This is a genomic window from Psychroflexus sp. S27 (assembly GCF_002810405.1).
Lineage (GTDB): Bacteria > Bacteroidota > Bacteroidia > Flavobacteriales > Flavobacteriaceae > Psychroflexus > Psychroflexus halocasei_A.
The window spans coordinates 1-57,671 of the sequence record NZ_NEXQ01000008.1 but is presented as its reverse complement, the minus strand read 5'-3'; the positions used below and the strand labels follow the sequence as shown (position 1 = coordinate 57,671).

Here is a 57,671-nt window from a genome sequence, read left to right as displayed (position 1 = left end):
AGAAGAGATCAAACGCATCATCAATAGAGGAATCAAAAATTCACCTCGTTATAAGGAGATGAAAAAGAAAGATTTCAACGAGGAAGAAATACTTGCAAGCTTTGATAAAAAACGTGAGATGAAAGTTTTCTCCTGGGAAGGCTCTATCGATACTGTGATGACACCAAGAGACTCCATTCGTTATTATAAATCATTTCTTAACGCTGGGATGATGTCCATGCGCCCACAAACTGGCGCTGTCAAAGCTTGGGTTGGCGGTATTAATTATAAATATTTTAAATACGAACACGTTAAGCAAGCGCGCCGACAAGTTGGGTCAACGTTTAAACCATTTGTTTATGCAACTGCGATTGATCAACTTCATTATTCGCCATGCTTAGAAATGCCAAATACAAAATACACCATTCCAAAAGGAAGACATGGCGTTACAGAAGACTGGACACCTAAAAACGCGGGAAATGAATATGGAGGAATAAAGACTTTAAAACAAGCCTTGGCTGAGTCAATCAATACAATTACGGCAAGAATGATTGATAGAACTGGACCTGAAAATGTGATCAGTCTATTAAGCAAGCTCGGTATTGATACCCGAAATATTGACCCTGTTGCAGCAATTGCTTTAGGTTCTGCTGATATTTCAGTTTACGAAATGGTTTCTGCTTACAGTACTTTTGCCAACAAGGGTGTTTACGTTGAGCCTTTTTTGATAGAAAGAATAGAAGATAAAAACGGAACCATACTTTTTCAGCATACACCTGAAACACGTGATGTTCTTAACGAAGAATCAGCATATGTGACAGTTAACTTACTTGAAGGTGTGACGCGTTTTGGTTCTGGACGTCGTTTACGAACAAATTCTGAATACGCTAAGAATACTTTGAGCTACAAACGTGCCGTCACTGGTTATCCTTACGCTTTTAAAAATGCGATTGCAGGAAAAACAGGAACAACACAAAACCAAAGTGATGGTTGGTTTATCGGGATGGTTCCTGACTTAGCAACTGGCGTCTGGGTTGGTGGTGAAGACAGGTCAGTTCGTTTCCCAACGATTACTTATGGTCAAGGCGCGACAATGGCTTTACCGATTTGGGGAATGTATATGAAATCTTTGTATGAAGATGAAGATATTATCGTCTCTGATGATGATTTTGAAAAACCTGATAACCTCAGCATCAAAATTGATTGTGATGATCCTGAAAAAGAAGATGAAGAAGGAGAAGAAAATAAATTCGAAGAAGTCAAGATTGATTTTTAAATACACAAAAAGCCGAGATTCAAATTTGATCTCGGCTTTTTAGTTTATAGTTTTTAGTTGGCTGAAAGAACTTAATTAGTCTGTCTATTTATTTTAGTTAGCTTTAATCTTTTTCTTGTTTATGGAATAATTCAATATTCCGATTGAACTACCGATAAAAGGCAAAATTAGTATAAGTAATATCCATAAGAATTTTGAGAATCCAGACTCTTGCTTAAGTGTCATATAAATTGATGTCAATGTCAATACACCATATAAGACATAAATAAAAAGTCTGTCATATAGTAGTCCTAATATAATGTAATTTAAAAGCATAAATAGTAGGTTAAAGTTTAAAGAAAATCATTCGTTTATTACAAAATAAATATATAATAACTTAACTAACTATTCAATAAAAAATTAGGATCAAGCCTCGAAATTATCTTGAATTTCTTTTGCTAGCTTTTTAAATTCTTCTTCAGAAAGAGAGACTTTTTTATCAAACCTCGTGTCTTCCATTTTATGTAAAGGAATCAAATGGACATGGACGTGTGGCACTTCAAGACCAATGACTGACATACCGATGCGTTTGCATTCAACCGTTTTGCGTAAAGCCAATGCGACTTTTCTAGAGAAAGTCATCAATGCGTTGTAAGTTTCTTCATCAAGGTCAAAAATCTTATCGACTTCTTTTTTTGGAATACAAAGTGTGTGACCTTTTGTATTTGGATTGATATCTAAAAAGGCTAAAAAATCATCATTTTCAGCTACTTTATAAGCTGGTAAATCTCCGTTTATAATCTTCGTGAAAATTGACATATTATTTTTCTTTATTTTGTTGTTCGAGTTCTGCTTGAAATTCTTCTAAAACTGGTTTAACGGTGCTTTCAGGTAAATCTGCTATTCTGATATACATCAGGCCATCGACTGAGTTATTAAACATCGGATCAACGTTAAAAGCGACAACCTTAGCATTTTGTTTGATGTACTTCTTAATCAAAACGGGTAAGCGTAAATTGTCTGGCTCAATTTCATCAATAATTTTATCAAACTTGTTCAAGTTAGCCTTTGTGGCATCAAAAACAAAATCTTTATCAGCATCTTTCAGCTTAACTTTAAACTCCTTTTTAGGACGTATAAATTGCGCAACATAAGGATCATAATAATTTGATTTCATAAATTCAATCATCATTGATTTAGAGAAATTTGAAAATTTATTACTGATACTCACGCCACCTATTAAATATTTATGATCAGGAAAGCGCAATGTACAATGCACTATACCACGCCAAAGCAAAAATAAAGGCATTGGTTTTTGCTGATAATCTTTAATGATGTAAGCGCGTCCCATTTCAATAGACTCACTCATTAATTTGTAAAGCTCAGGCTCAAAACGAAATAATTCATTTAAGTAAAAACCATCAATTCCGTGATTTTTATAAATTTCTTTCCCAAAACCCATGCGGTAAGCACCTGCAATACGCTCAGCTTTATTATCCCACAAAAACATGTGATGGTAATATTCATCATACTTATCGAGATCAATAGATTTGTTTGTGCCTTCTCCTACCGATCTAAATGTGATTTCTCTCTGTCGCCCAATTTCTCTAATGATATTCGGGATGTGATCCGTTCTTGAAAGAAAAACTTCATAATTATTGCTTAGTAATAAACGGTCACTTTTATTTCTACATTTTTCTATTTCTTCTAAAATGCAGTCTTTGCCAACTTCCTCAATAATATTTTGAGGTGCTCTTGGAAGCTTGATCTGAGTTGGGATTTGATTGATTAATTTCTTTTTTTCAAAAGCATTCGCGAGCATATATGTTTTGCGACGCATGTAATTTGTGAAATCTTCTAGATCTTCATATTCTTGATAATCTTTGGGCGAAATAGGATTACCAATACGCACGTTAATCGGTCTGTTTTTAGGACGAGACAACATTTCGCTTGGTAATTTGGCAGTTCGTAAATTAGGATTGATTTTCGCTAATTTATAAAAGACAGGACTGTTTTTAGCGTGAAAATAGACAGGAATCACTGGCACTTTTGTCTTTTGAATAAGCTTCATCGCCTCTGGCATCCAAGGTTTATCAACTATTTTTTTATCTTCTTTAAAAGTAGAAACTTCACCTGCTGGGAAAACACCAAATGGTTTTCCGTCTCTAATATGCGTCAATGCTTCTCGCAAACCAGACACGCTTGACTTCACATCCTTTCTATCTTCAAAAGGGTTGACAGGCATGACGTAAGACTTTAAAGGGTCGAGTTTTTGCAACAAAAAATTAGCAACCACCTTATAATCTGGTCTTTGCTCAAGCATTATTTTGAGTAAAATAAGTCCATCAATTGCACCAAGCGGATGGTTTGAAACTGTGATAAAAGGACCTTCTTTTGGAATTCTTTTAAAATCTTTTTCAGGAATGTGAAATTCTGCTCCAACTTCTAACAGTATGGCATCAATAAACTCTACACCATCTAGCTCACGGTATTTATCATAAATATCGTTAAGCTTATTGAGTTTTGTAAGTTGTAAAACGACATTGCCAAGCACTTGACCGAAATAACCGAATCGGTTAAAATTTAATGCTTCTGAAATATCCTTTGAACTGATGATTGCCATAGAGTGTAAATTGCAATTTGTAAAGATAAAACTTTATTTTTTTGTTTATTTCTTTAGGCTAACGAAAAGTGTTTTTTAAAAGTTAAGTCAGTCTAAAAACAACTTAAGAATTCTACTAAAAATGACTTTAGTCATGTAACTTACTGATTTATTATCAGAAATTTACAATAATAATTCTAACATCATAATCATGGAAGCAACAGACAAAATCTCCAAAATAATGACAAATAATTTAATCAAATTAAATGTCAATGACAGCTTAAGTAAAGCTGAGTCGCTCTTTAAGAAAAACAAAATCAGACATATCCCTGTTGTTAAAGATGACAAAATCATCGGGATGCTGAGTTACACTGATTTGATGCGCATCTCTTTTGCTGATGCCACTGACGATGATGGGCAAGAGATTGAAACAACGGTTTACGAAATGTTTACTTTAGAACAGGTGATGACAAAAAATGTTGAAGTTGTGACTGAACACACGACAATAAAAGAAGCTGCTGAAATATTTGCCAAAAAAGAATTTCACGCACTTCCTGTCATTAAATATGATAAAATTGTTGGAATTGTAACCACAACGGACATCATCAAATATTTACTGGAACAATATTAAAAAACCTCAATCGCCTGAAATATGGCGATTGACTTTTTATGCTTCAAGGGCTTGCTTTAAATCTGCAATTAAGTCTTCCTCATCTTCAATGCCAACGCTTAACCTAATTAATGAATCGACAACACCTGTTTTTTCACGCTCTTCTTTTGGTATTGACGCATGCGTCATACTTGCGGGATGGCCAGCTAGAGACTCCACACCGCCAAGAGATTCTGCCAAAGTGAAGACTTTTAAATTTTCTACAAACTGAACTGCATCAGCATGTTTATTCCCTTTTGTGGTAAATGAAACCATACCGCCAAAATCTTTCATTTGTTTTTTAGCAATATCATGGTTTGGGTGAGTTTTAAAACCTGGCCAATAAACTTTGTCTACTTTTGGATGCTGAGCTAAATATTCTGCTACAGCGCGACCATTTTCGCAATGACGTTGCATTCTGACGTGAAGTGTTTTTAAACCTCTCAACACCAAAAAACTATCCATTGGTCCAGCAATTCCGCCACTTGCGTTTTGTATAAAGTAGAGCTTTTCAGCAAGTTCATCATCTTTTAAAGCTAAAGTTCCCATCACAACATCACTGTGACCGCCAAGATATTTTGTAGCGCTATGCATCACGATATCAGCACCCAAATCAAGAGGTTGTTGTAAATAAGCTGTAGCAAAAGTATTATCGACAACAAGCTTAAGATTATGCCTTTTTGAAATTTGAGCAACACTTTCAATATCGATAATATTCATCATCGGATTGGTTGGCGTTTCTATCCAAATCATTTTTGTATTTGTATTGACATAAGTTTCAATTTCATCGGGATTTGACATACCAATAAAGTGAAACTTGATACCGAAATTTTTAAAAATGCTATTGAAAAGTCGATAAGTTCCGCCGTATAAATCGTTGGTAGATATGACCTCATCACCAGGTTTTAATAGCTTCATCACAGCATCGATGGCTGCTAAACCTGAGCCAAAAGCCAAACCGTGTTTTCCGTTTTCAAGAGAAGCGATGGCTTTTTCTAAAGCTGTACGTGTTGGGTTGGCACTTCTTGAATATTCATAACCTTGATGTTCACCAGGAGAACTTTGCTTGTAGGTTGATGTTTGATAGATCGGTGGCATCACTGAACCATAAGCAGGATCAATATCTTCTTGACCACCATGAATTGTTTTCGTATTAAATTTCATGTTCTTAATTTTCATCAAATTAAGAAATCAAAAATATTTCAATTCATATTTTGCTTTAATTCTGTTTCGTTTAACAGAATATTAAAAATAACGAACACCTCTTTCTTTGAGTTTAGCTTTCTGTTTCTCAAAAGTCACAGGATCTAAAGCTTTTGTAGCTTGTTCAATCACATTGACTTTAAAGCCTTCATCTAAAGCATCTTTAATGGTAAAATAAACGCAGATGTCTCCTGCTAAACCACAAACATCAAATTCACTCACGCCTTTCTCTTTGAGATAACCTGCTAAACCTGTTGATTTTTCATGCATATTATCATAAAAACCGCTGTAACTATCAAGTTCAGGATTTGTTCCTTTTCTGAAAATTGTTTCAATATAGCTTTGTTTTAAATCAGGATGAAAAGCAGCACCTTCAGTATTTTGAACACAATGATTTGGCCATAAAGTTTGTTTGCTTCCTTTAAAATCAATACTTTCAAAAGGATTTTTACCTTGATGATTAGAAGCAAAACTCATATGATTTTCAGGATGCCAATCAACAGTAGCGACAACTAAATCATAGTTTTGAATAATTTTATTGATTTCGCTGACAATTTGATTTCCTTCTTTTACTTCAAGAGAACCACCTGGCATAAAATCATTTTGAACATCGACCAATACAAGTGTTTTCATCATTTATTTCTTTAAAGTTTCTCTTAATTTTTCTCTGGTATTTAAAAGTTGAGTTGAAACACCAACTTTATAAATATGCGGATTTGCAAAGCGTTTATATTCCTCTGGGAGTTCATTAAGTCTTTTGGCTGCGTAAGCCTTAATTTTAGATAAAGATTTTTTCTTTTCATAACGTTTTCCATCCTTCATCACAGTTTTTAAAAGTGGTTCAAGAATGTGGCTATGATAAGTTGTAGATTTTGTTAAATCAAAAGGATGATGCATCTTCTCTACATGAGTTTCATCAGTTTTTGTGATAATGTCAGCACCTAGCATTTCATTTTCCTGATTTCTGATGCGGTAAACTTGTTTTTCACTTGGTAAAGTTGATTTTGCAACATTTTCGGATAACTTGATGCGTGGTTTTCCATCAGCAAAGGCTAATTTATAAACCCCATCAAGCGCTGCATCTGGGTTTCCAATCACTAAATTGGTGCCGACGCCATAGACATCAATTGAAGCGTTTTGATCTTTTAAACTCTTAATCACATGTTCATCCAATTGATTTGAAGCTGCGATTTTAACGTTTTCAAAACCTTCTTTATCTAGAGTTTCTCGACATTTTTTTGAGAGGTATGCCAAATCGCCACTATCTAAACGGATGGCTTTTAATTGATGTCCTTTTGCTTTTAACTCTTTAGCGACTTTTATTGCATTGGGTAAGCCACTTCTGAGTGTGTCATAAGTATCGATGAGCAACACACAATTATCGGGATGCACCTCAGCAAAATCACGGAAAGCATCAAGCTCATTTTCATAAGATTGTATAAAAGCATGTGCCATTGTCCCTGAGACGGGAATATCAAAATCTGTTGCAGCTTTCACATTGCTCGTTGCATCAAAGCCACCAATGTAGGCAGCTCGACTGGCATAATATGCACCAGTAGCTTGTGCACGTCTCATTCCGAAATCGATTAAAGTATCATGCGGAGCTGCTAACCTGATACGACTTGCTTTTGTTGCTATTAAAGTCTGAAAGTTTAAAATATTAAGCACGACTGTTTCTATAATTTGCGCTTCAATAATTGTTGCTTTCACTTGTAAAACCGGTCGTGTTGGAAAAATGAGATCACCTTCCTGAACACTTTTAATCTCACCATTAAACTGAAAATCAGATAAATAATTGATGAAATCTTTATGGAAACCTTGTTTTTCTAAAAACTGAAGTTCTTCAGATGTAAATTTAAAATCTTCTAAAATATCGATCAAAACTTCAAGGCCAGAAAAGATAGCATAACCACTATGGAAAGGGAGTTTTCTAAAAAAATAATCAAAAACAGATTGATCTTCATGGTTTTGATTTAAAAAATAGACTTGTGCCATTGTGAGCTGGTAAAAGTCGGTGTAGGATGCTGTTATTTTCTGCATTAAATATCTGTGTTAAGAATGTAAAAATAAAAGATTTATAAAGATTTAAACAGAGTTTAAATGAAATTTAGGGATCACTTCATTAATATCTCAATTAGGAAGTCTTATCTTAGGTTTTCATCTTATAAAACATATATTTTGAATTACAAATTTAAGAATGCTGACATAGAGCTACATCATACAGGCTCAATTTATGACGAAAAACAAAAAGCTTTGATAATTCCTAACTTCGAGTTTTATCAATCTTCAATTTCTGAAGATAAACGCTTAGCCGATTTTGGTAAACTCAAAAAAATAATCCAATTAGAAGCTTGTATTAAAAATTATGAACCTCAACAAATTATATTTCTTGGTGGATTAAGATTTCATATCAATGAAGCGCTTGAAAATCTCAAAGAGTTTAAAAGCAAATTTGAAAAGTCGCATTTCTTTTACATTTCATCTCAGGAAAACGCGTTCTTAGAAGATTTTAAACATATTGGTATAGAATGTTTAAATGAGTTAAATTTGGAAGATTTTAAACTCACCTATCAAAAAGAAAAAACTGACGAAACAGTTATTTTTCCAGCTGATAATTTTGTCGAAATTGATCAAGAAAATTTGCCTTGCTTTTGTGAAACCAAAACAGGTTTCAGCTTACCTACTTTTGCAACTAATAATGCATCAAATAAGATTGAAGCAAAGGATTATCAATCTGTTTTTGCCATTAAAAATGACCAAATATTAAGCGATCATTAATCATTTATTAAATTAAGTCTTTATTAAAGCGAAGATTGTATTTTTGCTGAAAATCGTCAATAAATGTCAAATTTCCATACAATTAAAATTAAAAAAATCAAGAGACAAACACCCAAAGCTGTTGAAGTCACACTTGATATTCCTGAAAATCTAAAAGAAGAATTTAAACATAAAGCAGGTCAGTATTTAACATTTGAAAAAACATTAAACGGCAACACAGAGCGCCGCTCCTACTCCATTAGCTCTCATAATACTGAAAATAAATCAGTAGTGGTGAAAGCTATTGAAAACGGTGTTTTTTCAAACCATGTTAATAATGAGCTTAAAGAAGGAGATACTCTAGAGGTGCACCCGCCAGAAGGCTTCTTTAAATTACCCGATAATTCAGAAAGTAAAAACTTCATTGCTTTTGCAGCAGGCAGCGGCATCACGCCAATTATGTCCATGATAAAACATAGCTTAAGCGACAACGATTCTACAAAGTTTGTTTTAGTTTATGGCAACAAATCTCCTGAAAGTACAATCTACATCAACGAACTTTTGGAGCTTCAAAAAGAATATAACGAGCGTTTTTTCATTGAGTTTGTGTACAGCGAAACTAAAGAAGACAATGCAACTTTTGGCCGTATTGAAAAACCAACCATCAATTATGTGGTGAAAAACAAATACAAGTCAATTGACTTTAGTAACTACTTTTTATGCGGTCCTGAAGAAATGATTGATCAAGTCAAAAATATTTTATTAGAAAATGATATCGCCGAAGAAAAAATTAATTTCGAGCTTTTCTTTTCAGCAGAAGATGCTGAACCTACTGAGGCACATGATGGCTCGACGCAAATAAAAGTGATTCTTGATGATGAAGAGTTTGAGTTCACTATGCAAAAAGATGAACGCGTACTTAATGCTGTTTTAAACCAAGATATCGATGCGCCTTACTCATGTAAAGGTGGTATTTGTAGTAGCTGTGTTGCAAAAATAACTGAAGGCGAAGTTGAGATGGTTAAAAATCAAATTCTCACGGATGAAGATTTAGATGAAGGATTAGTCTTAACTTGTCAATCTTTACCAAAAACTGGTAAAATCACGATTGATTATGATGATATATAAATTTTAAAAGTCATTAAAAAGTAGTTTTAAAAAGTTTAATTTCTAATAAAAATTATCATGGCTGGACATAGTAAGTGGGCGAATATCAAACACAGAAAAGGCGCCCAAGACAAAAAAAGAGCTAAAGAATTTACACGTGCGATTAAAGAAATATCCGTTGCAGTTAAAGATTTTGGTGGACCAGATCCAGATACAAACCCAACTTTACGTAACGCGATCGCTAATGCCAAGGGCGTTAATATGCCTAAAGACACTATTCAGCGCGCCGTCAAAAAAGCTTCTGGCGCTGATGCTGATCATTACGAAATCGTTTCTTTTGAAGGTTATGGCCCTCATGGCATCGCTATTTTTGTGGAATGTACAACTGATAATACCAACAGAACTGTAGCTTCCGTTAGATCTATTTTTTCTAAAAACGGAGGGAATTTAGGAACAAATGGTTCTTTAGAATTTCTTTTTGAACGCCAAGGTGTTTTTACCATAGAAAAAGAAAATTTAGAACATGATCTTGAAGAGTTAGAGCTCGAACTCATCGATGGTGGCGCAACAGCATTTGAAAATGAAGATGAATTCCTGATGGTTTACTCTGAATTTACAGATTTTGGAAAAATGTCACAAAAACTTGAAGAACTCAACATCGAACCTAAAAAAGCTGAATTGGAACGCATTCCTTTAAACACAACAGAATTAGCTGTTGATGATGCCATACAGATTATGAACCTCATCGAGAAATTTGAAGATGATGACGATGTTCAAAACGTTTATCACACACTTGAAATCACCGATGAATTGATTGAAAAACTAGAAGAAGAATAATTTTTTAAAAATAAAATTGCTTTTACCAAATTAAAGAACTCTCGATGGCAGCACGCGTTTTGTCTTCGAGAGTTTTTTTTGAGGCTGTGTCTAACGGCATTCCTTCTGTTTCAACCAAAGGATGAACTATAGCTCTTAACTTTCCTGGGCGACCTGTTAGAAATTGATAACGAAATTTTGTTTTATTATCTAAAAAGCTAATCGGGACAATCGGGATTTGATGTTCAAGCGCTAAGCGGAAAGCGCCTTTTTTAAAACGATCCAGCTTAATTGAAACATCATCAGGAACGCCGCCTTCAGGAAAAATACAAATACTGGTCCCTTGACTTAAACGTCGCTCTGCTTCTTTAAAAGCTTGATGTCTGCTTTTTGCGTTTTTTCTATCCACCAAAATACAGCTGCGTTTATAGAAGAATCCGAAAACTGGAAAACGTGCTAATTCTTTTTTTCCAATAAAAACAAAAGGATGTTTTGAGACATAAAACATCATCATAATATCAATCATACTCGTATGATTAGCCGTTAGCATATAGCTTCTGCCTTTTTCTAGTTGCGTTTTATAAGTCACTTTCGGAATAAAACCCATGCCATAAAGCACAATTTTAGCCCACAAGCGCGCAATAGCATAAACGTATTTATAATACTTTTCTCTGGCTGTCGTAACAAGCAAAGCCGGCATCATAATGATGATAGGAAGTATCACCAAAATATAAAACCACAAACGCCATAAAATAATAAAAGGAATTTTGATCCATTTCATAGATGCCAAATTTAGTAAACTATATGAATTTGATGGTTAAAAATTTTTACCTTTGCAAATTCAAAATTTTTATACAAATGTCAAGAATTCTTACAGGTGTCCAAAGCACGGGCACGCCTCACTTAGGTAATTTATTAGGCGCGATTATTCCTGCGATAGAAATGGCGAATGAATCAAAAGAAGACTCATTTCTATTTATCGCAAATCTTCACACCCTAACACAAATTAAAGATGCAGAAACATTAAGAAACAATACTTATGCAACTGCTGCAACTTGGCTCGCTTTCGGTTTAGATGTTGATAAATCAACCTTTTACAGACAAAGCGATGTCCCTCAAGTGACAGAATTAACTTGGTACCTCAACTGCATGTTTCCTTATCAGCGCTTAACTTTAGCGCATTCTTTTAAAGATAAAGCGGATAGACTTAAAGATGTTAACGCTGGATTATTTACTTACCCAATGTTGATGGCTGCAGATATTTTGCTCTACGATGCCAAAATAATTCCTGTTGGGAAAGATCAATTACAGCATATAGAAATGGCAAGAGATGTGGCTGAACGCTTTCACGCACATTATGGAGAAACTTTTGTTTTACCTGAAGCCGGAATTACTGAAAACGTCAAATACGTGCCTGGAACTGATGGTGCAAAAATGAGTAAATCTAAAGGGAATTACATCGATATTTTTCAAAGTGATAAAAAATTACGCAAACAAGTGATGAGTATCGAAACGGATAGCACGCCACTTGAAGAGCCAAAGAACCCTGAAACTTGCAATGTTTTTAATATTTATAAACTCATCGCGACAGAAGCTCAAACAGAAACTTTAAAACAAAAATACCTCGCTGGGAACTTTGGTTACGGCCATGCCAAGCAAGAATTGTTTGAGTTAATTACAACAACTTATGAAGTTGAACGCGCTTTATTTGAACGTTACATCAATGATAAGCCAGAAATAGACAGGCTTCTACAAATCGGCGCTGATAAAGCGCAAGAAACTGGTTCGGAAGTTTTACAACGCGTCCGCCAGAAGATCGGTTATTAAATCATAAAATATTTGATATAAGTTTTATAAATCTAAGTTTAAAAGTCACTTTTATGCATCAACATGAAGTGACTTTTTTCTTTTTATGCTATCTTACAGAAGTTAATTAATTGTATTTATGACAACCTTAAAAGAGCTTGCCAAATTACTTAATGTCTCTATTTCTACAGTTTCAAAAGCTTTAAGCGACAGCAATGATATTGGCGCTAAAACCAAAAAGAGAGTCAAAGAAGCTGCAGAATTATATAATTATAAGCCAAACCAAATGGCGTTGGGTTTAAAAAACAATCAGACGAAAACCATCGGTGTGATTATCCCAAATATTCTCAATCACTTTTTTGCAAAAGTTCTTTTTGGTATCGAAAAAGCAGCAAGACAACAATCTTACGACACCATTGTTTGCATCAGTCATGAAAAATATGCCAATGAAGTCAGCAGTTTAGAAGTTTTAACCAACGGTCGTGTGGACGGATTCATCATGTCTTTGTCTGCAGAAACCTTGGCTAAAGAACATGTCAACCACATCAAAACCTTAAAAAGAGCAGATCAACCTATTGTGTTATTTGATAGAGTGACAGAAAAACTCGACTGTGATAAAATTATCATTGACGATCAGCATTCGATGTATGAAGCCACAAAACAATTGATTGAAAACGGTCGAAAAAATATTGCTTTTGTCAGTAATATCACAAATTTAGAAATTGGTCAATTGCGCTTATCAGGCTACCAAAAAGCTTTAAAAGAAAGCGATATCAGTTTTGATGAAAACAAAATTCTCAAACTTACCTCGATTGAAAATCCACATCAGTCGATGATTAAATTTTTGTTGTCCCAGAAGATTGATGCAATCGTCTCTGCTGATAATACATCTGGCATCATGATGATCAACGCTGCTAAAGATCTCGGTTTTAAAGTGCCAAAAGATATTGCTGTTATTGGTTTTGGTGATAAAGAAACCTCTTATTTAACCTATCCACAATTATCTTATATTGATCAAAACCCTGAGGAAATCGGCAAAACAGCCACTGAAATTTTGATTGAGCGAATTGAAGACAAAAACCAAAAACACAAATACAGAACCATTAAATTGTCAACCTCATTAACTCTAAAAGCGACGAGTTAAAATCTCATCAAAAACAAAAAAGCCCTTTATTTAAAAAGGGCTTTTAAGATTTTATAACAAATTTTAATCTATTGGTTTGAAGCAGAGGTCATCACAATTTCTTGGCAATTGACTTCAGTGATGTAGCGTTTTTCGCCCTCTTTAGTTTCGTAACTTCTGTTTGAGAGTTTTCCTCTCACGATTACCTCTTTGCCTTTAGTGACGTATTTTTCGATAATCTCTGCTGTTTTTCCCCAAGCAACAACTTGATGCCAATCTGTTGTGGTGACTTTCTCACCATCTTTTTTGGTGTAATTGTCATTTGTAGCCAGCGAAAACTTAACGAGTTTTTTGCCTGAATCTAAATTTAAAACTTCTGGATCTTTTCCTAAATGACCCATTAACTGTACTGAATTTTTTAAAGTGCTCATAACGATAAATATTAAATAAAAATAAATTAAAGACTCAGACTTTCTGAATCTGCCACGGTTTAGTTGTTAAGTGACATGGCAAAGATGAAACACAAAGCAAGTTATAATCGTCTAAAAAATAGTTAATTACGTTTAAATACGTTTGTAAACGTTTATTAGTGATAAATAGATAAGATTTATGTTAACATTTGATGAATATAGTATTTAACAAAATATTGTATATTTGGAAGATAGGGGCTAATTATATGCGATTTTAAAAATTACTTCAAAACTTAAAATAAAGTTAAATTTGCCTTTTGAATATTTAAATAAGAAGTCTTAATGATCAGTAGTTTTAAAAGCCAAAATGGCAAAGTATATACTTTAAACAAAGAATGTATAATAGATTTACACAACTTATTATCTCAGAGCACTCATCTCCTTGAAGAAATGGATCCGGTTGAACCACCAGGTGTTAAAAACGAAGGAATGTTGGAAAGTGCAGTAGAACGCCAAAACACCGGTTTTGGAGATTTTAATAAATACCCCGATTATCATTCAAATTGTGCCACACTTGTTTATGGAATTATAAAAAATCATTCTTTCCATAATGGAAATAAAAGAGCTGGATTGTTGGCGTTGATTAAACATTTATATGTTAATGGTTATGTTTTAAATCCCCAGCTTAACTCTGATGAAATATACGAGTTTCTTATTGCAATTGCTGACTCTAATATCAGGGGTTTCAGCAAAAAGTATAGAAAAAAGTATTCTTTTATTAGATCTAAAACTGAAAAGAAAAATAATGAAAATTGGGAATTAAATACAGTTATTAGGTATATAGGCTTTTGGATTAAAAAAAACTCAAAACCAAAACAGACTACTCTTAAAGGAGAAGTGAAAATATCCGATTTAAAAAAAATACTTGTAAATAAAGGCATTAAATTAAATTTAAATGGATCTAACCTAGAAGTTTACATCGAAAAAGAAAATAAATTTTTAGGTTTTAAATTGTCTCCAAAAATTGTGAATAAAAAGAAATACTCTATAGGAAATAATAGATCTTCGATAGGTAAAGGAACATTAAAGGCTTTAAGAAGAGATTTCAAATTAACAAAAGCTGATGGAGTTGATAATACATTCTTTTATAACGAAGACTCTTTTTTGGATTTTGAAATAAAAACATTTAAAAAACTAATTTATAGACTTTCAAAAACGTAGAAAAAATATTTGCCAACAGTGAATATCAGTAATGTTGGCTTAAATGTCTGAGTTTGATTGCGGACACCGCCTAATCTTTTTGATTTAGCTTTAGAATAAAAAAGATAAAAGAATAAATTCTTTCACTGCCGGTTCCCAGCATGAGCGTTTATTGAAGGAAATCGAAGGTTTCATCAAAATGTCCTGATTTTGCCGCTAAAGCCTCACACCGGCACGAGTTCGACAACAAGCTGGGAGTGTGCCCACACTGTTCCCACCTTAATAACAGTTATCGCTACCCAGGTCAGGAAGTCCGGGATTGACCTTAGCATGGCGTGGCCATTCATGGACGGATAGGAAAAAACGAAATTGACCAGGCCATTGGAATGCAGTGACTCCCACCATAATTGCAAGGGCTTCGCCAAAGATGCCGAAGTAGGATTTTGCCCTATAAATGTTTCCAAGGCCGAAAGAGTCAGGGGGTGCATTTCACGTCCAGCATTTAAATTCAACGCATAACAGGATTAAAAAATGGATTGACAGCACCTTCTGGAGCGTCTCAACCAAATACCTACAGCAATACTTGAACTGCCATTTGCTAAAAGAAAAGATAAAACCAAGATGAGGCAACCTTATTGTCTTTATGCAGCAGACAATGGGCTCAGGGCTTCTAAAGCATTTTGCTGAAATCCAGTCCTACTATGAAAAATTAATAACAACGCAATTATAAACTATAACCTTGTTCTATTCAGGGATGGGACGAATTATGACATTTAAGAATTTTAAACAAATAGCATAACCATTTATTTTGGTTTGGTTACATTCGCAAATTAAAAATTTAAAATATTAGAAATGAAAAATGTTTATTCGAGGTTATTTTATGCTTGCATTACAATTTTTTTAATTTCATGCAGCACTAGTGATGATGAAGCTACTGATAATACTACACTTGCTAAAGGCTCTCTACAGGTAGAGGGTGGCGTAGTTCAAGATTTAAGATCGGCTGTTCTTGAACCTTACGAGGATGAACCTGAGGAGAATGGACTCTATAATAATTACCTTAAATTTTTCACAACAGAACTAAAGCAGGAGAATGGAAACATTATTCCAGAAGACTTCGATTTTTCTATGATTACTTTTCAAATAGTTTCTAGTAGTTTTGCTGATGTGTCTGTAGGTTCATATAATCAAAATGACGAGCCGTATACTGATCCTCGAATATTTACATATTTTGGATCTGGTTTCATTATCAGATCTGATGATGCAAGTAGCAACAGTGAAACTTTAAAATCTGGAACTCTGCACGTTTCTAAAGATGAAGGAGATTATGTGTTTTCGTTTGAAGGAATTACAACTACTGGGAAGAATTTTTCATTTGAGTATAAGGGAGATCTAATTTTAGAATAATTAAAAAGATTATATTTTTTAGTAAAAGAGGAAAGTTTTTAAAAGCTTTCCCCTTTTTGTTAACAGAATTTACCGTTTTTCTATAAATTTTATTGGTTTCAAGTTAAGGTTTTAAACCCTACAATTATATTGCAGCACTTTAATAATATTAGAACGTTTGGTTGAAGAAATGGGCGAGCAATTAAAGTAACACCTCTAAGACCAAAACTAAGTGCAAATCAAGTTGCATAACTGGCATGTACTAACAGAAGGACGTTATATTCCATCGAGAAAAGTAAAAGTTCTGTTAGTATTGGTATTTATGTTAAAGTTTTAAATGTACTCGGTTTAGAAAAGGACAGTCTAGGTGGAGTGTTTAGTTTAGAAAGTAGTTGTTTTACTTGACAATGACAGACCAGTTCCAAATACAGGAACTGCAAAGATGTGAATTATATGCAATCAAATGAGATCACATCACTACGATAGAATAAAAATTGGAATGAAAGGCTATTTTAGAGAAGGAGCTACATATTCGGTAGATTGTGAGATGATTGAAATATTAGACTTAAAAATCAATCCAACAAAGAATAAATTAAAAACAAAATGCGACGTTTTGGCTCAGAGCAAAACTGATAGTTTATCGCTTTCTACTGATCTACTTGTCATATACTAATCGTTATCCTATATTTTTTCAAAAATGAAGTTAATAACTATTCAATTTTGTATTTTTCTGACAGAAAAAGTACTTGATATAGAAGTTAAAATACCGACAAGAAATTTAAATCCCTTGATGAAAAAGAAACCAAAACAACTCATGAAAATATTTTTACTGATCATCACAGTGCTTTTTGTTTTTGAGGGAAATGCTCAAAGAAAGCTAAAACCAGAAAAACTTAAAGAAGATTTTGATATTCTCGTCACAGAGTTAAAATTAGAGCATCAAGGACTTTATCAATATACAGATCAAAATCAAACAAATGCAAAAATTGATAGCGTTCGAAATACTTTAAATACACCTCACACCAAATTAGAGTTTTACCAAAAGTTAAGATACCTCATCAGCCTAACAAATGAAGGACATACATCCATCATAATTCCTAAATGGTCGAGGATAAAATTGGGACTTTCAAAATCTTTTTTACCATTGACAGTAAAAGTTTTAGAAGGAAACCTGATTATAACCCAGAACTACGGAAAAGACATAGGTAAACTCAAAAAAGGTTCTAAAATCATTTCCGTTAATCATAAAAAAGTAAATCATATTCTTGATCGATTATATCCTTTGATTACGACAGACGGATTTAATGAAACTTCAAAAAAGGAATGGATTGGCGGAATAAATTTTTCCTTACTTTATAGATTGGTTTACGGCAAAGAGAAAGAGTTTGAACTTCAAGTTCAGGAGTTCGGGAGTGATAAAATACAGACGATTAAGATTCCTGCAGTTCGCTACGCAAAATTTAAAAGGAAAAACGCAAAGCTCAAATCAATAACTTTTGATTATGTTCAATTCAAATTCGAGCACATCCAGGATTCCATTGCTTATTTGAGCATTCCGAGTTTTAGCGATCATGATGACAAGTATGAAAAGTTCCTTCAATCGAATTTTAAAAAAATAGATTCCCTAAATATCAAGCATCTCATTATTGATATTCAAGCCAATGGTGGAGGAACAGAAGGAAACGGAAATTTACTTTTCAGTTACTTATCAGAAGAAGTGATTCAGAAATACAAGCAAGTCACAATGCTTCCTAAGCCTTATCACAAAAACAAGGAAGATGGTGGTTATATTGAAGATCAATGGCGCATTCAAGACAGAATTGCCAAAAGAGGAGATTTGACATTATACAGCGATTACTATTCAGATTTAGGCTATCGGAAACCTTTAAAAGACCTGATTTATAAAGAAAATTTATATGTTCTCACAAGTGGTCGAACATTCTCTGGCGGAGCAGAATTTGCCAGTATGGTAAAAATGACCAACAGAGGATTATTTATCGGAGAAGAAACCGGCGGAACTTATGAAGGAAACGTGAGTGGATATTCTGAATATTTAAAGTTGCCAAATTCAAAAATTAAGATTAAAATTCCTATTGTGCATTTTCAAATGAATGTTTCTCCAGAAATAAAAGGGCGAGGAGTTATGCCAGATCATGAAGTTCCACAAACTTGGGACGCTTATTTAAAAGGAAAAAACGCTAAAAAAGAATTTACTATTAAAAATATAATTGAGTAATCTCTATCGACAAAATGATGCTAATTTCAAGCAGATTAAAGCTTGAAAGTGAATCTCCACCATCAACTCTACCCAACATTTTCAATCACACTCAATAATTTTATAATCACCTTTTGGAGACTGAATGTCATAACTTAACATCAAAGTTTTGCCAGAAAAGCGTTGACAGAAATGTTCTAAAAGCAAACCAAGGCTTCTTTCATCTAACGGAATGGGAACATTTAATTCATTGTACGACCAATTCGTAACGCGTATGCTTTCTTTATTATTGAAGTCTTTCACAATCTGACAAGATTTGATAAAATCATCAGATTCTTCTAAAAATTCTGCTTCATCTTTAATGATATAAAGACTTTTTCCTTGTCCAGAATAGAGATGGAAAGAGAAATAATAAGGCCATTTTTCAATCTTATTCAGCAGCGGTAATGTGATCACGAGTAATGCTAAAACGGGTAATAAATATCCAGATTTTGATTTATTAGTGAATTTAAAAAAGTTGATATTTCCTTTATAAAAGCAGAAATAACAAAAATAAATCATCGCTATATTCATTGGAAAAATAATCCAATTAGAGTTTCTATACAACGGAGAAAGCCAAAGAATAATAACAAAGTGGGTTATAATAGCAGAGTAAAATGATAGCTTTCGTGTTGATTTAAATAGAAAACAAATGGCTATTAAAATTTCTACAATAGGGATCAAATATGCCACAAATTGATAACGACTGAGATTGATGTTTAAAAGATCAATCATCATAGGATGAAAAATCAAATCAAAAAAATGAGGATTCAATTTATGTACACCTCCCCAAAAATAAACACCTATCAATATAATAGCTACATAAATAGTCAGATTCTGCTTTTTTAATTTAGCATATAAAAAAGGGACAATCACCAAGCTATGCAAATAGACCCAGATTTGCCAACGCATTTGATCTTGCATCAATAGCAAAACAATTAGGCTTAATGTGAGTAATGCAAGAATTGGTTTTGGGTAAGAAATAAGTGTTATCAAACAGCCGAGAAGTAAACTAACCAATAAATAGCCGTTAAATACTTCAAAAGAAAGTAAGCTCTCAAAAACAGGAATCACTGGGAAATCGCGCCGCGTTGTCCAAAGTTTTAGTGACATGAGAATGCTGATGATCAACGAAAGATTATTGATCGCCAAAAGAAATTTGACTTGATAATTATTTTTCAAATTATACTTTTAGATGACTTAGAGTATCAATCTACAGAATTATAAAAATATAAAAAAAAAGATTTGAGTTTTCATAATGATTGAAAACTCAAATCTTTAATCCTATAAATTATAAATATTTGTAAAATCGGATTTTACAAACTAAAATGATCATGGCATAGGTGCTTTACAGATATTTGAAAGTTCTTCATTTATTTCAAAAACACGTCCTTTGATGTCTGTATAGCCAAACTTTACAAGTCTTTGACTATGCATTTGAAGGTATTTTTCTGCGTTTTCACGTGTATCGAACATATAAACACCACCAGCCATATCATCTTTTTGGCTCTCTGTCCAAAACTTCCAGATAAATCCTGGTTCATTTACAATACTTTCAGCAAGTTCTTTCATTTGATCTGCCATTTCTTTCTCCCAAACATCTTTATGAGGAAAATCTACGTACATGATGAATGCCATAATTATGATTTAAAATTAATGTTTAAATATACACCTTATATTTCATCTTAATCTAGATTTAAAAGCTATATAATTCTTAAAAAATAATCTCATTAAAGCTTTCAAGTGCTCATTAACATTGACATTTATTCACTAGAAAAATTCCACTCTTCATAAAATTGAGCAAGAAAATTCATCATAAAATCATGTCTTTCTTTTGCCATTTCAAAACCAGTTTTGGTATTCATTTGATCTTTTAAAAGTAGAAGTTTCTCGTAAAAATGATTGATTGTTGGCGCTGTAGATTTTTTATACTCAGTTTTAGTTTGTTGAGGTTGCGGCGGAATATCTGGATTATAAATTTCTCTGTTTTTATAACCGCCATAATTAAAAGTTCGTGCAATACCTATCGCTCCAATGGCATCAAGTCTGTCTGCATCTTGTAGTATTTCTAAAGCTTGTGAAGTGTATTTTTGTGATGAATTTTTAAAAGAAATGTGTTTGATAATTAAAGCAATTTCATCAATCAAAGCTTGATTAACATCTTGTTTTTGAAGAAATTCTCCTGCTATTTTGGGTCCTATTTCTTCATCGCCATCATGAAATTTAGCATCAGCGATATCGTGTAATAACGCACCGAGCTTGATTAACAATAAATCTGAATAATTTTCTTGTTTAGCGATATGTAAAGCCAAATGATAAACGCGTTTAATGTGATACCAATCGTGACCAGATTCAGCTTGAGACAGTTGTATTTTAACGAATTCTCGTGTTTCTTTTAATAAATCTTCTTCACTCATTCTTCTCTTTCGTAATGCATTTCTATATGAGGAATGTCATCTTCGAGATAGCCTTCGCCCACAGTTTGAAAACCGTGTTGTGCATAGAAATCTATTAAATATTGTTGTGCAGATATTTTAATTAGAGAAGAGGAATAATTTTCTTTGATAAAAGTCAGACAAGTCTGTATCAAATCATGTCCTAAATGTTTTTGACGATGTGTTTTTTTAACTAAAAAACGACCTATACTTGTACTATCAAAAGTAGTTCCGGCTGGTAATATTCTGGCGTAAGCCACCAATTCACCTTTTTTATAAAAACAGACATGTTGCGCCTCTTGATCTAAATTGTCAATATCTTGGTAAGGACAGTTTTGTTCAACAACAAATACTTCAGATCGCAAAGCTAAAATAGCATAAAGCTGAGCAGAACTTAAGTGGTTAAAATCTTTGATTTTTATCGTCATAATTAGTCTTGTACAATTAAATTTTTATCATCGTCTTTCTCAAATTCTGGTTGAATCGTCACATGATTAATCGCATAATCTTCATTCAATAATTTTTCTATTTTTTCCAAGATAACTTCAAATTCACTCAATTTTAAATCTTTATCAAAATCAATTTCAGCTTCTAAGTGTGTTTCTTCTTCATTGAGTTGCCATACATGCACATGATGCATTTTTTTGACGTGATCAAAATTATCAATACGTTCAACAATTTCCTTGATTTCAACAGCATTTGGCGTAAATAACATCAAGACGTTAAATGAATCTTTAAAAAGCTTGTATCCTACAATAATTAAATAAATCGCGATGGCAAATGTCAGCACGCTATCAACCCAATAAATTTGATAATATTTCATTAAAAATCCACCAATCAAAACGGCAACTGAAGCCATCATATCTGTAAATAGATGCTCAAAAGCTGAAGTGATATTCATATTTTGCTTTCTATCTTTTAGCAGTAAAATCACACTAAAACCATTACCTAAAATCGCCAAAATCGACATATAAATAACGAGCGTAGATTCGATGACTTGCGGATTGATAAATCTTTCGATAGAGTGATAAATCAGAATAAAAGCAACAACAATTAAGGTTGAAGCATTGATAAAAGCAGCGATAATTTCTGCACGTTTATAGCCAAAAGTATATTTTAATGTCGCTTTCTTTTTACTAAATTTTGAAGCAGAATAACTAATAATTAATGAAATCACATCAGTAAAATTATGCAGCGCATCTGAAAGCAATGATAAACTCCCGCTGATCAATCCACCAATAATTTGAGCCACAGTAATCCCGATGTTCAAAAATATGGTAAGCATCAGATTTTTAGTAATCCGCTGATGCGTATGATGGTGGTGATGTGACATAATAGTTAGTCTTTTATTGGCAAGCGATTTTGTCAACACGATTTTGGTGACGGCCGCCTTCAAAATCTGTTTCTAAAAAAACTTTGACAAAGTCAATGGCTTGATTTTCTGAAACAAATCTTGCCGGAATGCTCAACACATTGGCATTGTTATGTTGTCTCGCTAAGGCCACAATTTCCTTGTTCCAACATAAAGCTGATCTGATATCTTGATGTTTGTTTGCTGTCATATTTGCACCATTTCCGCTACCACAAATAATGATGCCGAAATCAGCTTTTTTGTTGCTTACATCTGAAGCAACAGGATGAACAAAATCAGGATAATCAACACTGTCATCACTATTTGTTCCGTGATTAATAACTTTTATCCCTTGCTTTTCGAGATATTTGACAACTTCATTCTTATAAGCTGTCCCTGCGTGATCATTACCAATTGCAATTGTCATGTTGTTTTGTTTTATGTTGTTAGACAAAAATACGAAGTTATATTTATAATCAACCACGAATCATAATATCTATAAAGATGAACAAATAAACAGTTTAAATAATTGATTATCAAATTATTAAATAATATAAAAATAAGCTGTGAATAACTCAATAACGAAGATTGATTTTCAAGCAGTTAACTTTCAACAAGACTGTGAATAACTTTAAAGTAAAAAACAATAAGATTCTTTTGATAAATGAAATAGAATTCTATCAGCAATTTTTTTCTTCAAAAGCAAATGATAACTCATGTATTTAGTAAAAAGTTTTCAGCAGTTATTGACAGTTTATCAACAGCTTTCAAGCTGAAATTTTCTAACAAAAACATCTAAAATCAAAAAGCCTATTTGTTGATAAATTCATCTAAAGCATTCAAAATCAACAAGAAGATATTAACATTTTATTAATAAATGTCATCCTATAAATGAAGAATTGAAAAAACAAAATAAATAGCAAATGAATTATAAGGATTTCAACACGCAATAATCATCACTATTTAGTTTTTTAAAAATTTAAAGAAGAAAAATAATTATATATAAGTTGTTGATAAGTGTAAAGAAAAGTAAAAGAAGTCTGATCTCTAGAAATTTCTTAAAATCAAATTTGAAAAGAAAATTACTCGATGATATCTAAATTTGACTTAGATTTGTACCGTTCTATAATCTCCTTAGCTTCTAAAACATCTTCTGGATGCACTTTAAGGAAAATACCACCCATTGCGTTTGAGTAAAAAGGCAAGACGCCTAAAACTGTTTCGTTTTGAAAATAAAATCGAATGGATTCTTGCTCTAACAAATGTTGCAGAATGCTGTATTCATGCGCATAAGTGAACGTCGCAATTTTAATGTAATTTAGCATGCCTAAAAATAATACTTTTTAAGCAATTAATAATTTGCTTTATATATCTTATAAGAAGTCAGTTCTTCAGCAGATTTAATCATATTATCACTTCCAACTGGCGCATTCAACATGAAGTTAATGTACAAGAAAACCACCACAAAACCAATGATTGTGATGATGATGAGAAACAATATGATTGATTTTGACTTGAACATAGAAGTTGATTACTTAGGCAAGATAATAAAAACTTAACAAATATTTATGTTAAAAATAAATATAATTTCGCTTGTAATTGAATCTTTGTTTTAACAATATTTAACAAGACTTACAAGTTTTACATAAATTTAATTTTAATAATTACCGATGAATGATTTAAATAGTACATTTATCCAAGATTTTAATATGACACATGAGTAAAAACAAAAAGAGTAAAACAAAAAAAAATAAAGGCAAAAGACGCCAACCCAACATAAATTTTAAGAAAAGAGTCTTAGAAGTTTTTCAAAAGAATAAAGATAAAACATACACTTTTAAGCAAATTGCCGAAATTTTAGAGTTGAAAGACACGAAGACCAGAAATCGTTTGATCAGATTATTAGGACAAATGACTGCTAAAAATGAGTTGATTCAAAAGGACGAACATCATTTCAAATTCAACACCGCTGATTCAATTTTTACTGGTAAAGTTGATATGACCACACGTGGCGATGCTTATGTTGTCGTTGATGAACTTGATGATGACATTTTTGTTGAAAATAAGAATCTTAATCACGCTTTAGATGGCGATCAAGTTGAGGTTTTCGTGTTTAAAAAGCGTGAAAAGAAATCCGAAGGAGAAGTCACTTCCATCATTGAACGTTTTAAAGATGAATACATTGGAGTGCTTCAAAAACAAGAAAAATTTGGATTTGTCGTTGTCCAGAATCCTAAAATGTACACAGACATCTTTGTCTCAAAAGATGATTTTAATGGGGCAGACGATGGTTTAATGGTTAAAGTTCGATTGACGAAATGGTCTAAAAATTCTGATTCGCCTAATGGTGAAATCGTTGAAGTTTTAGGTGTTCCCGGCGAACATGATACAGAAATGCACGCTATTTTAGCGGAATATAATTTGCCAGAACAATTTTCTGCTGAAGTTGAAGAATACGCAAACCAAATCGATACAAAAATTTCAGAAAAAGAAATTAAAAAACGTCGCGATATGCGTGATGTTTTGACTTTTACAATCGATCCAGCCTCGGCTAAAGATTTTGATGATGCTTTGAGTTTTCAAAAATTAGAAAACGGAAATTTTGAAGTTGGTGTTCACATCGCTGATGTTTCACACTATTTACAACCTGATACTATTTTAGATGAAGAAGCTTACAACCGCGCAACATCTATTTATTTAGTTGATCGTGTTGTTCCTATGCTACCAGAAATTCTATCTAATAATGCGTGTTCACTTCGTCCAAACGAAGAAAAATATACTTTTTCAGCTGTTCTCGAACTTGATAAAAATGCGAAAATTGTCAATCAATGGTTTGGTAGAACTGTGACAGAGTCTAACGCAAGGTTTGCTTATGAAGAAGCGCAACATTTAATCACGACCAAAGACAAAACAATCCCTGCTGATGTTTCTTTAACTAAAAAAGCTTATCCTGTTTCAGACGACATACTTGAAGCAACTCTGGAACTTGACAGGCTTGCTAAAATTATGCGAAATGAACGCATGCAAAAAGGCGCTTTGTCCTTTGATAAAGTTGAAGTCAATTTTAACCTTGATGAAGACAACAACCCTCTAGGCGTTTATTTTAAAACTTCTGAAGATGCCAATAAATTGATTGAAGAATTTATGCTTTTGGCTAACAGAAAAGTTGCTGAATTTATTGGTAAACAAAAACCTGAAAAGACTTTTGTTTATCGTTGTCATGATGAACCTAACGAAGAAAAATTGGAAACTTTAAACACAGTCGTTTCTAAATTTGGTTACTCATTAAATTTTAAAAATCAGAAGCAAGTTTCTAAATCTTTAAACAAGCTTCTTGAAGATGTTAAAGGTAAAAAGGAACAAAACCTTGTTGATACCTTAACCATCAGAACCATGAGTAAGGCTTATTATTCAACAGAAAATATAGGTCATTACGGTTTATCATTTGATTATTATTCGCACTTTACCTCGCCTATTCGTCGTTATCCAGATGTGATGACGCATAGATTATTACAGCATTATCTCGATGGTCAAAAAACTGCCAGCGCAACTGATTATGAAGTGAAATGTAAACATTCTAGCCAAATGGAGAATTTAGCAACCAGCGCAGAACGCGATTCGATTAAATATATGCAAGTGAAATTTATTCAAAACCATGAAGACTCCGAATTTTTAGGAGTGATTAGCGGTGTGACTGATTTTGGTATTTTTGTTGAAATCGTTGAAAATAAATGTGAAGGAATGGTAAGATTACGAGACATTCCTGGCGATCATTATAACTTTAATGAAGAACATTACGCTGTGATTGGTAAGCGCACAAAAACAATGTATCAACTTGGTGATGAAGTTTATGTCCGTGTCAAAAAAGCAGACTTAATCAAAAGAAATATTGATTTTGAACTTTTAGGTGCTGCTGATGAAATTCAGATAGACTAATTTATTTTTAATTTTTCAATGCTCAAAATTGCTTTTCATCCAAGCTATCAACATCCGCTGAAAGAAAATCATAGGTTTCCAATGGAAAAATATGATTTGATTTCGAAACAACTTTTGCTTGAAGGAATTTGTGAACAAGAGAATTTTTTTGAACCTGACATCAAAGATTCTACTGAAAAATATATTCGAATGGCACATACAGATGCTTATATCAATGCCATGTATGCTGTAGAACTCGACAGAAAAGCTGTTCGAAAAATAGGCTTTCCATTATCTGAAGCTTTAGTCAAACGCGAACGATTAATCACCAACGGAACTGTTCAGGCTACAAAATATGCACTGCAAATTGGCGTTGGCATGAACATCGCCGGCGGAACGCATCACGCATTTACGGGTCACGGTGAAGGTTTTTGCATGATTAATGACCAAGCCACAGCTGCTTATTATTTGCTGGAAGAAACTGATATTGAACAAATTCTGATTGTTGATCTCGATGTACATCAAGGCAACGGAACAGCTGAAATCTTTCAGAATGATCCACGGGTTTTTACTTTTTCAATGCACGGAAAAAGTAATTATCCTTTTAAAAAAGAAGAATCTGATCTTGATATTCCGCTTGAAAATGATTGTGATGATGCAACCTATTTATCTATTCTTAAAGAAACTTTACCACGCTTGATAGAAGATGTTAAACCAGATTTTATTTTTTATCTCTCAGGTGTTGATATTTTAAAAACAGATAAACTCGGTAAATTAGGCTGTACAATCTATGGTTGTAAGGCACGTGATGAATTTGTTTTAAATTTAATTAAAACACATCAATTGCCTGTTGAAATCAGTATGGGAGGCGGTTATTCTAAAGATATCAAAGACATCATCAATGCACACACCAATACTTACAGATTAGTTCAAGATATTTTCTTTTGATATTAAATTTAAGAATCGTGTTTCCAGCTATAACCTTTAAGCATTAATGCAGTTCTTAAGACATCTTTCTGACTGACGATGCCTAAAATTTTACCGTTTTCAACAACCGGAAAACGTCTGTGTTTAGAAGTGATAAATTTCTGTGCGGCATCAAATAAGTTTGTGTCTGGCGAAATTGTATCAATGCCTTTCGTCATATAATCCTCAATCATAGTGAGTTCCATTGGCATATTATAATAACGACTATCAGAAATTTGCTTGATACAATCTCCTTCAGAAATTACGCCGATGAGATTATCATTTTCATCAACAACAGGTCCTCCCGAAATTCTGTAGCGCATAATAGTTTCTACCACTTCAATGATGCTTTGCCCTTTTCTGAACAAAATAATATTCGGTGACATACAATCTCTGACTTTTATTTCTTCAGCTTTTTCATTAACATCACCAACATGATTTCCTTTAAAATTTTTAATAGCCATGATTTATATTTTTAATTATTAAATATAATTTTATTAAAATATGAAATTTATTCATAATAAAATAACATTTTGATATAATTATAGATTCACTTTATTTTTAGAAAAGCTTAAGTCTTTTAATTACAATGAAAGTCTAACTTTGTAGTCGAATTAGGATAAATGATTTATGGCTAAGCGAAAAAAAGACAACGATCTTCCAAAGGTCAAATTGACAAGTTCAAATCTTAAACGCTCTCTTCGACTTTTCAATTATATTGGACCGCATAAATGGAAACTCATTATTGGTGTTATTTTTTTAGCCTTAACAGGTGTAACAGCTTTATTGTTTCCTAAACTGATGGGAGATTTAATTGAAACTGCTGATTTCTCTTCTGAAGAAATTAATAAAATGGGACTTTTACTTTTGGTCTTATTTACCGCACAAGCTATTTTTTCATTTTTTAGAGTTGTTCTCTTTGTTAATGTCACTGAAAACATGCTTTCAGCCATTCGTCAAGACACTTATAATAACTTGATTAAAATGCCAATGCAGTTTTTTTCTAATCGTCAAGTGAATGAACTCAATTCGCGAGTCGCTGCAGATATTTCTCAAATTCAAGATACATTTACCACAGGTTTAGCTGAATTTTTACGTCAGACAATTATTGTGATCGGTGGGATTGCAGCTTTGTTTTTTACCTCAGTTAAGCTTTCATTGTTAATGATTGCAACCATTCCTGTTTTTGCAATTGTTGCTGTTTTCTTTGGTCGATTTATCAAAAAGTTATCAAAGCAAGCGCAAGATAAAGTCGCTGACTCTAACACAATTGTTGGCGAAACTTTACAAGGTATTGCGAATGTCAAAGCTTTTACAAACGAACTTTTTGAGATTTTACGTTATGAAAAAGCGGTTAATTCTATTAAAAAAATTGCGATTAAAGGTGGTTTGGCCAGAGGCGCTTTTTCATCATTTATCATCTTTTGTATTTTTGGTGCCATCGTTTTATTGGTCTGGTACGCCGTTAAACTTCAGAATGTCGGTGAGTTAACGCAATCAGAGCTGATTACATTTATTTTATATACAATTTTTGTGGGTGCTTCAATTGGTGGTTTACCAATTCAATATGCGCAAATACAAAAAGCGATTGGTGCTACTGAACGTGTTTTTGATTTAATTGATGAGCATCCTGAAGAGATAGAAGAAAAAGAAATTCAACAAAAATTATCAGGTGAATTAGCCTTTAAAGATGTGAATTTCTCTTATCCATCAAGACCAGATTTTCAGGTTTTAAAATCAATTAATTTTGAAGCTAAAAAAGGAGAAACAGTTGCTATTGCTGGTCCAAGTGGTTCAGGAAAATCAACCATGGCAGCTTTGGTTCTAAATTTTTATCAACCTGATACGGGTCAAGTTTTATTTGACCAAAAAGCATCAGACAATTTTGATCTATTCGAACTCAGGTCTCAAATGGCAGTTGTACCACAAGATGTCTTTTTATTTGGCGGAAGTATTTTAGAAAATATCGCTTATGGACGACCAGATGCCACAAAAGAAGAAATTGTTGATGCTGCCAAAAAAGCAAATGCACATAACTTTATCATGTCTTTCCCTGACGATTATGGAACTTTAGTTGGCGAGCGTGGCGTGCAATTATCTGGCGGTCAGCGTCAGCGTGTCGCGATTGCAAGAGCTGTGCTTAAAAATCCTAAAATTTTGATTCTTGATGAAGCCACAAGTTCATTAGACTCAGAGTCAGAAAAACTGGTTCAAGATGCGCTTGATGAATTGATGAAAAATAGAACGTCAATTGTGATTGCGCACCGTTTATCAACCATCAAAAATGCAGACCAGATTATTGTCGTCGATCAAGGAAAAATCATTGAAAAAGGAACTCATCAAGATTTACTCACCAAAGATAATGGCCTTTACAGAAAGTTAAATCAACTTCAGATCGAGCGTTGATTTTTGATTTAAACAATACAAATACTTAACTGACTAAAATCAGTATTTAAAGTTTGATTAACTAATGCATAATTTCTCAGAAGCAATTTTCATATCTTTGCATTAGAATTTAGATCAATGGCAAAAATTAGAATTACAAAACAATTCACTTTTGAAACTGCGCATGCACTTTATGGTTATGATGGCAAGTGTCAAAACATTCACGGACATAGTTATAAACTCGATGTTTGCGTGATTGGCGAACCAATTACTGATACTTCAAACGTTAAATGCGGAATGGTGATCGATTTTGGCGATCTCAAAAAAATTGTCAAAAAAGAAGTTGTTGATGTTCTTGACCATGCCATTATGCTGAATAAAAACACACCACATATTGAGCTTGCTCATGATTTGAAAAAAGCAAATCATAATGTTGTCTTGGTTGATTATCAGCCAACAAGTGAAAATATGGTGATAGATTTTGCTGAAAAAATAAAATCTCAACTTGACAGAAGTTTAAAGCTTCACAGTTTGAAATTACGCGAAACAGGAACTGCTTTTGCTGAATGGTTTGCAGCTGATAACGCTTAATTTTTTCTTTTTTTTAAAATTTCGTATTTTCATAGGCAAAACAAAGGCTTTATGAAAATTACATTTTACGGACACGCAAGTTTGGGTTTGCAAATGCAAGATATTCACATTCTTGTCGATCCATTTATTACAGGAAACGAAAAAGCATCTCACATTAATATTGATGAGCTGAAAGCAGATTATATTTTGCTAACACACGCACATCAAGATCATATTCTGGATGTTGAAGCCATTGCAAAACGCACAAATGCAGTGATTGTTTCTAATTTTGAAATTGCTAATTATTACGAAGAAAAAGGATTTGAAGTTCACCCGATGAATCATGGTGGCTCTTGGAATTTTGACTTTGGTAAAGTGAAATATGTCAACGCCATTCACACGTCATCTTTTCCTGATGGAAGTTATGGCGGTCAACCCGGCGGTTTTGTGATAGAAGGCGAACACAAAAATATCTACATTGCAGGCGATACTGCTTTAACCATGGATATGAAATTGATTCCGCTTCACACAAAGCTTGATTTAGCCATTTTACCTATTGGCGATAACTTTACAATGAATGTTGATGATGCCATTATTGCAAGTGATTTTGTGAATTGTGATAAAATTCTTGGTTATCACTATGACACTTTTGGATATATAGAAATTGACCACGATGAAGCAAAGCGTAAATTCTATGAAAAGGATAAAGATTTAATGCTTCTTGATATCGGTGAAACTTTAGATTTTTAAGTTTCATTATAATTGAAATTCAATTAAAAAACGCTCTTAAATTTAAGAGCGTTTTTTGTTACTTTTTTATTCTAATATTTTCTGATATGCTTTTTGATCGTTTAAAACTTCTTTGGCTTTAGAAATGCTTTTCCCATTATTGATGAGATAATCAAATACACCTTCATTATAAACATAACGTTTAATAATTTCTTTGGTTAAGCTCAATTCCAATTGAGGTTGAGATTGATCGAATAAAGTTTCTTCAGCTTTATTGATTTGATTTTTTAAAGCTTCAAAATCCTTATTGACCTTTTGATAAATATTTTCCTTTTCAGCAATATCTTTAAGTTTTTGCAGTTCTTTTTCAGTTTCAGATTCAAATGAAAAATCATTCTTGTCAACAAAAGATTTAAAGTTATCAAAAAGTTTATCGTTATTCATCTCTGAAATATCTAGCTCATCGTTTTTTGAAAAATACTGATTTGCAAACCCAAAAATTAAATTATTCTTTTCCAATTCTTCAGTCAAAGCGTTTGTTGATTCGTTTTCAATCAAAATATCTGGTAAAATTCCACCTCCGCTAAAAACCTCTCTTCCATTTCTGGTTTTGAATTTCTGATAGGAATCTTCGCTCTTTCTTACAGCAACGCCGTCTACATAGTCGAGTGCCTGAATGCTTCTTCCGCTTGGTGTATAGTAGCGTGAAATCGTGATTTTAGCTTGGGTTCCGTAATTTAATTTCTTTGGCCTTTGTACAAGACCTTTTCCAAAACTTCTGCCGCCTATCACAACCGCTCGGTCTAAATCTTGTAAGCTTCCTGAAACAATTTCGCTTGCCGAAGCACTTTTATGGTTGATGAGAACAACTAGTGGAATTTCGGTGTCTAAAGCTTTATTTTGTGTGACATAAGTTTTATTATACTTTTCGATCACAGATTTTGTAGTCACGATAGTTGTGCCTTTATCAACAAAAATATTTGTGATATTAATCGCCTCAGACAATAAACCGCCTGGATTGTTTCTTAAATCTAAAATAATCTGCGTTGCGCCTTCTCTTTTAAGTTCTTTAAAAGCTTTAATAACTTCTGCTGAAGCTGTTTTTGTAAACTGATCTAAGACGATATAGCCTGACTTATCTTCTAAAAGTTGATGAAATATAACTGCATTTTTTTCATGTTTTTCTCTTTCTAAAACAGTCGATTGCTTTTGTCCGTTTCTTGTAAAAGTAATTTCAACTTCTGAACCCGTTTCACCTTGTAAAAGCTGGCCTGCATCTTCGCTGTATTCTGAAATATTGATATCATCTATCTTAATAATTTCGTCACCTATTTTCAAATTTGCTTTATCTGCAGGAGAATTTTTTTCTAAACTTTTGATTAAAATTTTATCAGCATAGCTTTCTATATGCGCGCCAATACCAGCATAATCACCTTGATTGCGAATTCGGCCTTCAATCACTTGTTGCTCATTCCAGTAAACGGTATAAGGATCTAAATCTGCTAACATTGCTGTAATCGCAGTGTTCATAAGCTCTGACGGACTCACTTCGTCCACATAATTCATGTTGATTTCCTTATACAAATTTGTGAAAATCTCTATTTGTTTTGCGATTTCAAAAAAGTCATTTTTAACTGATTTAAAAGCCAAACTCCCTATAACGACAAGTGTTAAACTACTTAATATGATTTTCTTTTTCATCTGCTTTTTCTTTTAATTTCGTCAAACATTTTAAAACACAAGCTTCTATTTCTTGAAAAGATAATGGTTTTTTACCTATCAAAACAAACATCATATTTTGAGGTGGAAGTTTTTCGATATGATGTTTTTGCAAGCGATAAGCTTCCCGTAATTGACGTTTAATCTTGTTGCGATTTACCGCTAAACGAATCAATCTTTTAGGAACAACAAAACCAACTTTATGTGATTCTTCTTCATTTTTATGAAACATTAAACGAATCGGATAGCCTTTGACAGAATGTTTTTTAAGAAACAATTCATCAATCGCTTTTTTAGATTTAAGATGTTCTGATTTTGGAAAACCTTGTGTGGACATAGTTATTTATCTCTGACAAAGATGCTAAGAAAATTTTAAGTTGTTGTTGAACGACTTTAAAAAATTAAAGCCCGATCAATTGACCGAGCTTTATCAAATATTTTAAATATTGTAATTATTTTAAAGTTTCAATCCCTGGTAAAGACTTGCCTTCAAGCATTTCAAGCATTGCGCCTCCACCAGTGGATACGTAACTCATTTTATCTGCTAAGTCAAATTTCTTGGCAGCAGCAACGCTATCTCCACCTCCGACAAGAGAAAAAGAACCGTTTTTAGTGGCTTCACCAATCGCTTGACCGATTGAAATTGTTCCTTCTTTAAAGTTATCCATTTCAAAAACACCTAACGGACCATTCCATAAAATGATTTTTGATTCTTTAATAACTTCGGCAAAAAGTCTATTGGTTTCTGGACCAACATCTAATCCCATTCTGTCTTCTGAAATTTCATTACTTTTTTCGACTTGTGTTTCAGCGTCATTGTTAAAATCTGTTGTTGAAATCACATCAACTGGTAAATGTAATTTTACATTTTCAGCTTTAGCTTTATCGATAATTTTTAAGGCTAAATCTAATTTATCATCCTCAACTAAAGATTTTCCAATCTTTCCACCTTGTGCCTTGATGAAAGTAAAACTCATTCCACCACCAATAATTAAATGATCAATTTTTGGTAGAATGTTTTCTATCACAGTTATTTTCGATGAAACCTTTGCACCACCAATAATGGCTGTGACAGGTTTTTCATTAGAATGAAGAACTTTATCTAAACTATCTATTTCTTTTTGTAAAAGTTTTCCAACAATTTTGTCTTCTAAAAATTGTGCGATGACAGTCGTTGAAGCATGCGCTCTATGAGCTGTCCCAAATGCATCGTTGATATAAACATCAGCAAGTTTAGCTAATCTTTGAGCAAATTCTTTATCTCCAGCTTTTTCTTCATCATGAAAACGTAGATTTTCGAGCATCAATACTTCACCACTTTTAAGTTCCGCAGCAGCTTGTTCTACTTGATCTCCAATACAATTTTTTACAAATTTGACTTTGACACCAATCACATCAGAAACTGTGTTAACGATGTTTTCAAGAGAAAATTTATCTTCAACACCTTTTGGTCTTCCTAAATGCGACATTAAAATTGCTGATCCACCATCTTCTAAAACTTTGATAATTGTTGGTTTTGCAGCTTCGATTCTACTTATATCTGTTACCTCTAAGTCTTTATTTAATGGAACATTAAAATCAACGCGAATAATCGCTTTTTTACCATCAAAATTATAGTCTTCTGTTGTTTTCATATGCAAATTGTATTCTTTTCTCAAAAATAATTATTTAATTCATTTTGCACGCTATTCAGCCGAATTTAAACGCAATTTTAATATTTTAGCGCTATGAATTTTGATCAAATTTTAGGGCTTGAGCATATCAAGCATCACTTGGTAAACTCTATTGAAAATAGACGTGTTGCACATGCACAATTATTTGTTGGTGAGCATGGATATGGAACATTACCAATGGCTTTGGCGTATGCAAGGCTTTTGATCGAAAACTCACAAAAGAATTCTCAAAAAGTAAATGTTCTTGAGCATCCAGATGTTCATTTTGTTTATCCGATCAATAGTGTTTCAAAGTCTTCTAAAAAACCATTAAGTAAAGATTTATTACCGCAATGGAGAGAATTTATTCAAGTTTCACCTTATGGAAATTTGTTTGATTGGTATAAGCATATTGGTATCGAAAAAAAACAAGGCTTAATTAATGTAGATGAAGCCACACAGATAACGAAAGACTTATCCTTAAAAGCTTTTAACGGTGGAGCAAAAGTGATGATTATTTGGTGTGCGGATCGTTTAAATACACAAGCTGCTAACAAGTTGTTGAAATTGATTGAGGAACCACCTCAAAATACTTTTTTTATCTTGATAACAAATCAAGAAGATCAAATCCTTGATACGATAAAATCGCGATGTCAACGCTTAAATTTCCCACCTTTAAGTGAAGCTGATATTTCTTCTGCTTTGCAACAGAATTTTAATGTAGAAGCTACTAAAGCTTCTTCTATTGCACATCAAGCTGATGGAGATTATACTGCTGCTATACATTTATTACAACAAAGTGATGATGAGCAAAGATTTGAAACTCTTTTTATCCGTTGGGTGAGATCTGCTTTTAGGGCTAAAGGGTATAAATATGTTGTTAAAGATTTGATCGATTGGTCCGATGAATTGGCGTCAGAAAATAGAGAAACTCAGAAACGTTTTTTACAATATTGTATTCAATTTTTCAGGCAAGCTTTATTATTTAATTATGATGCAAAAGATTTGGTTTACTTAAAGGTTGATGACCCTAAATTCAAATTTTCAGGTTTTGCACAGTTTATAGGAGGACACAACATTAATGACCTTTTTAAGGCTCTTGAAGATGCGCTTTATTATGTTGAAAGAAACGGTTCTGGTAAAATGATTTTTACAGATTTATCATTTGAACTCACGCGTTTACTGCACAAAAAAAAGTAGCTTTTATATTTATAAAAACTACTTTTTTAGTATTGATTTGTCAGGCTCTTCTTATTTTAAAGAATCTTCTGCATTTAAAGATTTCAAAACTTCATCAGTAATATCAAGCCCTTTTTTAGCATACATAATGTTTGCTGATTCATTTGAACCAAAAATATAAGTATAGCCATTTTCTTCACCGTAATTTGAAACGTAAGTTTTGACATCATCAATGATTTCATTGATAGCAGCATCACTTTCTTGTCGCATCTGCTCACTTTTTTGTTGCTGTTGTTGCTGCAACATTTGTTGCTTTTGCATCAATTCGTTTTGTCTCTTTTCAAGATTAGCTTTACTCATTGAATTTGCTTTAGCTTGAAATTCTTGAACCTCTTTTTGAAATTCTTGAGCTACAGCATCTAATTCGTCTGAGAGTTCTTTATTTTTCTTTTCAAATTTAGCCTCAGTTTTTTCCATTTTGTGATAATCTTGAACTAATCTTGAATTATCAACGTAAGCTGTTTTCATGCTTTCTGTTTGGCAAGATATTAAGCTTGCAGCAATAAGAGCTGTAAAAAGTAATTTTTTCATGTTTTTGATTTTGCGCAAATGTATCATTTATTCATTAAAATATATGAATAAGATTTAATTATAGATATTATATTATCAATAATTATTTCTTATTATAAAAGTGCTTTATAGGTTGTGTTTTTAGTGCTTTATTTAGAATTGAATCTATATGACTATGATTGTAGATAATTAGCTCTTAGATCGCTTTATAAAGGCTTAAATTCCTTTTTTGAAGATAAAAATGTGAGACGACCATGATTTTGTCTTTAATGCACTTAAATTGGCATATAAACCGTTCAAAATCCCTTTGATAGAATTTCCTTGTTTATATTTTTCAGAAACCATTGAAATATAAATTGCATCAAAAAATAAAGGTTTTACTGAAATTAACTTTAGTGAATATGATTTTATTTTTCTTATCAAACTACTTTTTGAAAAATGCCAAATGTGTCGAGGCACATCCCAAGCAGCCCAAAATTCTTTATAAATTTTTGCATCTTTAGATTCATGATTTGGAACTGCTATGATCAAGATTCCATTTTCATTTAGTTTTTGTTTTAATCTTTTAATTAAATAATCAATATCCTCAACATGTTCTAAAACATGAAATAAGGTAATAACATCAAATTTTCCAATGATTGAATTGACATCTGAATGCATCTTTAAATCTTTTTTAGATGCAATCTCATTGGCTTTTTGTGTAGGTTCAAAACCTTCTACTTTATATTTTTTTTGATTTAAATAATCTAAGAAATCTCCAGTTCCGCATCCGTAATCTAAAACCTTAGGATTTTCATTTGAGTATTTTTTAATGAGATTCAATTTTTGGTAAAACATGAATTTTTTCACTACATCATAGACTCTCCCAATTATTCCTTTTTTACTTTCATCATGAGAAATGTATTCTTCGAAATCATAATAAAAGTCAAGATTTTGAGGAAGATTTTGTGTTTTATATAAACCTTCCTCTACTCTTTTTAGTTTAAATTCTTCTTTTGTATGTGCGAAATCCTTTATCTTCATTCTCATTTATTTCATGTTCCACGTGGAACATTAGCGTCCCATGTGAACTAATAAGACTGAAATATCACTCGGATTGACTCCTGAAACTCTTGAGGCTTGGGACACTGTTCGTGGCTGAATTTCATTGAGTTTTTCTCTAGCTTCAAAAGACATTGACTTTAATTTTGAATAATCAAAATTTTGCGGAATCTTGATGTTTTCTAAGCGGTTGAGTTTATCTGCGTTTTGTTTTTCTTTAGCGATATATCCTGAGTATTTAACTTGGATTTCGACTTGTTCTAATGTTTCAGAATCTAATTCGTGATTATCAACATAATCTTTTACACTGTCAATTTGAAGCATATCATCCATCGTGATATTTGGACGTGCAAAAATTTTAAACATTTTGCCTTGTTGATCAACTTTTTGTGACTTGTTCTTTTCGAGAATCGGATTTATTTCTGCTGTCGTGACACTCGTATTTTTAAAGAATTCAACAAATTTTTCTGACTGAATCTTTTTCTTTTCCATTTTATGAAGTCTTTCTTCAGAAGCTAAACCTATTTGATACGCTTTTTCTGTCAATCTAAAATCAGCATTATCTTGTCGTAATAAGGTTCTATATTCAGCTCTTGATGTAAACATTCTATAAGGTTCTTCAGTTCCTTTTGTGATTAAATCATCAATTAAAACGCCTATATATGCTTCATTTCTTTGAAGAATAAATTCTTCTTTTTCTTGAATTTTAAGCGCAGCATTTATTCCTGCCATCATACCTTGAGAAGCCGCTTCCTCGTAACCAGTTGTTCCATTTATTTGTCCTGCGAAATATAAGTTATCGATCAATTTTGTTTCTAAAGTATGCTTAAGCTGTGTTGGTGGAAAATAATCGTATTCAATTGCATAACCAGGTCTGAAAAATTTAACATTCTCAAATCCTTTGACTGATTTCAAAGCTTTGAACTGAATATCTTCTGGTAATGATGTTGAGAAGCCGTTCACATAATATTCAACTGTGTTCCAACCTTCAGGTTCTATGAACATTTGATGTCTATCTTTATCTGCAAATCTATGTATTTTGTCTTCAATGCTTGGACAATATCTTGGCCCTGTGCTCTCAATTGAACCATTGAACATTGGTGATCTGTCAAAACCTTGTCTTAATAATTCATGTACTTCTGGCGATGTATAAGTCATATGACAAGAACGCTGTTTTGTTAATGGTCTTGTCTCATCTGAGAATGAAAATTTAGAAGGGATTTCATCGCCAGGCTGTGCAATCATCTTAGAGAAATCTAAAGATCTTCCATCAACTCTAGGAGGCGTACCTGTTTTCATTCTTCCTGCTTCAAAACCCAGATCAATCAGATCTTTTGTGATACCAGTTGAGGCTCTTTCTCCTGCTCTTCCTCCTCCGAAATTTTTGGTTCCGATATGGATTAATCCATTTAAAAAAGTTCCGTTGGTTAGGATAACGCTTTTCGCTTTGATCTCTAATCCCAATGATGTTCTCACACCTATTAACTTATTGTTTTCTATGATTAAGCCGCTGACCATTTCTTGATAAAAATCTAGATTTTTAGTTTGCTCAAGTTTTAACCTCCAATGCTCTGCAAACATCATTCTATCACTTTGCACTCGTGGACTCCACATCGCTGGACCTTTAGATTTGTTAAGCATTTTGAATTGAATTGCGCTAGTATCAGAAACAATTCCGCTATAACCGCCCATCGCATCAATTTCTCTTAATATTTGTCCTTTTGCGATTCCTCCCATTGCTGGATTGCATGACATTTGTGCTATGTTTTGCAAATTCATTGTGATTAATAATGTTTTGCAACCCATGTTAGCAGCACTTGCTGCTGCTTCGCTTCCTGCATGTCCGCCACCTACAACGATCACATCGTACTCTTTGTTAAACATCTTTTTTAATTTTGTTCCACGTGGAACATTTGCAATTTTTCATTTTCTTTCTGGCGCATTTTGCGCTTCTCTTCATCTGTATGGTCATCGATTTTCATGCAATGAAGCACGCCGTGAACCATCACTCTTCTCAATTCTTCAGTGAATTTATTACCAAATTTAATCGCATTTTCATCAACGCGTTCTGTACTGATATAAATTTCAGCAGCAACTGACAGACCAAAACTATTGTCAAAAGTGATGATGTCTGTCAGAGTATCATGTTTTAAAAACTCTTGATTAATCTTTAAAAGGTAATTATCATCACAAAAAATATAAGTGATTTCTTCAAGCTTAAAGCCTTCAGAATTAATTACGTTTTCAATCCAAATTTGATGCTTTTCTTTTTCATCTAAAGAGAAATTGTTCTCACTGTAAAATTCAATCATATAAATTATTGAAATAAGCTTTAATCAGCTCTTTATATTTAGTTTGCAAAGGTAATTGTTGTCTATTTAATATTTCAGTACTCTGAAAATATTCTTTAGATTTTTTCTTCCACTGTTTAGATTGCTTATCGTAAGTTTTTGTGTTTGTTTCAGCTTGACGCTTCTCTTCTTTTGACTGTTGGTTAGCTGCTTTTTTAAGTTTCAAGAGTTGATGTTGTACATCTTCCATTTGTTTTAAAAGTTTGTTGCTGTAACCATTCATTAGAAGTTCATTTTCTAATTCATCTAAGCTTTTTTCTAATTCTTTGCTATTATCTTCTAGACCTAAACGCTCAATTCTGTTTTCTAATTCTTGCCTAAGCTCTTGCTGTCTTTTAAAGATTTCATAAATTTCTGAACTCATCTGTTCAGCATTTCCTTTCTGCTTTCCATTTTTGCCTTCTCCTTCACTTCCCTCTTTTTCACCACCAGATTGGTTGCCTTTACTTTCAGAACCCTGTTGATCACCACTTTTCTCACCACTTTTTCCTTCTTTACCTTCGCCTTCTTTTTGGCCTTCCTGTTGTCCTTTTTGCATTTCTTTTTTCAGCTCTTCGTGAGATTTAATGATGTCTGAAAGCTGATCTCCTTGACTTTCGCCTTGTTGTGGCTTTCCTTGCCCAGAGCCTGAGCCAGACATCTTGTCCTGCATTTGATCAAGTGCGTTGGCTAGAAGATTCGCCAAGCTATTAGCATCTTTCATCACGTATTGCTGGTTTGCAGTCCCTCGACGAACTTTATTGTCAGCTAAGCGCTCAAGTGCTTTTTCTGTGTTGAAGTTAATGTCTTCTATCTTGTTATTGACAGATTCAGTAATCATAATGTTACGTTGAGATAAAGCAAATAAACTATCATCAATATGCTTGAAATTTTCTCTTAATTCCGATTGTCGTCTTAAATGCTTAGCGAAATACGGATTAGAGTTTTCAATGTTTCGAAATTCTTCCATCAAGTCTTCTTGTTGTAATGAAAAAATAATCAGATTATTTAAGATTTGTCTTAACATTTCTGCATCTTCTGCTTCTTGTTCCATTTGCATACTGCTCATGGATTGTTGCATTTTCTGAGACATTTGCTGCATTTTCTCGGCTGCATTTTTTTGTTTTTCAGAAGCTTTTTGCTTTTCTTTTTTAGAATCTTTTTTGTCACCAGATTCTTCTGAAGTTTCAGATTTTTCTAAGTTCTCTTCTGCATCTTTTTGATCTTCTTTCACCTCTTCCTCTAAAGCTTCATCCTTGCCTAATTCCATAGGTGATTTTAAGTCTTGATTTTGCTTTTCTAATTCATCAAGTTCTTCTATAAACGCTTCAAATTTTTCTGATAAATCTTTTTGTTTTTCAGTATCATTTTCTTGAGATTCAGATAAATCTTTTTGTTCTTCAGACAATTTTTTAAGCTTATCTGCTAATTGTTTTTGCTTTTCCTCAACATAAAAACGCTTAGTTAACTCAAGAAGTTGCTCAAGGTTTTTCTCTTGCTTTTGTTTTGATTGATCAAATTCTTCAAGCTTTTTATCGAGATCTTCAGTTCTAATTTTGTCCTTTATTTTATCGAGCTCGTCTAATAGCTTTTGATTTTTCTCAAGTTGTTCTTGAGTGCTCTCTAATCTCTCTTCAAGTTTTTGTTTTTGATCAGAGTTATCATCTAGATTTTGAAGATCTTCTTTCAGTTTTTCACTGAACTTTTTCATCTGCTCTTGCTGCTGTTTTTGTCTCTGTAAAAATTGCTTGATCTTCTCTTTATCGTTATAATTGAGCTGGCTTTTTTCTTTATTAAGTTGCTGTAATTCCTTTAATGTTTTCTGTTCTTCTTTTGATTTTTCTAATGATTTATTTATCTCAGAAAAAGATTCTTTTTGACGCTTTAGGTTATCTTCTTTCTCCTCATCTTGCGTTAATTTTCTGAATTGAAAACTCTTTGATCTTCTCGACTTCGATCCATTAACAGCATCATTATCATATACTTTAAAGTAATAAGAATAAGCGTGTCCACCTTGAAGTTTTAAATCGATATTTGGAAATGCATAAGTAAAATCTGCATAAGTGTTTCGTGAGATTTTAATGTTTTTTTGAAAAACTGAATCTGTTTCGAGATCTCTATAGACCAATTCCAATTTTTGAATACCGTAATCGTCATTCAGTTGTCCATAGAAATAAGATTGCTTTTCATCTAAGCTATCCTTCTTTTTTTGAACTTTAATTTCAGGAAATTCATCCTTAATAACATTGATTTTATATGATAATCGCTCGTGATTTTTAAACAAAGGATTTGATGTGGTCATTGCATAATCAAAATCATTTGATGCAGTTTTTTGATACTCAAAAAGCTTTTGATTTTTTGAAAAATTCAAAGTTGTATCATTGGTTTCAAAGTTTACATGATCAGTAAACTCAGTTTGTACTTCCCACTTGATGCGCGTCCCTTCAGGTAATTGAGCGTGACCAGTTCCACTTTGTTTTTCATCAGCTTTATTTAGATATTTTGGATACTGCAAATACATGTCAAAGCTTGTTATCTGAGGTGTTTGCAAGACTTTAATTCGATGTTTCTGTGAAATAACTTCGTTGGCTTCTAAATAGAAATCTGTCATTTCACTCACAGAATTTAAGACAAATTCGAATTGATTCGCATCAGTTTTATTCATCTGGAAATTCTTTCCATTCATGTTGATAAACATCTTTTCAGGAACACTTTTACCTTCAGTTTTTACTTTAACAAGAAAATCTTCTCCAGCAATAACTTCTAACTTTTCGTTTAAAATGTCAATTCTAAAAGCAGCTGGCGGCGTATAAACCTTATCGTAATTTAGAATTCGGGTGTAGCTTTCGCTGAAAGCCTCTCCTTGCCCTGAAATCCAAATGGCAATAAATATCAGAATTGGAATAATCGCAAATTTGGCGTATTTCAGATTTGTTTTAAAATCGACTGCTAATTGAAATTTGATCGGTTTCAGTTCTAGTGATTTCTGTTCAATGCTTGCTGCGATAAAAGCATTTGAAACATTTTGATTTTTTAATTGCAGAATGTTTGTCAGCTTATCGTTGACTTCATTGAAATGTTGACCAATTATTTCCGAAGCTTTTTCATAATCAATTCCTTTTGAAATTTTGAAAAGCTTTAAAATTGGAATTAAAATTAACGGAACTGCAATCCCAACTAAAATACCAAGAGCACACCAGAAAAGAAAAAGTCTGAAGCCTGTGCCCGACCACAAAAAATATTCGAGTCCGAGTAAAATGAGAAGAAACAATAAACTTATACTCAAAAATAAAATGCTTCCACGCAGCAATTGATTCAAATAATATTTTTTGATAAATTGCTCTAATTTTTCTTCTATTAGTTTGTAATTCTGCATTTTATGGATTGAATTGCGAATGTATAAATTCAATTTCTATTGTCTTGAAAAGCTTCTTAAATTTAACATGATTAGAATTAAATCTATTTTTATAAAAATATCAATAAATTTTGAACTAAAAAGCTAAAGTATAAGCCTGGATGATTTTATTACATCGCATAAATTTTATCTTTGTAAAAAAAAGAGCATCATGTCAACATCAGTACGCGTCAGATTTGCGCCAAGCCCTACGGGACCTCTACATATTGGCGGTTTAAGAACAGCTTTGTATAATTATTTATTTGCAAAAAAGCATCAAGGTACTTTTGTTTTGCGCATTGAAGATACAGATCAAAATCGATTTGTGGAAGGCGCCGAAGATTATATCGTTGAAAGCTTGAACTGGAGCGGAATTCCTTACGATGAAGGCCCAGGAAAAGAAGGTGAATTTGGTCCTTATAAACAAAGTCTACGTAAAGACATTTATAAAAATTATGTTGATGAACTCATCAATAATGGCAGAGCTTATTATGCTTTCGATACAACTGAAAGTCTTCAAAAATTAAGAGAAGAGGCTGAAGCAAATGGAGAAAAATTCGCTTATGGTCCGCAAAATAGACTGAGCCTCGACAATTCATTGAAGCTTTCTAGTGAAGATTTACAAAAACGTTTAGATGCAAATGAGGCTTACGTTATTCGGTTTAAAACATCACCAGCTCAAAAATTATTTTTGAAAGATGAAATTCGCGGTCATATTGAAGTTGACACTTCAGTATTAGATGATAAAATTCTTTTTAAAGCTGATGGATTACCAACTTATCACATGGCAAACATTGTTGATGATCATTTAATGGAAATCACGCACGTGATCCGTGGTGAAGAATGGTTGCCTTCTCTTCCACTTCATGTTGCTTTATATCAAGCTTTTGGATGGGAACCGCCTAAATTTGCACACTTACCTTTGATTTTAAAACCAAATGGTAAAGGAAAATTAAGTAAACGTGATGGTGATAAACTCGGTATTCCTGTTTTTCCATTAGAATGGAAAGATCCGAATACTGGTTCAGAAGCTGCTGGCTATCGTGAAGGTGGCTACTTACCAGAAACGCTTATTAATACTTTAGCGCTTTTAGGTTGGAATGATGCGACTGATAAGGAGTTTTATAAAATAGAAGAACTCATTGAGAGGTTTGAGTTAAAACGCGTCCATAAATCAGGTGCTAAATTCGATCCTGAAAAGCTAAAATGGTTTCAGCAACATTATTTACAAGAAGCTGATTTGGATGTTTTAGTTGAAGAATATGAAGAAATTCTGAAAGAAAAAGACGTTCAATCAGAAACAAAATATGTGAAGGAAGTTGTTTCAACAATTAGAGAGCGTGCAGTTTTTGTTGATGATTTCTGGGAATTATCATCTTTTTACTTTTTAGCTCCTAGCGAGTTTGATAAAAAATCCTCTAAAAAAGCTTGGAAGGCAACAACTTCAGAATTAATGACTGAGTTTGTCGAGTTTTTATCAGGTTTAAAAGATTTTTCTGAAGAAAATCTGGAAAAAGAAATAAAAAACTGGATCACATCACGTGAGTTAGGTTTTGGTAAAGTCATGCAGCCGCTCAGACTTTCCCTAGTGGGTGCAATGCAAGGACCTAGTGTTTTCCATATTGCAGCATCTATTGGGCGAGAGGAAACGCTAAAACGTCTCAAAACAGCGATAAATCACTTTTCATAATAAATTATATTTGTCTCATATCTTCTTGTTTTTTGTCTTATTTTTAGAGAAATAAAAACAGAAAATATGGGACAAGTAATTACCGTTGCGATTATTATTTTTATTGTATTTATCATCCTCTCGGGGATATTTACAGTAAAGCAACAAACCTCGGCCGTCGTTGAACGCTTTGGCCGATTTAATAGTATCAGAAATTCAGGCTTACAAATTAAAATTCCTATTATTGACAGAATTGCTGGCCGAATTAATTTAAAAATTCAGCAGCTTGATGTGATTGTGGAAACAAAAACTAAAGATGATGTTTTTGTTCACCTTAAAGTTTCTGTGCAATATCAAGTGATGGCATCTAATGTTTATGATGCTTTTTATAAATTGGAAAGTCCGGGTGCGCAAATTACATCTTATGTATTTGATGTTGTAAGAGCTGAAGTGCCTAAAATGAAGCTTGATAACGTTTTTGAAAGAAAAGATGATGTTGCTAATGCAGTAAAAGCAGAATTAAATGATGCGATGCTTGATTATGGCTATGATATCATAAAAACACTTGTCACTGATATTGACCCTGATGAAAAGGTTAAAGAATCAATGAACAGAATTAATGCGTCTGAACGTGAGAAAGTGGCAGCTGAGTATGAAGCCGAAGCTGATAGAATCAAGATTGTTGCTAAGGCACGTGCTGAAGCGGAAAGCAAGCGTTTACAAGGACAAGGTATTGCAGATCAAAGACGTGAAATTGCACGTGGTTTAGAAGAAAGTGTAGATGTACTGAATAATGTGGGAATCAACTCACAAGAAGCCTCTGCTTTAATTGTGGTGACGCAGCATTATGATACCCTACAATCGATTGGTGAGAAGAATAATTCAAACTTGATATTGATGCCAAATTCTCCAGAAGCGGGAAGTGAAATGCTTAACCAAATGATTACATCATTTAGAGCTTCAAGCCAAATTGGCGAGGAAATGAAAAGACAAAATAGAGAGCAAAAAGCTTTGGATGAAAAAAATAAGGAATCTTAATTTACTTTAAGATTCCTAGTTTGTAAAGAAGTTTAAAACCAGCTTTTTTATAAACGTATTTTTGCCCAAAAATAGCCATCAGCTCTGACAATAAATTTGTAAAACTCAAGCCTTTTTTCAAATACGTTAAGTTAAGATTAGCTTTATGTTTATGAATATCGGCTTCGAGTTTTTTAATTTTTAAATCTCGATTAATTTCTTCAAATGATGTATAGTTCTTCATGATTGTGAAATTATGCTTTTTCGTTTGGTTTCTCTTCGTCTAATGAACTTTTAATATCAATTTCATCATGACTATTCATCAATCTAACCATGTAGCCTAAAACGACTTTGTCAATAAATTTCTGACCGAAAAGCAAAGAAATAATTAAGAAAACTAAATAGGCTCCTCCAACGATAAAAAAACCATTAGAGACACTATCTAATTCTTTACCAATGAGAAAAGCTAAACCGATGGATAAAAATAAAAGTAAAAGCAAAATAATGCCACCTACAATGAATAAATGCATTGAGGTGGACAAACTTTTGCTTAATTTTTTGAAAGCATCTAACTTATAATATTCAATTAACTTTTGAATATAAAGTTTAGTGTCTTCTGAAAGCTCACTAAAATGATGACCTATGTTTACTTTCATAGAGTATTACTTCAATTTTTTCTGTAAATCAGCATTTTTCTTTCTCAAATCTTTAAGATCACTTTCTAAGTTAGCAATAACTTCATCAGTCTTAGAATTTGCTGATTTTAAAGTAGAATTGATTTGAGCTTCAATTTTCTTTTTTGTTTCTTCAGTAAAATCAGAAAGATGATTAGTAACAGATTCATATTGATCTCCCAAACTTTTCTTTAATTCACCAGCATCATCTTTAAGTTGCTTGCGTGTTTCTTTACCACTTTTCGGTGCGTAAAGAAGCCCTAATCCAGCACCTATAGTTGCACCAGTTAATAAAGCGATTATCGTGTTTCCTGTGTTGTTTGACATTTTTTAAATATTTAGGTTTGTTCAACTCAAATTTAAGAATAGATTGCCTTAATTCTGTTAATACAGGGTTAATAATAGAATCTGTTTTTAAATATTTAACATTTAAACCCAGATTTTTGGATTTTTTAAAACTTCAATAAGCTTGGCTTCTTCTGAGCCTTCTTCAACTTGATAATCATATTGCCACTGCACATGAGGAGGTAAACTCATCAAGATACTTTCAATACGACCATTTGTTTTTAAACCAAACAAAGTGCCTTTATCATGAACCAAGTTAAACTCAACATAACGGCCACGTCTAATTTCTTGCCAATCGCGTTGTTCTTGAGTGTATTCAATTTCTTTTCTCTTTTTGACAATAGGTAAATATGTGTCGATAAATGAATTGCCTACTTCTGTGACAAAATTATACCAATCATGAATCGATTTTCCTGAAACAGGTTTAAGATAATCAAAAAATAAACCTCCTATTCCTCTGGCTTCATCTCTATGACTGTTCCAAAAATATGAGTCACATTTTTCTTTATAAAGCTTATAAAACTCTGTATCGTGTTTGTCGCAGGCATCTTTACAAATCTGATGAAAGTGCTTTGCATCTTCTTCAAATAAATAATAAGGCGTTAAATCTTGTCCGCCACCAAACCACTGATCAATCAATTCTCCTTTTTTGTTATACATCTCAAAATAGCGCCAATTGGCATGCACTGTCGGCACCATTGGACTTTTAGGATGAATAACTAAACTTAAGCCGCAAGCGTAAAAATCGCAGTCTTCAACATTGAAATACTTTTGCATAGACTGAGGTAATTCGCCGTGAACAGCAGAAATATTAACGCCTCCTTTTTCGAAAACATCACCGTTTTCTATGACACGTGTTCGACCGCCACCGCCGCCTTTTCTTTCCCACAAATCTTCTTGAAAATTTGCTTTTCCATCCATTTCCTCAAGGCTTGATGTAATCTTATCTTGTAAGTTTTGGATATAATTATAAAACTCATCTTTTTTAGAAGATATGTCTTTCATTTTAGTCATGACTTTTGTTTTGGATGATTAATGGCTGATGTAATTTGATTTTCGATTTTATCGATAAGCATTTCATGAGACTCAAAATCTTCTATTTTTAAAGGTTTATGAACTTTAAATTTAAGATTGACAAAAATACCAAGCGGAAACATTCCCCACTTTTGCATCAACCATGAGTTATTGATCGAGACTGGCACAACCACAGCTTCAGGGCAACTTTTAAAAAGTGTTCTTAAACCATTTCTTGAAAACTCTTTAGGCAATCCTGTTTTGGTTCGTGTGCCTTCAGGAAAAATAACAGCTGAGTTTTTTGTTTCATTCAAGTATTCACAAAACTGAGAAATTGCTTTTAACGCTTGTTCTGAATCATTTCTGTCAATTAAAACTGAACCTCCATGTTTAAGGTTAAATGAAATACCTGGAATACCTTGACCCAGTTCTTTTTTACTGATAAATTTCGGATGTAATTTCTGTAAATACCAAATTAAAGGAGGAATATCAAACATGCTTTGGTGGTTGGCAATGATTAGATGAGGCCTGTCTTTTGTAAACTGATAAGGATTATCAAAAGAGACATAATTTCCTAAAAACTTTAAGCAAGCAAGCAGGAAGAAATTAAAAACATCAACACTTTTTTTATGCGCTTGATAACCGAATTTGAGACATATCCATTGAATACCTTGAAATACGACTAAGGTTAGACCAAAAAAAAGGTAAAAAATAACTGATAAAAAATAAGCGATAATCTTCATAAGCTAAACCTAAATAAAAAGCTGTTTCAAAAGACTTCAAACGTATCTAAAATCTCAATGAAAAAAGATATATACTTTGTTTTTTCTGAAGCTTCAGAAAATAAAGTTGAAGTTTTGAAACAGCTTTTAGTACAATAATTGAGACAATGCTAGTGTTTAGCAATGCTCTTCATAAGCACTTTTAAGGTTATCAGCAATCATTTCAGCTGGTCGTCCTTCAATGTGATGTCTTTCTAACATGTGAACAAGTTCACCGTCTTTAAACAAAGCAATAGATGGAGAACTTGGTGGAAATGGAACCATTTGAGAACGTGCCTCATCAGTTGCTTCTTTATCAACTCCAGCAAAAACAGTTGTTAAATGGTCAGGGCTTTTAGCATTCTCGATTGACATTTTTGCACCTGGACGTGCATTTGCTGCTGCACAACCGCATACTGAGTTCACGAGAACTAATGTTGTTCCTTTTTGAGATAAGGCTTGAGTTACATCATCCTTAGATTTTAATTCTTTAAAGCCAACGCTAGTTAATTCTTCTTGCATTGGTTTAACCAGTTCTGGTGGATACATATCTTGATAATTTTATGTTCAACAATTTTTTACAAATATAAAATAAAATGAAGAGACAAAGAATGCATTAACTTTTATTAAGGAGTGCCATGTCCTTTTTAATAAAGATAATGTTAGCTCGTTTTCTATAAGTAATTATCCAATAAGTAAATCAAACTAGAGATGCTTGCTGCACCAAGGTGTAATTCACGTTTATTGACAGTCTCAAAAACATCATTTGCGTTATGGTGAATTTCAAAATAACGCTGACTATCAGGAACAAAACCAAAAAGCGCAATGTCTTTGAATTCAGATTTAAGAGGTGTGATGTCAACACCGCCATAGCCTTCTTCAAGTTGCTGTAAAAGGTAAGGTTCAAAAAGCTTTGTAAAAGAAAGCAGTAATTTTAACTGTCTATCATTTCCGTCAAGGCTGAAGCCTCTAGGTGTAAATCCTCCTCTGTCACTTTCAATCGCTGCGATATGGTTTTCTTTGCTTTGTCCCATTAATTCAGCATAGGTTTTGCCGCCCATATTTCCGTTTTCTTCATTCATAAAAAAGACAACACGAATTGTATTTTTAGGTTGATAATTTAAAGCTATTAAGGTTCTCGCCGCTTCCATTGAATGAACGATTCCGGCACCATCATCATGTGCACCTTCACCTACATCCCATGAGTCAAGGTGGCCTCCAACAGTGATAATATGATTTGGGTTTTCACTTCCCGTAATTTCCGCAATAACGTTATGTGACTTTTTTGGTGGAAAAGTTTGACAATTCATCTCAATCATCAATTTTGTAACGCCACGTGTTGTCATCATATGTTTTTCCAATGTTGTTGCGTCCATTGTCGAAATTGCTGCGGCAGGAATTTTAGTCACACCATCTTCATATTGCATCGTTCCTGTATGTGGATGCGGATGTTCGCTTAAACTTAAAGAACGAATAATAACAGCTTTCGCGCCCTTTTTGGCGGCATCAATAGCGCCTAATCCTCTTATTGGGTAGCAAGCACCGTAAGCATCAAAAGTTTCAATCATTTTCTGATCCATCGGCTGTGAGATGAAAAAGATTTTACCCTTGACATCCTTCTTTTTAGCATTCTGTAAATCTTCTCGCGTTTTAAAGTGAACTAATTCAGCTTGTAAAGGTCCTTCAGTTGCAACAGAACCACCTAAAGCTAAAATATTGAGCTGATGGATATTACCATCAGTATCGGTGTACCAAGCTTTTTCAGTTGTGCCTCTCTCCCAATGCGGGACTTCGATTTCTTGCTTATAAACTTTATCAAAACCATAAGAATTAAGTTTATTATAACCCCATTCTACAGCCATATCAGCACTTGCAGAACCGGCCAATCTTGCGCCGATATCTTTGGTTAAACTTCTTAAATCTTCATAAGCTCTTCCATTTTCAAGTGTTTCATCAAAAATTTGACGCAGCATTGTGCTGTCTTTTTGAAAATTAGTTTGGTTTTGACTAAAAACTGAGAACTGTGTTGCTAAAATAATAACTGCTGTGAGTGTTATTTGGGGAATTCGCATGGTTTATGATTTTTTAATGCTGAAAATTACAAAATTATTTCAACCACAAATGATAAATACTGATATTATGAATAAGTTGATGTGTTTTTAATCAAATAGAATCACACCATGTTAAAATTCAGATGACTGAAGAAATAAAATCTTTGATTATTCAAAAATAATATATAAATTTAAAGATGATAAATCAATTTGTAGATTTCTTATTTCCAAGGTTTTGTGCTTCATGTGAGCACCAGCTTATAGAAGCTGAAAATGTTCTGTGTACTTACTGTATTCACAACTTGGCAATTTATCCTGAAGAATTACAGAAATCTGCTTTTGAAAGTACTTTCTACGGTCGGGTGAATTATAAATTTGCAAAAACACTTTTTTATTTTCAAAAAGGAACTTCTGCACAACAGCTTATTCATAATTTAAAATATAGAGGTCAAAAATATATTGGAAATTTTGTAGGTCAATGGATGGCGCAATTGCTTTTATCACAGAAAGCATCATACGATTTTGATTGTATTGTTCCAGTTCCATTGCATCCGCAACGTATGCGTCAACGCGGTTACAATCAAATTGCCGGCTTTGGTCAAGTCATTTCAGAAAAACTAAATCTCAATTATGTAGATGATGTTTTATACCGACAATCCAACTCTGCGTCTCAAGTTTTTAAAAATAGATTGGCAAGAATTGAAATGATCGAAGGTGGTTTTTACCTTAAAAATATTGAGAAGCTAGCCAATAAACATGTTGTTTTGGTTGATGATTTAATCACAACAGGCTCCACGATTGAATCTTGCTATTTGGCTTTAAACAGAATCAAAAACTTAAAATTGAGCATCCTTACGATCTGCTTAGCTAGATAAAGAAAATGTTGTTTCTTTGCATTAAATATCAGAGTTTTGAAAGATTTACAACGTTTTATATTTTGTCTCGGCATCACTGTTTTAGTTTTATCATGCGCTCAGCGTGGTCGTCCAGATGGTGGTCCTGAAGATTTTGATCCGCCAGTGTTTGTAGGTTCTTCTCCTGCAAATTACAGTGTTAACTATAATAAAAACGAAATCAGAATTAATTTTGATGAGTTCGTCAAACTTGACAATCCGCGCCAGCAAGTCATCTTTTCACCTCCTATTGAGCCACGCCCAACTATTATGCCGATGAGTATGGCAAGCAAGAGTTTTACGATTGATATGCCTGTTGATTCACTTCAAAAAGAAACAACATACACCATCAACTTTGGCTTAAGCGTTCAGGATAATAATGAAGGCAACATTTTACCTTATTTTAAATATGTTTTTTCTACTGGAGATCAGCTTGATTCGCTTCAGGTCAAAGGTCATGTGAGAGACGCTTTTGAGCGTGAGCCTGACGAAAATATTTCAGTGCTTCTCTATCAAATTGATGGCACTTTTAATGATTCTATCATTTATAATGAATTACCAACTTATATTGCTTATACAGATTCTGTTTCTAATTTTAATGTAGAAAACATCAAAGAAGGTCGTTATAAACTCATCGCTATTTCAGATAAAAATAATAACTATTTGTTTAATCCAAAATCTGATAAAATTGATTTTATAGAAAAAGAAATCGATTTACCAACTGATAAAGAGTTTGAATTATCTGTTTTCAAATCAGAAATTGATTTTACAGCCAAAAGACCAAAACAAGTTTCTCAATTACACTTTGAATTTGGTTATGAAGGTCAGCTTGATAGCACGCAAATCGATGTAATATCAGATGTTCCTGCTGATTATGAATACCGCTTTTATAAAGACTTTGAAAAAGATACTTTGCATTATTGGTACAAACCTTATATAGAAAAAGATTCTTTGCTTTTTGAAGTCACGAACAAAACTTATCGTGATACTTTAGAAATAAGACCTAAACAAATAGAGAAAGATTCTTTGCGCTTTACAGCTAATCCAACTGGAGGAATAGCTTTTTTTGAAGATTTTACTTTACGCGCCAACACGCCTATTGAAGATATTGACACCACTAAATTTTCTATGCTAACGAGAGATTCAATTCCTGTTGATTTGAAAATTAAACTTGATCAAAAACTCAATCAATTAAAAGTGAGCTTTGATAAAGACGAAAAGCAGCGCTATCAATTAAGGCTTCTACCTGCTGCAATTACTGATTTCTACGGAAAAACAAACGACACTTTAGATTATAGTTTCAACACAAGATCATATTCAGATTTTGGAAATATTGATTTAACAGTGAATAACATTGATCGTTTTCCAGTGATTTTAGAAATGGTTGATAAGAATGGAGAAATAGAACAAAGTCTTTACCATGAAGACAGAAATTTATTCAAATTTAAATACATTAAGCCTGGCGAATATTACTTTCGTGTAATCTACGATGACAATGAAAATGGCAAATGGGATTCAGGGAATTACCTAAAAAAGAAAAAGCCTGAAGAGATTTTTTATGTTAAAAAATCTCTGAAAGTGAGAGCCTTTTTTGATTATGTAGAAAAAATCAATTTATAACAAAATCATCACGATCTTTGAGGAAACCAAATTTCTCTCTGGCTTCATAAAGTTTATTTTTGTCAACCGAGCAATGTTCAACGACATGTGGATTTTCAAGGTCGTGCGTGCTAATTCTTTTACCTAAATAATCATAAATTGCAGAATGACCGACATAAGGAAAGTCATTGACGTCTTTTCCTGTTCGGTTAACGCCAATCACGTAAGCCATATTTTCTATCGCTCGCGCTTTTAATAAAGCATCCCAAGCCATAATTCTTTTCTGTGGCCAATTGGCGACATAAAGCAAAAGATCATAATCTTCAAGATTGCGAGACCAAGCCGGAAAACGCAAATCATAACAAATTAACGGACAAATTTTCCAGCCTTTATAATCAACAATTAATTTTTTATGTCCTGAAGTGTATGCGCGTTCTTCTTTTGCTAAACTGAACAAATGCTTCTTGTCATATTGATGCGTTTCGCCATCAGGTTTTACAAAATAAAGACGATTGTAATACTTCTCATTTTCTTTAAGCATCACGCTTCCTGTGATCGCAACATCATGTTTTTGAGCCAAATTCTGAAGCCACGATAATGTCGGTTCTGCTGCTTCTGCAACACCTTCAGGATGCATTGAAAAACCAGTTGTAAACATTTCTTGAAGTATGATTAAATCAGTTTTTTCAGCTTCTTCAACAATGTATTTTTCAAATTTTTGTCGATTTTCTTCAGGTGATTCCCAAATCAAATCTGTTTGTAAATAACTGACAGCTAAGGAGGACATAAACTTCAAATTTTGTTAATCAAAGATGACATTTTTATTCTTCAATATCAAATACTGATGAAATTATGTAACTTTAAACTATGAAAACAAAACGACTCGCAGTATTCAATTTTTTGAGTGTTATTTTTGCAATTGCAACCAGCTATTACACACAAGTATTCAAGCTCAATGGCAATACAATTGGGAGTTTAAGCAAAGAACCTGAATATCAAAACCTTTTTACGCCAGCACCTTATGCATTTGCGATTTGGGGTTTGATTTATGTTGCTTTAATACTGATGACTGCCTATCAGCTTTATCAAGCATTTTATAAAAAATCAGATTTAGATTTTGTAAAAAAAATGAAGTATTGGCTTGTTAGCGCTAATTTGTTGACCTCATTTTGGGTGATCGCATGGCTATATGAATACACAGGTTTATCAGTCATTTTTATGTTTTTGGCTTTATTTTCATTGCTTAGAATTATTGTCAATACAAACATGGAACGCTGGGACGCACCAGTTAAATTTGCAGCTTTTAATTGGTGGCCGATTTGTTTTTATTCAGGATGGTTAACTGTTGCTAGCATTGCAAACACAGCAGCTTTTTTAACCAAATCGGGATTTCGTGACTTTATTTTTTCAGAGCAAAACTGGACGATCATCATGATTGTTATCGCAACACTTATCAATGTTGGGATGGTTTATTACAGAAATATGCGAGAGTATGCAGCCATTGGTGTTTGGGCGCTTTTTGCAATCTATATCAGACATCAAAACGCTGAAGAAACACTAGCAATTACAGCTTTGGTTTGTGCGATTATTGTTGGTTTTGCAATTTCATACCATGCATTTGTGAACAGAAGAACATTACCAGGAATTAGAAAATTTTACGAGTAAAACGCCTTCGCTTTTTCAGGTTATTAATCTCTAACTTAAAGTTTATCTTTGCGGGAAATTTTGAACTGTCTTAAAGACTAAGCTTTGTCAATCCTCTCTGACACTTCGTTGATTTTAGTTTTGAGATCGTTTTTGTGTCTTGAGTTGTTATTTCTATGAAAAAAAATAAAGATTCTGTTTTCCGCAAGTTTGTTCTTGATATTCATTTGTGGCTTGGCATCGCAAGTGGTCTTATTCTTTTTTTGATTTGCCTTAGCGGCACGATTTTGGTTTTTGATAAAGAAATTAAAGCTTTTTTTCAAGAAGAACTTGTTATTGAAAAGAATGATCAAAAGAAGATTTCATTAGATATTTTGTCCTCAAAGTTGGATGAATTTGGAGAAGTTCAGACTGTGAAAATTCCCGAATCTGCCAATGAAGCTTATGAATTTCGTATCAAAACTTCACCAGAAAAACGCCGTGGTGAAATATTTAAGGTCAATCCCTATACAGCTGAAATTTTAAAACCACAAAAAACTTTCGCTGATGCTGTGATGTTGTTTTTCTTTAAGTTGCACCGTTGGCTTCTGTTCGACTCTTCTATTGGGCGACCAATTGTTGGGATTGCAACAATGATCTTTTTAGTATTAACTTTTAGCGGATTGATTCTTTGGTTTCCTAAAAAACGCATCAGATGGAAATCAATAAAACGCGGTTTAAAAATTAAATATAAAGGCAAAAGTTCACGTTTAAACCATGATTTGCATAACACGCTGGGTTTTTATGCAAGTTTATTTTTGATCATCATGGCGCTGACAGGATTGAACTGGTCTTTTGAGTGGTACCGAGATTTAAGCAGTTTTGTTTTGGGTGAAAAAGTGTTTAACAGAAATGCTTTATCAGCATATAAAACAACTTCAATCAAAGATGAAACAATTAGTTTTACTGAAGTTTATCAAAAATCAAAAACAGAATTTCTTTTTCCGGGAGATGTTGACATCAATTTTCCTTCAGCTGAAAATGACGTATTTAAAATCAGGAAATACCATGCTGAAAGTTTGTCTCCTGTTTTTTATGACCAATTAATCATCGATCAAAATGCTGAGGTTTTATATAATCAAGCTTTTAAAGATCAGGCATTAAATGCCCAAATCGCTACTCACATTAAAGCTTTGCATACAGGTGAAATTTATGGTTGGCTTTCAAAATGGATTTACTTTTTGGCTTGTCTCATCGCCACAAGCTTGCCGATTACGGGATCTATTATTTTTGCAAACAAGCTTAAACTTAAACGGCAGAAAATGTTGAAGCAAAACCTAAAAGTGAATTGGCATAGGAAGTTTTAGTAGTGGTAAATTCATCCACGATGCTAAAATTTTTCGCTTAGCGTATATTTTTGATTCTTTAGAGAAATATTCAGCAATATTTTTCAAGTCTTGTATTGCCTGTAAAGTCCAATTTACTTGAACCATTTGCTCATTTCTTTATCAAGTTCATCTTCGGTTAACACTTTATTATTTTCAGATTGTTGATTTCCTTTATTAATCTTATCTACTAAAATTAACTTCTCTATTAAAATTCATCAATGGATAATTGTTCAGGAAAACTGTCGATATAAGCTTTTAATGTTGTTTTAGTAATCATCGCTGTATTTTCTTTAAATATAAGAAAGATTTTTTTTAATCGAATTTGTCATTAAACTCTAAAATCAAATTTTAATTTAAAAATCTTTAATAAGTCTTCGTCATATTTTCATTACTGCTTTTTGGGATAATAGGCAAGATCCTAAAATGTTATTGAAAGTATTGGGTTAATTCTAATTAAAAGATGTCTTAGTTATTTTGATTTTTACTTGACCACCAAACGAATAGTTTCTTTGTTTTCATTACTCATAATTTCTACAAAATAAACACCGGTAGCAAGGTTTAACTCTAATTTTTTGTAAAGCTTTACAGCGTTAAATGTTTTGACAAGTCTTGCTGTACTTGTGTAAATATTTATCTTCAAATCACCAGTATTGTTGCCACCAATTTGAAAGTATTTTTCAGCTGGGTTGGGATAGATAGAAAAACTGCTAGCTTGGTTGGTAGGCGTGCTCAGGGTTTTTGGTACAAACTTAGCTAAATACACATTTTGTGGATTATTACCTGCTCCTATATTTGGTTGGTAAGCGCTTTCTGTAGCAATTCCTGTAGTACTCATACTGTGACCAGCCAGATAAAAATTATCTCCTTGGTTTGCAATAAAATTGGCTTCTCTTTTTTCGCCACCATAATAACTTCCCCATAAGCGTTGACCATTCTCATCAAATTTTGCAAAAAAAGCATCTTTATCGCCACCGCCATAACTTTCTTGATGCGCACCAAGACTAGCAATACCATTGGTGGCATTAGTTTCTCCAGAAATCCAAATGCTGTTGTCTGAATAAGAAACAGACTGGGCAACTGTTAAGGAATTGGCACCCTGGCTACCCATATAAGTGCCCCAAATTGGATTACCATCCAAATCCATTTTAAGCAGAAATGCATCGTTGGGTGCTGTTAAGTTTTCGTGGTGAACACCTGTGGTGGCAATATTAGTTGAGCTTGCAGTATATCCGGTAATATAAAGATGGTTGTTGGCAATAACGATATCTTTTGGAGTGTCATTTTCTTCGCCACCATAATAGGTACACCATATTTTGTCTCCATTTTCATTAAATTTAGTTACCATTATGTCACCTTCCCCATTATTTACAGTTTGGTAGGCACCTGTGGTGGTAAGGTAAGAAGCAGCTGGGCTGGCACGTCCTACAACATAAATATTGTTATTGGCATCTATACCAACAGCATTCGCTCCCAAACTATCTACAAACTGACCATGATAAGTGCTCCATATAAGGTCACCATCTAAGCTAAATTTAGCGATAAACGGCACAGTGTAATGAATACTTCCGGGTGGTTGCGGATTTACAGTTGCTTGATGGCTACCAGCAGTGGCTATATTGGTACTAGATTGTGTAACACCAACTACATAAAAAAATCCGTCTTTTAGGCTTATGCTTTGAATTTTCTCAAAATTTTCACCACCAAAATAGGTCGCCCAAACCAAGTTGCCATTCGTGTCAAATTTTGCAATATAACTATCGCCATATCCATTATTAACAATAGAAGAGTTAATGCTTTCTTGGTGAGCCCCTGGGGTAGCAATATTCGTGTTACTCTTAGTATAGCCTGTTATAT

57 protein-coding genes and 1 pseudogene (1 of these 58 running past the window's edge) are annotated in these 57,671 nt (G+C 33.1%); 24 read left to right on the top strand and 34 right to left on the bottom strand.

The features are described from left to right. On the top strand, positions 1–1,255 hold the 3' portion of the coding sequence (locus tag CAP47_RS01360) for a penicillin-binding protein 1A (protein WP_100775057.1). Its footprint begins 1,064 nt before the window's first position; only the last 1,255 of its 2,319 coding nucleotides appear in the window; its start codon lies off the left edge, out of view; its stop codon occupies positions 1,253–1,255. 93 nt (positions 1,256–1,348) lie between these two features. Here the strand turns inward: CAP47_RS01360 and CAP47_RS12615 are convergent, their stop codons facing one another. The 3 genes from CAP47_RS12615 to CAP47_RS01350 all read right to left on the bottom strand — a co-directional run bounded on the left by CAP47_RS12615 (position 1,349) and on the right by CAP47_RS01350 (position 3,857). Beyond that, a complete protein-coding gene (locus tag CAP47_RS12615) occupies positions 1,349–1,570 on the bottom strand; it encodes a PLDc N-terminal domain-containing protein (protein WP_153043468.1) in 222 nt (73 codons plus the stop codon). Between the two features lie 90 nt (positions 1,571–1,660). Next, complete coding sequence (locus CAP47_RS01355) at positions 1,661–2,053, bottom strand: HIT family protein (RefSeq protein WP_100775056.1); 393 nt, start codon at positions 2,051–2,053, stop codon at positions 1,661–1,663. A 1-nt stretch (position 2,054) separates the two neighbouring features. Further along, on the bottom strand, positions 2,055–3,857 hold the full coding sequence (locus tag CAP47_RS01350; RefSeq protein WP_100775055.1) for a GNAT family N-acyltransferase: 1,803 nt from the start codon (positions 3,855–3,857) through the stop codon (positions 2,055–2,057). Between the two features lie 190 nt (positions 3,858–4,047). Here CAP47_RS01350 and CAP47_RS01345 point away from each other — a divergent pair, with 190 nt between their 5' ends. Then, the gene (locus CAP47_RS01345) at positions 4,048–4,467 is read left to right on the top strand and encodes a CBS domain-containing protein (protein ID WP_100775054.1); all 420 of its coding nucleotides are present in this window, start codon (positions 4,048–4,050) and stop codon (positions 4,465–4,467) included. Between the two features lie 36 nt (positions 4,468–4,503). Here CAP47_RS01345 and CAP47_RS01340 read toward each other — a convergent pair whose 3' ends face one another. The 3 genes from CAP47_RS01340 to CAP47_RS01330 all read right to left on the bottom strand — a co-directional run bounded on the left by CAP47_RS01340 (position 4,504) and on the right by CAP47_RS01330 (position 7,728). Beyond that, positions 4,504–5,649, bottom strand: a complete 1,146-nt coding sequence (locus CAP47_RS01340) for a cystathionine gamma-synthase (protein WP_100775145.1) — start codon at positions 5,647–5,649, stop codon at positions 4,504–4,506. An 81-nt stretch (positions 5,650–5,730) separates the two neighbouring features. After that, positions 5,731–6,321, bottom strand: coding sequence for a bifunctional nicotinamidase/pyrazinamidase (gene pncA, locus CAP47_RS01335; protein WP_100775144.1), 591 nt, complete (start codon positions 6,319–6,321; stop codon positions 5,731–5,733). A gap of 3 nt (positions 6,322–6,324) precedes the next feature. Beyond that, positions 6,325–7,728, bottom strand: a complete 1,404-nt coding sequence (locus CAP47_RS01330; RefSeq protein ID WP_100775053.1) for a nicotinate phosphoribosyltransferase — start codon at positions 7,726–7,728, stop codon at positions 6,325–6,327. Between the two features lie 138 nt (positions 7,729–7,866). On the opposite strand from CAP47_RS01330, the gene CAP47_RS01325 reads away from it, so the two are divergent. The 3 genes from CAP47_RS01325 (at position 7,867) to CAP47_RS01315 (ending at position 10,389) form a co-directional block, all read left to right on the top strand. Next, complete coding sequence (locus CAP47_RS01325) at positions 7,867–8,466, top strand: hypothetical protein (RefSeq protein WP_100775052.1); 600 nt, start codon at positions 7,867–7,869, stop codon at positions 8,464–8,466. 63 nt (positions 8,467–8,529) lie between these two features. Continuing rightward, positions 8,530–9,573, top strand: coding sequence for a ferredoxin--NADP reductase (locus CAP47_RS01320; RefSeq protein WP_100775051.1), 1,044 nt, complete (start codon positions 8,530–8,532; stop codon positions 9,571–9,573). Between the two features lie 57 nt (positions 9,574–9,630). After that, positions 9,631–10,389 carry a YebC/PmpR family DNA-binding transcriptional regulator gene (locus tag CAP47_RS01315; RefSeq protein ID WP_100775050.1) on the top strand — a complete coding sequence of 253 codons (759 nt, stop codon included), beginning with the start codon at positions 9,631–9,633 and terminating at the stop codon, positions 10,387–10,389. Positions 10,390–10,411: 22 nt separating this feature from the next. Here the strand turns inward: CAP47_RS01315 and CAP47_RS01310 are convergent, their stop codons facing one another. Next, a complete protein-coding gene (locus tag CAP47_RS01310) occupies positions 10,412–11,149 on the bottom strand; it encodes a lysophospholipid acyltransferase family protein (RefSeq protein WP_100775049.1) in 738 nt (245 codons plus the stop codon). Positions 11,150–11,226: 77 nt separating this feature from the next. On the opposite strand from CAP47_RS01310, the gene trpS reads away from it, so the two are divergent. Beyond that, positions 11,227–12,195, top strand: a complete 969-nt coding sequence (trpS, locus tag CAP47_RS01305) for a tryptophan--tRNA ligase (protein ID WP_100775048.1) — start codon at positions 11,227–11,229, stop codon at positions 12,193–12,195. A 118-nt stretch (positions 12,196–12,313) separates the two neighbouring features. After that, positions 12,314–13,318 carry a LacI family DNA-binding transcriptional regulator gene (locus tag CAP47_RS01300; protein ID WP_093244250.1) on the top strand — a complete coding sequence of 335 codons (1,005 nt, stop codon included), beginning with the start codon at positions 12,314–12,316 and terminating at the stop codon, positions 13,316–13,318. 68 nt (positions 13,319–13,386) lie between these two features. Here the strand turns inward: CAP47_RS01300 and CAP47_RS01295 are convergent, their stop codons facing one another. Next, the gene (locus tag CAP47_RS01295; RefSeq protein WP_093244249.1) at positions 13,387–13,728 is read right to left on the bottom strand and encodes a single-stranded DNA-binding protein; all 342 of its coding nucleotides are present in this window, start codon (positions 13,726–13,728) and stop codon (positions 13,387–13,389) included. 321 nt (positions 13,729–14,049) lie between these two features. Between CAP47_RS01295 and CAP47_RS01290 the strand changes: the two genes are divergently transcribed. The 5 genes and pseudogenes from CAP47_RS01290 to CAP47_RS01270 all read left to right on the top strand — a co-directional run bounded on the left by CAP47_RS01290 (position 14,050) and on the right by CAP47_RS01270 (position 18,529). Beyond that, positions 14,050–14,928, top strand: coding sequence for a type II toxin-antitoxin system death-on-curing family toxin (locus CAP47_RS01290; protein WP_093244248.1), 879 nt, complete (start codon positions 14,050–14,052; stop codon positions 14,926–14,928). A 261-nt stretch (positions 14,929–15,189) separates the two neighbouring features. Beyond that, positions 15,190–15,637, top strand: a pseudogene (locus tag CAP47_RS12450) (IS1595 family transposase); the annotation flags it as partial. 122 nt (positions 15,638–15,759) lie between these two features. Next, entirely contained in the window at positions 15,760–16,314 is a 555-nt protein-coding gene (locus CAP47_RS01280) for a hypothetical protein (protein ID WP_093244247.1), read from the top strand. A gap of 442 nt (positions 16,315–16,756) precedes the next feature. Continuing rightward, positions 16,757–16,966: a hypothetical protein gene (locus CAP47_RS12280; RefSeq protein WP_143521343.1), complete on the top strand. Its 210-nt coding sequence runs from the start codon at positions 16,757–16,759 to the stop codon at positions 16,964–16,966. 117 nt (positions 16,967–17,083) lie between these two features. Next, on the top strand, positions 17,084–18,529 hold the full coding sequence (locus CAP47_RS01270; protein WP_192869882.1) for a S41 family peptidase: 1,446 nt from the start codon (positions 17,084–17,086) through the stop codon (positions 18,527–18,529). A gap of 81 nt (positions 18,530–18,610) precedes the next feature. Here the strand turns inward: CAP47_RS01270 and CAP47_RS01265 are convergent, their stop codons facing one another. From CAP47_RS01265 to CAP47_RS12330, 8 genes are all read right to left on the bottom strand, one after another. Then, entirely contained in the window at positions 18,611–19,729 is a 1,119-nt protein-coding gene (locus tag CAP47_RS01265; protein WP_153043467.1) for a MauE/DoxX family redox-associated membrane protein, read from the bottom strand. A 150-nt stretch (positions 19,730–19,879) separates the two neighbouring features. Next, the gene (locus tag CAP47_RS01260) at positions 19,880–20,185 is read right to left on the bottom strand and encodes a monooxygenase (protein WP_100775046.1); all 306 of its coding nucleotides are present in this window, start codon (positions 20,183–20,185) and stop codon (positions 19,880–19,882) included. 125 nt (positions 20,186–20,310) lie between these two features. Beyond that, on the bottom strand, positions 20,311–20,964 hold the full coding sequence (locus tag CAP47_RS01255) for an HD domain-containing protein (RefSeq protein ID WP_100775045.1): 654 nt from the start codon (positions 20,962–20,964) through the stop codon (positions 20,311–20,313). Continuing rightward, positions 20,961–21,410 (bottom strand): GNAT family N-acetyltransferase, encoded by a 450-nt coding sequence (locus CAP47_RS01250; RefSeq protein WP_100775044.1) that lies wholly within the window; start codon positions 21,408–21,410, stop codon positions 20,961–20,963. Before CAP47_RS01250 ends, CAP47_RS01255 begins: the two co-directional genes overlap by 4 nt. 2 nt (positions 21,411–21,412) lie before the next feature. Continuing rightward, the gene (locus CAP47_RS01245) at positions 21,413–22,315 is read right to left on the bottom strand and encodes a cation diffusion facilitator family transporter (protein WP_100775143.1); all 903 of its coding nucleotides are present in this window, start codon (positions 22,313–22,315) and stop codon (positions 21,413–21,415) included. Between the two features lie 13 nt (positions 22,316–22,328). After that, on the bottom strand, positions 22,329–22,760 hold the full coding sequence (rpiB, locus tag CAP47_RS01240) for a ribose 5-phosphate isomerase B (RefSeq protein ID WP_100775043.1): 432 nt from the start codon (positions 22,758–22,760) through the stop codon (positions 22,329–22,331). 655 nt (positions 22,761–23,415) lie between these two features. After that, positions 23,416–23,658, bottom strand: a complete 243-nt coding sequence (locus tag CAP47_RS01235; protein WP_093244241.1) for a DUF2007 domain-containing protein — start codon at positions 23,656–23,658, stop codon at positions 23,416–23,418. 26 nt (positions 23,659–23,684) lie between these two features. Continuing rightward, the gene (locus tag CAP47_RS12330) at positions 23,685–23,855 is read right to left on the bottom strand and encodes a hypothetical protein (RefSeq protein ID WP_159429409.1); all 171 of its coding nucleotides are present in this window, start codon (positions 23,853–23,855) and stop codon (positions 23,685–23,687) included. A gap of 194 nt (positions 23,856–24,049) precedes the next feature. On the opposite strand from CAP47_RS12330, the gene rnr reads away from it, so the two are divergent. Then, entirely contained in the window at positions 24,050–26,269 is a 2,220-nt protein-coding gene (gene rnr, locus CAP47_RS01230; protein ID WP_100775042.1) for a ribonuclease R, read from the top strand. An 18-nt stretch (positions 26,270–26,287) separates the two neighbouring features. Next, on the top strand, positions 26,288–27,196 hold the full coding sequence (locus CAP47_RS01225; RefSeq protein WP_100775041.1) for a histone deacetylase: 909 nt from the start codon (positions 26,288–26,290) through the stop codon (positions 27,194–27,196). Positions 27,197–27,204: 8 nt separating this feature from the next. Here the strand turns inward: CAP47_RS01225 and CAP47_RS01220 are convergent, their stop codons facing one another. After that, entirely contained in the window at positions 27,205–27,678 is a 474-nt protein-coding gene (locus tag CAP47_RS01220; protein ID WP_100775040.1) for a CBS domain-containing protein, read from the bottom strand. 166 nt (positions 27,679–27,844) lie between these two features. Between CAP47_RS01220 and CAP47_RS01215 the strand changes: the two genes are divergently transcribed. From CAP47_RS01215 to CAP47_RS01205, 3 genes are all read left to right on the top strand, one after another. Further along, positions 27,845–29,620 (top strand): ABC transporter ATP-binding protein, encoded by a 1,776-nt coding sequence (locus CAP47_RS01215; RefSeq protein WP_100775039.1) that lies wholly within the window; start codon positions 27,845–27,847, stop codon positions 29,618–29,620. Between the two features lie 117 nt (positions 29,621–29,737). Continuing rightward, entirely contained in the window at positions 29,738–30,190 is a 453-nt protein-coding gene (locus CAP47_RS01210; RefSeq protein ID WP_100775038.1) for a 6-pyruvoyl trahydropterin synthase family protein, read from the top strand. A gap of 51 nt (positions 30,191–30,241) precedes the next feature. After that, positions 30,242–30,919: a metal-dependent hydrolase gene (locus CAP47_RS01205; protein WP_100775037.1), complete on the top strand. Its 678-nt coding sequence runs from the start codon at positions 30,242–30,244 to the stop codon at positions 30,917–30,919. A gap of 66 nt (positions 30,920–30,985) precedes the next feature. On the opposite strand, the gene CAP47_RS01200 is transcribed toward CAP47_RS01205, so the two are convergent. From CAP47_RS01200 to CAP47_RS01190, 3 genes are all read right to left on the bottom strand, one after another. Next, positions 30,986–32,599: a S41 family peptidase gene (locus CAP47_RS01200; protein WP_100775036.1), complete on the bottom strand. Its 1,614-nt coding sequence runs from the start codon at positions 32,597–32,599 to the stop codon at positions 30,986–30,988. Continuing rightward, entirely contained in the window at positions 32,574–32,954 is a 381-nt protein-coding gene (gene rnpA, locus CAP47_RS01195) for a ribonuclease P protein component (protein WP_100775035.1), read from the bottom strand. Before rnpA ends, CAP47_RS01200 begins: the two co-directional genes overlap by 26 nt. A 115-nt stretch (positions 32,955–33,069) precedes the next feature. Beyond that, on the bottom strand, positions 33,070–34,251 hold the full coding sequence (locus CAP47_RS01190) for a phosphoglycerate kinase (protein ID WP_100775034.1): 1,182 nt from the start codon (positions 34,249–34,251) through the stop codon (positions 33,070–33,072). A gap of 93 nt (positions 34,252–34,344) precedes the next feature. Here CAP47_RS01190 and CAP47_RS01185 point away from each other — a divergent pair, with 93 nt between their 5' ends. After that, positions 34,345–35,469 carry an ATP-binding protein gene (locus CAP47_RS01185; protein WP_100775033.1) on the top strand — a complete coding sequence of 375 codons (1,125 nt, stop codon included), beginning with the start codon at positions 34,345–34,347 and terminating at the stop codon, positions 35,467–35,469. Between the two features lie 51 nt (positions 35,470–35,520). Here the strand turns inward: CAP47_RS01185 and CAP47_RS01180 are convergent, their stop codons facing one another. From CAP47_RS01180 to CAP47_RS01160, 5 genes are all read right to left on the bottom strand, one after another. Then, a complete protein-coding gene (locus tag CAP47_RS01180) occupies positions 35,521–36,039 on the bottom strand; it encodes an OmpH family outer membrane protein (RefSeq protein ID WP_093244229.1) in 519 nt (172 codons plus the stop codon). Between the two features lie 195 nt (positions 36,040–36,234). After that, a complete protein-coding gene (locus tag CAP47_RS01175) occupies positions 36,235–37,041 on the bottom strand; it encodes a class I SAM-dependent methyltransferase (RefSeq protein ID WP_238140926.1) in 807 nt (268 codons plus the stop codon). Positions 37,042–37,071: 30 nt separating this feature from the next. Continuing rightward, positions 37,072–38,943, bottom strand: coding sequence for a tRNA uridine-5-carboxymethylaminomethyl(34) synthesis enzyme MnmG (gene mnmG, locus CAP47_RS01170; RefSeq protein ID WP_100775031.1), 1,872 nt, complete (start codon positions 38,941–38,943; stop codon positions 37,072–37,074). Between the two features lie 5 nt (positions 38,944–38,948). Beyond that, positions 38,949–39,371, bottom strand: a complete 423-nt coding sequence (gene ybeY / locus CAP47_RS01165; RefSeq protein WP_192869876.1) for an rRNA maturation RNase YbeY — start codon at positions 39,369–39,371, stop codon at positions 38,949–38,951. Then, positions 39,364–42,765, bottom strand: a complete 3,402-nt coding sequence (locus CAP47_RS01160) for a DUF4175 family protein (protein WP_100775030.1) — start codon at positions 42,763–42,765, stop codon at positions 39,364–39,366. Before CAP47_RS01160 ends, ybeY begins: the two co-directional genes overlap by 8 nt. Positions 42,766–42,955: 190 nt before the next feature. On the opposite strand from CAP47_RS01160, the gene gltX reads away from it, so the two are divergent. Further along, positions 42,956–44,473: a glutamate--tRNA ligase gene (gltX, locus tag CAP47_RS01155; RefSeq protein WP_100775029.1), complete on the top strand. Its 1,518-nt coding sequence runs from the start codon at positions 42,956–42,958 to the stop codon at positions 44,471–44,473. Between the two features lie 66 nt (positions 44,474–44,539). Next, entirely contained in the window at positions 44,540–45,490 is a 951-nt protein-coding gene (locus CAP47_RS01150; protein ID WP_093244223.1) for an SPFH domain-containing protein, read from the top strand. 1 nt (position 45,491) lies between these two features. On the opposite strand, the gene CAP47_RS01145 is transcribed toward CAP47_RS01150, so the two are convergent. From CAP47_RS01145 to CAP47_RS01115, 7 genes are all read right to left on the bottom strand, one after another. Beyond that, positions 45,492–45,713 (bottom strand): DUF6327 family protein, encoded by a 222-nt coding sequence (locus CAP47_RS01145; protein WP_093244222.1) that lies wholly within the window; start codon positions 45,711–45,713, stop codon positions 45,492–45,494. A 10-nt stretch (positions 45,714–45,723) separates the two neighbouring features. Next, on the bottom strand, positions 45,724–46,125 hold the full coding sequence (locus tag CAP47_RS01140) for a phage holin family protein (RefSeq protein ID WP_093244221.1): 402 nt from the start codon (positions 46,123–46,125) through the stop codon (positions 45,724–45,726). A 6-nt stretch (positions 46,126–46,131) separates the two neighbouring features. Beyond that, on the bottom strand, positions 46,132–46,470 hold the full coding sequence (locus CAP47_RS01135; RefSeq protein WP_093244220.1) for a YtxH domain-containing protein: 339 nt from the start codon (positions 46,468–46,470) through the stop codon (positions 46,132–46,134). A gap of 102 nt (positions 46,471–46,572) precedes the next feature. Beyond that, positions 46,573–47,502 (bottom strand): oxygen-dependent coproporphyrinogen oxidase, encoded by a 930-nt coding sequence (gene hemF, locus CAP47_RS01130; RefSeq protein WP_410523955.1) that lies wholly within the window; start codon positions 47,500–47,502, stop codon positions 46,573–46,575. Further along, positions 47,499–48,245 (bottom strand): lysophospholipid acyltransferase family protein, encoded by a 747-nt coding sequence (locus CAP47_RS01125; RefSeq protein ID WP_100775028.1) that lies wholly within the window; start codon positions 48,243–48,245, stop codon positions 47,499–47,501. The genes hemF and CAP47_RS01125 overlap by 4 nt, the downstream gene beginning before the upstream one ends. 156 nt (positions 48,246–48,401) lie before the next feature. Beyond that, a complete protein-coding gene (locus CAP47_RS01120) occupies positions 48,402–48,812 on the bottom strand; it encodes a BrxA/BrxB family bacilliredoxin (RefSeq protein WP_093244217.1) in 411 nt (136 codons plus the stop codon). A 125-nt stretch (positions 48,813–48,937) separates the two neighbouring features. After that, positions 48,938–50,335 (bottom strand): M20/M25/M40 family metallo-hydrolase, encoded by a 1,398-nt coding sequence (locus CAP47_RS01115; protein ID WP_100775027.1) that lies wholly within the window; start codon positions 50,333–50,335, stop codon positions 48,938–48,940. Between the two features lie 176 nt (positions 50,336–50,511). Here CAP47_RS01115 and CAP47_RS01110 point away from each other — a divergent pair, with 176 nt between their 5' ends. Both CAP47_RS01110 and CAP47_RS01105 read left to right on the top strand, forming a co-directional pair. Further along, positions 50,512–51,189 (top strand): ComF family protein, encoded by a 678-nt coding sequence (locus tag CAP47_RS01110; RefSeq protein WP_093244215.1) that lies wholly within the window; start codon positions 50,512–50,514, stop codon positions 51,187–51,189. A 36-nt stretch (positions 51,190–51,225) separates the two neighbouring features. Beyond that, positions 51,226–52,827, top strand: coding sequence for an Ig-like domain-containing protein (locus CAP47_RS01105; RefSeq protein ID WP_100775026.1), 1,602 nt, complete (start codon positions 51,226–51,228; stop codon positions 52,825–52,827). Here the strand turns inward: CAP47_RS01105 and CAP47_RS01100 are convergent. After that, a complete protein-coding gene (locus tag CAP47_RS01100; protein ID WP_100775025.1) occupies positions 52,817–53,593 on the bottom strand; it encodes an amidohydrolase in 777 nt (258 codons plus the stop codon). The genes CAP47_RS01105 and CAP47_RS01100 overlap by 11 nt on opposite strands. Before the next feature lie 80 nt (positions 53,594–53,673). On the opposite strand from CAP47_RS01100, the gene CAP47_RS01095 reads away from it, so the two are divergent. Together CAP47_RS01095 and CAP47_RS01090 are read left to right on the top strand one after the other, a co-directional pair. Beyond that, a complete protein-coding gene (locus CAP47_RS01095; RefSeq protein ID WP_100775024.1) occupies positions 53,674–54,471 on the top strand; it encodes a hypothetical protein in 798 nt (265 codons plus the stop codon). Between the two features lie 155 nt (positions 54,472–54,626). Then, positions 54,627–55,796 (top strand): PepSY-associated TM helix domain-containing protein, encoded by a 1,170-nt coding sequence (locus CAP47_RS01090; protein WP_100775023.1) that lies wholly within the window; start codon positions 54,627–54,629, stop codon positions 55,794–55,796. 502 nt (positions 55,797–56,298) lie between these two features. Here the strand turns inward: CAP47_RS01090 and CAP47_RS01085 are convergent. Further along, on the bottom strand, positions 56,299–57,671 hold a 1,373-nt coding region (locus CAP47_RS01085), incomplete at its 5' end, for a T9SS type A sorting domain-containing protein (protein ID WP_153043466.1).

Excerpts from the sequence above, each read along its gene's own strand:
- rnpA (WP_100775035.1), bottom strand. The coding sequence starts at position 32,954 with ATGTCCACACAAGGTTTTCCAAAATCAGAACATCTTAAATCTAAAAAA.
- CAP47_RS01125 (WP_100775028.1), bottom strand. The coding sequence starts at position 48,245 with ATGAAGATTATCGCTTATTTTTTATCAGTTATTTTTTACCTTTTTTTT.
- CAP47_RS01180 (WP_093244229.1), bottom strand. The coding sequence starts at position 36,039 with ATGAAAAAATTACTTTTTACAGCTCTTATTGCTGCAAGCTTAATATCT.
- CAP47_RS01115 (WP_100775027.1), bottom strand. The coding sequence starts at position 50,335 with ATGCGAATTCCCCAAATAACACTCACAGCAGTTATTATTTTAGCAACA.
- CAP47_RS01300 (WP_093244250.1), top strand. The coding sequence starts at position 12,314 with ATGACAACCTTAAAAGAGCTTGCCAAATTACTTAATGTCTCTATTTCT.
- CAP47_RS01355 (WP_100775056.1), bottom strand. The coding sequence starts at position 2,053 with ATGTCAATTTTCACGAAGATTATAAACGGAGATTTACCAGCTTATAAA.
- CAP47_RS01330 (WP_100775053.1), bottom strand. The coding sequence starts at position 7,728 with ATGCAGAAAATAACAGCATCCTACACCGACTTTTACCAGCTCACAATG.
- CAP47_RS01320 (WP_100775051.1), top strand. The coding sequence starts at position 8,530 with ATGTCAAATTTCCATACAATTAAAATTAAAAAAATCAAGAGACAAACA.
- CAP47_RS01255 (WP_100775045.1), bottom strand. The coding sequence starts at position 20,964 with ATGAGTGAAGAAGATTTATTAAAAGAAACACGAGAATTCGTTAAAATA.
- pncA (WP_100775144.1), bottom strand. The coding sequence starts at position 6,321 with ATGAAAACACTTGTATTGGTCGATGTTCAAAATGATTTTATGCCAGGT.
- CAP47_RS01135 (WP_093244220.1), bottom strand. The coding sequence starts at position 46,470 with ATGTCAAACAACACAGGAAACACGATAATCGCTTTATTAACTGGTGCA.
- CAP47_RS01310 (WP_100775049.1), bottom strand. The coding sequence starts at position 11,149 with ATGAAATGGATCAAAATTCCTTTTATTATTTTATGGCGTTTGTGGTTT.
- CAP47_RS01185 (WP_100775033.1), top strand. The coding sequence starts at position 34,345 with ATGAATTTTGATCAAATTTTAGGGCTTGAGCATATCAAGCATCACTTG.
- CAP47_RS01340 (WP_100775145.1), bottom strand. The coding sequence starts at position 5,649 with ATGAAATTTAATACGAAAACAATTCATGGTGGTCAAGAAGATATTGAT.
- CAP47_RS01260 (WP_100775046.1), bottom strand. The coding sequence starts at position 20,185 with ATGGCATTCATCATGTACGTAGATTTTCCTCATAAAGATGTTTGGGAG.
- CAP47_RS01095 (WP_100775024.1), top strand. The coding sequence starts at position 53,674 with ATGAAAACAAAACGACTCGCAGTATTCAATTTTTTGAGTGTTATTTTT.
- CAP47_RS01215 (WP_100775039.1), top strand. The coding sequence starts at position 27,845 with ATGGCTAAGCGAAAAAAAGACAACGATCTTCCAAAGGTCAAATTGACA.
- rnr (WP_100775042.1), top strand. The coding sequence starts at position 24,050 with ATGAGTAAAAACAAAAAGAGTAAAACAAAAAAAAATAAAGGCAAAAGA.
- CAP47_RS01175 (WP_238140926.1), bottom strand. The coding sequence starts at position 37,041 with ATGAAGATAAAGGATTTCGCACATACAAAAGAAGAATTTAAACTAAAA.
- CAP47_RS01225 (WP_100775041.1), top strand. The coding sequence starts at position 26,288 with ATGCTCAAAATTGCTTTTCATCCAAGCTATCAACATCCGCTGAAAGAA.
- CAP47_RS01150 (WP_093244223.1), top strand. The coding sequence starts at position 44,540 with ATGGGACAAGTAATTACCGTTGCGATTATTATTTTTATTGTATTTATC.
- CAP47_RS01250 (WP_100775044.1), bottom strand. The coding sequence starts at position 21,410 with ATGACGATAAAAATCAAAGATTTTAACCACTTAAGTTCTGCTCAGCTT.
- rpiB (WP_100775043.1), bottom strand. The coding sequence starts at position 22,760 with ATGACAATTGCAATTGGTAATGATCACGCAGGGACAGCTTATAAGAAT.
- CAP47_RS01210 (WP_100775038.1), top strand. The coding sequence starts at position 29,738 with ATGGCAAAAATTAGAATTACAAAACAATTCACTTTTGAAACTGCGCAT.
- CAP47_RS01295 (WP_093244249.1), bottom strand. The coding sequence starts at position 13,728 with ATGAGCACTTTAAAAAATTCAGTACAGTTAATGGGTCATTTAGGAAAA.
- gltX (WP_100775029.1), top strand. The coding sequence starts at position 42,956 with ATGTCAACATCAGTACGCGTCAGATTTGCGCCAAGCCCTACGGGACCT.
- CAP47_RS01190 (WP_100775034.1), bottom strand. The coding sequence starts at position 34,251 with ATGAAAACAACAGAAGACTATAATTTTGATGGTAAAAAAGCGATTATT.
- CAP47_RS01145 (WP_093244222.1), bottom strand. The coding sequence starts at position 45,713 with ATGAAGAACTATACATCATTTGAAGAAATTAATCGAGATTTAAAAATT.
- CAP47_RS01090 (WP_100775023.1), top strand. The coding sequence starts at position 54,627 with ATGAAAAAAAATAAAGATTCTGTTTTCCGCAAGTTTGTTCTTGATATT.
- CAP47_RS01160 (WP_100775030.1), bottom strand. The coding sequence starts at position 42,765 with ATGCAGAATTACAAACTAATAGAAGAAAAATTAGAGCAATTTATCAAA.
- CAP47_RS01100 (WP_100775025.1), bottom strand. The coding sequence starts at position 53,593 with ATGTCCTCCTTAGCTGTCAGTTATTTACAAACAGATTTGATTTGGGAA.
- CAP47_RS12330 (WP_159429409.1), bottom strand. The coding sequence starts at position 23,855 with ATGTTCAAGTCAAAATCAATCATATTGTTTCTCATCATCATCACAATC.
- hemF (WP_410523955.1), bottom strand. The coding sequence starts at position 47,502 with ATGACTAAAATGAAAGACATATCTTCTAAAAAAGATGAGTTTTATAAT.
- CAP47_RS01345 (WP_100775054.1), top strand. The coding sequence starts at position 4,048 with ATGGAAGCAACAGACAAAATCTCCAAAATAATGACAAATAATTTAATC.
- CAP47_RS01350 (WP_100775055.1), bottom strand. The coding sequence starts at position 3,857 with ATGGCAATCATCAGTTCAAAGGATATTTCAGAAGCATTAAATTTTAAC.
- CAP47_RS01280 (WP_093244247.1), top strand. The coding sequence starts at position 15,760 with ATGAAAAATGTTTATTCGAGGTTATTTTATGCTTGCATTACAATTTTT.
- CAP47_RS01315 (WP_100775050.1), top strand. The coding sequence starts at position 9,631 with ATGGCTGGACATAGTAAGTGGGCGAATATCAAACACAGAAAAGGCGCC.
- trpS (WP_100775048.1), top strand. The coding sequence starts at position 11,227 with ATGTCAAGAATTCTTACAGGTGTCCAAAGCACGGGCACGCCTCACTTA.
- ybeY (WP_192869876.1), bottom strand. The coding sequence starts at position 39,371 with ATGATTGAATTTTACAGTGAGAACAATTTCTCTTTAGATGAAAAAGAA.
- CAP47_RS12615 (WP_153043468.1), bottom strand. The coding sequence starts at position 1,570 with ATGCTTTTAAATTACATTATATTAGGACTACTATATGACAGACTTTTT.
- CAP47_RS01235 (WP_093244241.1), bottom strand. The coding sequence starts at position 23,658 with ATGCTAAATTACATTAAAATTGCGACGTTCACTTATGCGCATGAATAC.
- mnmG (WP_100775031.1), bottom strand. The coding sequence starts at position 38,943 with ATGTTTAACAAAGAGTACGATGTGATCGTTGTAGGTGGCGGACATGCA.
- CAP47_RS01205 (WP_100775037.1), top strand. The coding sequence starts at position 30,242 with ATGAAAATTACATTTTACGGACACGCAAGTTTGGGTTTGCAAATGCAA.
- CAP47_RS01120 (WP_093244217.1), bottom strand. The coding sequence starts at position 48,812 with ATGTATCCACCAGAACTGGTTAAACCAATGCAAGAAGAATTAACTAGC.
- CAP47_RS01220 (WP_100775040.1), bottom strand. The coding sequence starts at position 27,678 with ATGGCTATTAAAAATTTTAAAGGAAATCATGTTGGTGATGTTAATGAA.
- CAP47_RS01270 (WP_192869882.1), top strand. The coding sequence starts at position 17,084 with ATGAAAAAGAAACCAAAACAACTCATGAAAATATTTTTACTGATCATC.
- CAP47_RS01200 (WP_100775036.1), bottom strand. The coding sequence starts at position 32,599 with ATGAAAAAGAAAATCATATTAAGTAGTTTAACACTTGTCGTTATAGGG.
- CAP47_RS01245 (WP_100775143.1), bottom strand. The coding sequence starts at position 22,315 with ATGTCACATCACCACCATCATACGCATCAGCGGATTACTAAAAATCTG.
- CAP47_RS12280 (WP_143521343.1), top strand. The coding sequence starts at position 16,757 with ATGAGATCACATCACTACGATAGAATAAAAATTGGAATGAAAGGCTAT.
- CAP47_RS01110 (WP_093244215.1), top strand. The coding sequence starts at position 50,512 with ATGATAAATCAATTTGTAGATTTCTTATTTCCAAGGTTTTGTGCTTCA.
- CAP47_RS01140 (WP_093244221.1), bottom strand. The coding sequence starts at position 46,125 with ATGAAAGTAAACATAGGTCATCATTTTAGTGAGCTTTCAGAAGACACT.
- CAP47_RS01290 (WP_093244248.1), top strand. The coding sequence starts at position 14,050 with ATGATCAGTAGTTTTAAAAGCCAAAATGGCAAAGTATATACTTTAAAC.